At 66.2% G+C, this 50470-nt stretch carries 41 protein-coding genes; 18 read left to right on the top strand and 23 right to left on the bottom strand.

Annotated features, from left to right (window positions below; all coding sequences use genetic code 11):
* From HV766_RS29895 to HV766_RS29880, 4 genes are all read right to left on the bottom strand, one after another.
* On the bottom strand, positions 1–575 hold a 575-nt coding region (locus tag HV766_RS29895; RefSeq protein ID WP_175182357.1), incomplete at its 3' end, for an enoyl-CoA hydratase-related protein.
* Positions 572–1867 carry an acetyl-CoA C-acetyltransferase gene (locus HV766_RS29890; RefSeq protein ID WP_175182356.1) on the bottom strand — a complete coding sequence of 432 codons (1296 nt, stop codon included), beginning with the start codon at positions 1865–1867 and terminating at the stop codon, positions 572–574. The genes HV766_RS29895 and HV766_RS29890, both read right to left, overlap by 4 nt.
* A 14-nt stretch (positions 1868–1881) precedes the next feature.
* Positions 1882–4230 (bottom strand): acyl-CoA dehydrogenase, encoded by a 2349-nt coding sequence (locus tag HV766_RS29885; protein ID WP_175182355.1) that lies wholly within the window; start codon positions 4228–4230, stop codon positions 1882–1884.
* A gap of 47 nt (positions 4231–4277) precedes the next feature.
* The gene (locus tag HV766_RS29880; protein ID WP_119450031.1) at positions 4278–4943 is read right to left on the bottom strand and encodes a TetR/AcrR family transcriptional regulator; all 666 of its coding nucleotides are present in this window, start codon (positions 4941–4943) and stop codon (positions 4278–4280) included.
* A 387-nt stretch (positions 4944–5330) separates the two neighbouring features.
* On the opposite strand from HV766_RS29880, the gene HV766_RS29875 reads away from it, so the two are divergent.
* From HV766_RS29875 to HV766_RS29865, 3 genes are all read left to right on the top strand, one after another.
* The gene (locus HV766_RS29875; RefSeq protein WP_054453093.1) at positions 5331–6935 is read left to right on the top strand and encodes a glucosamine inositolphosphorylceramide transferase family protein; all 1605 of its coding nucleotides are present in this window, start codon (positions 5331–5333) and stop codon (positions 6933–6935) included.
* Between the two features lie 564 nt (positions 6936–7499).
* Positions 7500–8252: a response regulator transcription factor gene (locus HV766_RS29870; protein ID WP_054453091.1), complete on the top strand. Its 753-nt coding sequence runs from the start codon at positions 7500–7502 to the stop codon at positions 8250–8252.
* 360 nt (positions 8253–8612) lie between these two features.
* The gene (locus HV766_RS29865) at positions 8613–9278 is read left to right on the top strand and encodes a response regulator transcription factor (protein WP_175182354.1); all 666 of its coding nucleotides are present in this window, start codon (positions 8613–8615) and stop codon (positions 9276–9278) included.
* A gap of 151 nt (positions 9279–9429) precedes the next feature.
* On the opposite strand, the gene HV766_RS29860 is transcribed toward HV766_RS29865, so the two are convergent.
* From HV766_RS29860 to HV766_RS29800, 13 genes are read right to left on the bottom strand one after another with little or no spacing between them, the layout of a single operon-like run.
* Positions 9430–10686 (bottom strand): glycosyltransferase WbuB, encoded by a 1257-nt coding sequence (locus tag HV766_RS29860; RefSeq protein ID WP_054453686.1) that lies wholly within the window; start codon positions 10684–10686, stop codon positions 9430–9432.
* Positions 10683–11243 carry a putative colanic acid biosynthesis acetyltransferase gene (locus tag HV766_RS29855; protein WP_054453087.1) on the bottom strand — a complete coding sequence of 187 codons (561 nt, stop codon included), beginning with the start codon at positions 11241–11243 and terminating at the stop codon, positions 10683–10685. The genes HV766_RS29860 and HV766_RS29855 overlap by 4 nt, the downstream gene beginning before the upstream one ends.
* Complete coding sequence (locus tag HV766_RS29850) at positions 11240–12127, bottom strand: glycosyltransferase family 2 protein (protein ID WP_054453084.1); 888 nt, start codon at positions 12125–12127, stop codon at positions 11240–11242. Before HV766_RS29850 ends, HV766_RS29855 begins: the two co-directional genes overlap by 4 nt.
* 13 nt (positions 12128–12140) lie before the next feature.
* Complete coding sequence (locus HV766_RS29845; RefSeq protein ID WP_054453081.1) at positions 12141–13271, bottom strand: glycosyltransferase; 1131 nt, start codon at positions 13269–13271, stop codon at positions 12141–12143.
* Positions 13264–14559, bottom strand: a complete 1296-nt coding sequence (locus tag HV766_RS29840) for an O-antigen ligase family protein (protein WP_054453079.1) — start codon at positions 14557–14559, stop codon at positions 13264–13266. The genes HV766_RS29845 and HV766_RS29840 overlap by 8 nt, the downstream gene beginning before the upstream one ends.
* A gap of 27 nt (positions 14560–14586) precedes the next feature.
* Positions 14587–15489 (bottom strand): glycosyltransferase family 2 protein, encoded by a 903-nt coding sequence (locus HV766_RS29835; protein ID WP_054453076.1) that lies wholly within the window; start codon positions 15487–15489, stop codon positions 14587–14589.
* Between the two features lie 20 nt (positions 15490–15509).
* On the bottom strand, positions 15510–16826 hold the full coding sequence (locus HV766_RS29830; protein WP_175182353.1) for an oligosaccharide flippase family protein: 1317 nt from the start codon (positions 16824–16826) through the stop codon (positions 15510–15512).
* Positions 16827–16864: 38 nt separating this feature from the next.
* Positions 16865–17818, bottom strand: a complete 954-nt coding sequence (locus HV766_RS29825) for a GDP-L-fucose synthase family protein (RefSeq protein WP_054453071.1) — start codon at positions 17816–17818, stop codon at positions 16865–16867.
* A 6-nt stretch (positions 17819–17824) separates the two neighbouring features.
* A complete protein-coding gene (gmd, locus tag HV766_RS29820; RefSeq protein WP_054453069.1) occupies positions 17825–18934 on the bottom strand; it encodes a GDP-mannose 4,6-dehydratase in 1110 nt (369 codons plus the stop codon).
* Positions 18935–18944: 10 nt separating this feature from the next.
* Entirely contained in the window at positions 18945–19307 is a 363-nt protein-coding gene (locus HV766_RS29815) for a VanZ family protein (RefSeq protein WP_054453684.1), read from the bottom strand.
* Positions 19308–19341: 34 nt separating this feature from the next.
* Positions 19342–20772, bottom strand: coding sequence for a mannose-1-phosphate guanylyltransferase/mannose-6-phosphate isomerase (locus HV766_RS29810; protein WP_054453067.1), 1431 nt, complete (start codon positions 20770–20772; stop codon positions 19342–19344).
* A gap of 5 nt (positions 20773–20777) precedes the next feature.
* Positions 20778–21230 (bottom strand): GDP-mannose mannosyl hydrolase, encoded by a 453-nt coding sequence (locus HV766_RS29805; RefSeq protein WP_054453683.1) that lies wholly within the window; start codon positions 21228–21230, stop codon positions 20778–20780.
* 46 nt (positions 21231–21276) lie between these two features.
* Positions 21277–22686 (bottom strand): undecaprenyl-phosphate glucose phosphotransferase, encoded by a 1410-nt coding sequence (locus HV766_RS29800; RefSeq protein ID WP_054453065.1) that lies wholly within the window; start codon positions 22684–22686, stop codon positions 21277–21279.
* Positions 22687–22928: 242 nt separating this feature from the next.
* Between HV766_RS29800 and HV766_RS29795 the strand changes: the two genes are divergently transcribed.
* From HV766_RS29795 to HV766_RS29765, 7 genes are all read left to right on the top strand, one after another.
* Entirely contained in the window at positions 22929–24065 is a 1137-nt protein-coding gene (locus HV766_RS29795) for a polysaccharide biosynthesis/export family protein (RefSeq protein WP_054453063.1), read from the top strand.
* A 62-nt stretch (positions 24066–24127) separates the two neighbouring features.
* Positions 24128–26389, top strand: coding sequence for a GNVR domain-containing protein (locus HV766_RS29790; protein ID WP_054453060.1), 2262 nt, complete (start codon positions 24128–24130; stop codon positions 26387–26389).
* A 20-nt stretch (positions 26390–26409) separates the two neighbouring features.
* The gene (locus tag HV766_RS29785; RefSeq protein WP_175182352.1) at positions 26410–27813 is read left to right on the top strand and encodes a phosphomannomutase/phosphoglucomutase; all 1404 of its coding nucleotides are present in this window, start codon (positions 26410–26412) and stop codon (positions 27811–27813) included.
* 13 nt (positions 27814–27826) lie between these two features.
* On the top strand, positions 27827–29494 hold the full coding sequence (pgi, locus tag HV766_RS29780; protein WP_054453056.1) for a glucose-6-phosphate isomerase: 1668 nt from the start codon (positions 27827–27829) through the stop codon (positions 29492–29494).
* Between the two features lie 8 nt (positions 29495–29502).
* Entirely contained in the window at positions 29503–30552 is a 1050-nt protein-coding gene (galE, locus tag HV766_RS29775; RefSeq protein WP_119450026.1) for a UDP-glucose 4-epimerase GalE, read from the top strand.
* Between the two features lie 174 nt (positions 30553–30726).
* Positions 30727–31674: a serine O-acetyltransferase EpsC gene (gene epsC, locus HV766_RS29770; protein WP_054453050.1), complete on the top strand. Its 948-nt coding sequence runs from the start codon at positions 30727–30729 to the stop codon at positions 31672–31674.
* A gap of 92 nt (positions 31675–31766) precedes the next feature.
* Positions 31767–32585: an NAD-dependent protein deacetylase gene (locus tag HV766_RS29765; RefSeq protein WP_119450025.1), complete on the top strand. Its 819-nt coding sequence runs from the start codon at positions 31767–31769 to the stop codon at positions 32583–32585.
* Positions 32586–32746: 161 nt separating this feature from the next.
* Here HV766_RS29765 and HV766_RS29760 read toward each other — a convergent pair whose 3' ends face one another.
* The 3 genes from HV766_RS29760 to HV766_RS29750 all read right to left on the bottom strand — a co-directional run bounded on the left by HV766_RS29760 (position 32747) and on the right by HV766_RS29750 (position 36608).
* Positions 32747–33601 (bottom strand): inositol monophosphatase family protein, encoded by an 855-nt coding sequence (locus HV766_RS29760; protein WP_059372208.1) that lies wholly within the window; start codon positions 33599–33601, stop codon positions 32747–32749.
* 148 nt (positions 33602–33749) lie between these two features.
* A complete protein-coding gene (locus HV766_RS29755; protein ID WP_054453045.1) occupies positions 33750–35219 on the bottom strand; it encodes an NAD-dependent succinate-semialdehyde dehydrogenase in 1470 nt (489 codons plus the stop codon).
* A 123-nt stretch (positions 35220–35342) separates the two neighbouring features.
* Positions 35343–36608: a 4-aminobutyrate--2-oxoglutarate transaminase gene (locus tag HV766_RS29750; RefSeq protein WP_175182351.1), complete on the bottom strand. Its 1266-nt coding sequence runs from the start codon at positions 36606–36608 to the stop codon at positions 35343–35345.
* Positions 36609–36704: 96 nt separating this feature from the next.
* On the opposite strand from HV766_RS29750, the gene pdxR reads away from it, so the two are divergent.
* Entirely contained in the window at positions 36705–38216 is a 1512-nt protein-coding gene (pdxR, locus tag HV766_RS29745; protein WP_367648240.1) for a MocR-like pyridoxine biosynthesis transcription factor PdxR, read from the top strand.
* Here the strand turns inward: pdxR and HV766_RS29740 are convergent.
* Positions 38202–39098 carry a DUF72 domain-containing protein gene (locus HV766_RS29740; protein WP_175182350.1) on the bottom strand — a complete coding sequence of 299 codons (897 nt, stop codon included), beginning with the start codon at positions 39096–39098 and terminating at the stop codon, positions 38202–38204. The two genes, pdxR and HV766_RS29740, sit on opposite strands and share 15 nt — an antisense overlap.
* 119 nt (positions 39099–39217) lie before the next feature.
* Between HV766_RS29740 and HV766_RS29735 the strand changes: the two genes are divergently transcribed.
* The 7 genes from HV766_RS29735 (at position 39218) to HV766_RS29705 (ending at position 49643) form a co-directional block, all read left to right on the top strand.
* The gene (locus HV766_RS29735; RefSeq protein WP_175182349.1) at positions 39218–41323 is read left to right on the top strand and encodes an ATP-dependent helicase; all 2106 of its coding nucleotides are present in this window, start codon (positions 39218–39220) and stop codon (positions 41321–41323) included.
* Positions 41324–41388: 65 nt separating this feature from the next.
* Positions 41389–42393: a magnesium and cobalt transport protein CorA gene (locus tag HV766_RS29730; RefSeq protein ID WP_175182348.1), complete on the top strand. Its 1005-nt coding sequence runs from the start codon at positions 41389–41391 to the stop codon at positions 42391–42393.
* Positions 42394–42454: 61 nt separating this feature from the next.
* On the top strand, positions 42455–43117 hold the full coding sequence (locus HV766_RS29725; RefSeq protein ID WP_054453038.1) for a thermonuclease family protein: 663 nt from the start codon (positions 42455–42457) through the stop codon (positions 43115–43117).
* 121 nt (positions 43118–43238) lie between these two features.
* Complete coding sequence (locus HV766_RS29720) at positions 43239–45473, top strand: ABC transporter substrate-binding protein (RefSeq protein ID WP_175182347.1); 2235 nt, start codon at positions 43239–43241, stop codon at positions 45471–45473.
* A complete protein-coding gene (locus HV766_RS29715) occupies positions 45470–46447 on the top strand; it encodes an ABC transporter permease (RefSeq protein ID WP_054453034.1) in 978 nt (325 codons plus the stop codon). Before HV766_RS29720 ends, HV766_RS29715 begins: the two co-directional genes overlap by 4 nt.
* A 50-nt stretch (positions 46448–46497) precedes the next feature.
* Entirely contained in the window at positions 46498–47949 is a 1452-nt protein-coding gene (locus HV766_RS29710; RefSeq protein ID WP_437340967.1) for an ABC transporter permease, read from the top strand.
* Positions 47946–49643 (top strand): ABC transporter ATP-binding protein, encoded by a 1698-nt coding sequence (locus HV766_RS29705; protein ID WP_054453030.1) that lies wholly within the window; start codon positions 47946–47948, stop codon positions 49641–49643. The genes HV766_RS29710 and HV766_RS29705 overlap by 4 nt, the downstream gene beginning before the upstream one ends.
* Before the next feature lie 43 nt (positions 49644–49686).
* On the opposite strand, the gene HV766_RS29700 is transcribed toward HV766_RS29705, so the two are convergent.
* Both HV766_RS29700 and HV766_RS30320 read right to left on the bottom strand, forming a co-directional pair.
* On the bottom strand, positions 49687–50232 hold the full coding sequence (locus HV766_RS29700; protein ID WP_175182345.1) for a MarR family winged helix-turn-helix transcriptional regulator: 546 nt from the start codon (positions 50230–50232) through the stop codon (positions 49687–49689).
* A 28-nt stretch (positions 50233–50260) separates the two neighbouring features.
* The coding region (locus tag HV766_RS30320; RefSeq protein WP_175182344.1) for a hypothetical protein at positions 50261–50470 on the bottom strand (210 nt) is incomplete at its 5' end.

The raw sequence follows: 50470 nt of genomic DNA, 5'->3' as shown, positions 1-50470 counted from the left end.
GGCACGCGCGCGTCCGCCAGGCCCAGCGCCGCAGCGCGGCGCGCGTCGGCGCCTCGGCCGGTCAGCATCATGTCCAGCGCGGCCGGTGCGCCGATCAGCCGCGGCAGGCGCAGCATGCCGCCCCAGCCGGGAAAGATGCCGAGCATGACTTCGGGCAAGGCGAGCGACGTGCCCGGCTGGTCCGCCACCAGGCGGTAGCGGCAGGCCAGCGCGAGTTCGAGGCCGCCGCCCAGGCAGTGGCCCTGGATCAGGGCCAGCGTGGGATAGCGCACCGCGGCCAGTCGGTTGAACAGGTCCCATCCGCGCGCCACCAGCGCGCGTGCCTGCTCGGGCGTGTCCAGGCTGGCGAATTCATTGACGTCAGCGCCCACGACAAAGCCCGTGGATTTGCCAGACCGGATCACCAGGCCCGCGGGCGGGGCCGCGTCCAGCGCGTCCAGCACCACCGCAAGTTCGCTCATGGTGTCGGCGGACAAGGCATTGACCGCGCTGCCGGCGCGGTCGAAGGTCAGCCACGCCAGGCCGTCGGCATCGCGCTCCAGGCGCCAGTGCGCAAGCGTGTCGATAGTCGTCATGAGCGGTCCTCGTCCAGGGTTTCGACCAGCATCGCGCCGCCTTGGCCGCCGCCGATGCAGATGGCCGCCATGCCGCGCCTGGCGCCGCGGCGCTTGAGGGCCGCCAGCAGGTGCAGCACGATGCGGGCGCCGGAAGCGCCCACGGGATGCCCGATGGCGATCGCGCCGCCATCGACGTTGAGCCGGGCCGGGTCGAGGTCGCCCCAGGCCGGCGTGCCGAAGTGTTCCTGGCAATAGGCATCGTCGCGCCAGGCCGCCAGGCAGCCTAACACCTGGGCGGCGAAGGCCTCGTTGATTTCCCACAAGTCCAGGTCATTGAGGCCCAGCCCGTGGCGCTGCAGGATGGGCGTGGCCGCATGCACCGGCCCCAGGCCCATCTGCGCGGGATCGAGGCCGGCCCATTGGCTGTCGAGGATGCGGCCCAGCGGCCGCAGGTTCCATTTGCGCACCGCTTCCTCTGAAGCGAGGACCAGCATGGCGGCGCCGTCGGTGACTTGCGAGCTGTTGCCCGCGGTGATGTTGCCCCAGGGCTTGTCGAAGACGGGTTTGAGCTTGGCGAGCTTCTCGGGAGTGGAGTCGTCGCGCACGCCGTCGTCATCGGGATACAGCTTGCCCTGCGTGTCGATCAGCGGCGAGATCTCGCCAAGGGCGCCGGCCGCGCGGGCCGCCAGCGCGCGCGCATGGCTCTGCGCCGCGTAGGCGTCCATCGCGGCGCGGTCGATGCCGAAGCGGGTCGCGACGTTCTCGGCAGTCTGCCCCATGGACAGGCCGACCACCGGGTCGGTCAGGCCCTTGAGCAGACCGATGACGGGCGCAAGATTGCGCAGACGGAAACGGCCCAGCGCCGCGAGCTTGGCGCCCGCGCCGCGCGCGGCATACCAGCTGGCCAGCCAACGTACCATCTCGTCCGAATACAGCACCGGCGCGCGCGACAGCGCATCCGTGCCGCCGGCCAGCACCAGCTCCGAACGGCCGGACTGGATGTTGGCCACCGCCGAATCCAGCGCTTGCATGCCCGAGGCGCAATTACGCATGACGGTCCAGCCTGGCACCTTGTTGCCGCAGCCCAGGCGCAGCGCGATCACGCGGCCGATGTTCACTTCGTCGGGCGAAGGCGCGGCGCAACCCACGATGACCTCGTCCAGGTCGGTGGGCGCATAGGGCTGGCGCAGCAGCAGGGCGCGTCCCGCCCGCACGGCGAGATCGCCGGCGGAGAAGGGGCCCGGGCCGGTGCGCGCCTTCAGGAAAGGCGTGCGGGCGCCGTCGACGACGTAAACCGGTTTGAATGCCATCCGATTCCTCCTGTTCAGGCGGCCCTGCGTTCGGCGGCGGGGCTGCCCTGGTCCGCGGCGCGCAAATCAAAGGGGAAATCATCCACTTTCACCACCGTGTCGCGCAAGCGGTTGCGGCGTTTCACCACTGCATATTCTTCGGCGGTGATGCCGCCGATGGCGAAGGCGGCATCGGCGATATCGCGCACGTTGGCCTGTGGATTGCCGTCAAGCGCGCCGCGCTTTTCGAGTTCGCGGATCTTGGCTTCGATGGGCTCGGCATCCAGTGTGGCGGCCAGCGCCAGCTCGATCGCGCCCACCGGCTCGGCCTCGGTCGCGGGCAGGTGGCAGCCGGCGGTCAGGCGGTCGCGCGTCGCGCTCGGCTTGATCAGCAATCGCGCCACGTCCTGGCCCAACTGGTCCGAGGGCAGGGCTTGCGTGCGGCCCCAGGGGAAGACCAGGCGGCGCAGGCTCCAGGCCACGAAACGGTTGGGGTAGTTGTCCAGCACGCCTTCGACGGCTTCCTGCAGCTTGTACAGCGCGTCCTGGATGGACCAGTGCGCCAGCGGCGCGTCGGCCGCCTGGCGGCCTTCGTCTTCGAAGCGCTTGAGCGTGGCGCTGATCAGGTACATCTGCGACAGCACATCGCCCAGGCGCGCCGACAGGCGCTCGCGGCGCTTGAGGCTGCCGCCCAGCACCAGCATCGAGGTGTCCGCCAGCAGCGCGAAGGCGGCACTGTAGCGGCTGAGCAGCTGGTAGTAGCGCTTCATCTCGGGAGCGACATCGGCGTTGACGCCGACCCAGCGCGCGCCCGTGAGCGCCGTGCCCAGCGCGCGCAGCTTGTTCTTCGCGACGAAGCCCACGTGGCCCCAGAAGGCGCGGTCGAAATCGTCCAGGCCCTGCTTGCGGTCGGACGATTGCGCGGCCTGCATTTCAGCCAGCACGTAGGGATGGCAGCGGATCGCGCCCTGGCCGAAGATGATCAGGCTGCGCGTGAGGATGTTGGCCCCTTCCACCGTGATGCCGATCGGAATCTGCTGGTAGGCGCGGCCCAGGAAGTTGGACGGGCCCAGGCAGATGCCCTTGCCGCCGATGACGTCCATGCCGTCGTTGACGACCTGGCGCGCGCGTTCGGTCACGTGGTACTTGACGATGGCGGACACCACCGATGGCTTTTCGCCCAGGTCCACCGCGCCTGCCGTCATGCTGCGCGCGGCGTCCATCATGTAGGTGTTGCCGCCGATGCGCGCCAGCGCTTCCTCCACGCCTTCGAACTTGCCGACGGGCGTGCGGAACTGGCTGCGCACGCGCGCATAGCCGCCCACCGCCCGGGTCGTCAGCTTGGACATGCCGGCGTTGGAGGAGGGCAGCGAGATCGAGCGTCCCGCCGCCAGGCATTCCATCAGCATGCGCCAGCCCTGGCCGGCCATGGCGGGACCACCGATGATGAAATCCAGCGGCATGAAGACGTCCGCGCCGCGCGTGGGGCCGTTCATGAACATGGCGTTCAGCGGGAAATGGCGGCGGCCGGTGTCCACGCCCGGATGGTCGTGCGGCACCAGCGCGCAAGTGATGCCGAGGTCTTTCGCGCCGCCCAGCAGGCCGTCGGGATCGTACAGGCGGAACGCCAGGCCCAACAGGGTGCACACAGGCGCCAGCGTGATGTAGCGCTTGTCCCAGGTGACCCTCATGCCTATCACTTCGCGGCCCTGCCATTCGCCCTTGCAGACGATGCCGCTGTCGGGGATGGCGGCGGCGTCGGAGCCGGCCCAGGGGCTGGTCAACGCGAAGGCGGGCACTTCCTCGCCGCGCGCCAGGCGCGGCAGGTAGTGGTTCTTCTGGTCGTCGGTGCCGTAGTGCAGCAGCAGTTCGGCGGGGCCGAGCGAGTTGGGCACCATGACTGAAACCGCCAGCGCCGACGAGCGCGTGGACAGCTTGGTCACGATTTCGGAATGGGCATAGGCCGAGAACCCCAGGCCGCCGTATTCCTTGGGAATGATCATGCCCAGGAAGCCCTGGGTCTTCAGGTAGCTCCAGACCTCGGCCGGCAGGTCGTGGCTTTCCTGCGTGACATGCCAGTCGTTGACCATGCGGCAGGCCTCTTCGGCCTGGACGTCGAGGAAACGCTGCTCGTCATCGTTCAGGCGCGGGCGGGGATAGGCCAGCAGGCGGCTCCAGTCGGGCCGGCCGCGGAACAGTTCGCCTTCCCACCACACCGTACCGGCCTCCAGCGCATCGCGCTCGGTGTCCGACATCTGCGGCAGCACCTTGCGGTACAGGTTGAAGATCGGCGCCGACAAAAGGGCGCGGCGGATCGGACGTACGCCCAGCAAGACCGCCGCCAGGAGCGCGACGATGACCAGAGCGTAGATGACTGCGTTCATTTTCTTGTCTCCGTGGAGGTTCTGTTCCGTCTGCGGGCGCTTGGCGTTCAGGGCACGTGCGGCAGGGGCGAGCGCAGGCCGCCGAGCAGAAAGCTCATCAGGCGCGGCAGCAGCAGGTTGGGGTTATCCGGTTGTTCGGCGTCGTCGATGGTCCAGCCCGTGACCGAGCGCAACAGGTCGGTGCCGATGATGGCGTACGAGGTGGCGCCCAGCATGAACTGGAAGCGCCACATGATTTCCGCGCGGGGCACGTCGGGCAGGGCTGCGAACAGCGCGTTGCGGTAGCGCTCCAGCACATCCGCGTACTCCTCCGCGAACAGCGCGCGGATGAAGTCGGAGGGATCCGTCATGGTGCGTTCGAGCAGCGGCAGGAAGGTGCTGCCGGCCTGCGCGGGATCGGCCGCCAGGCGCAGCAGCGTGCCGAAAAAGGCGTCCACGATCTGCGACGGCTTCAGGGGCCTGCCTTCGGCTTGCGCCTCCAGCTCATCCAAAAGTCGCAAGCGCTCGCGGTTCAGCACTTCAAGGCGACGTTTGAGCACCGCCTGCACGAGTGACTCCTTGGAGCCGAAGTGATAGTTCACCGACGCCAGATTGACGCCGGCGGCCGCGGTGATCTGGCGCATCGAGGTGCCATCGTGTCCTTGTTGGGCAAACAAGGCCTCGGCGGTGTCCAGGATGGATTCACGGGTGAGGGACGGTCTGATTTCTTGCATAAGGTTGAATTCAAACGTTCGTTTAAAAACAATTATGCGTGAGAGATGGCTGAGACGCGAGCCTCGGCTATCCCCAATAGGGTTTACCACTAGCGGGCCGCAAGTCCCGCGTTCAGGACCGGCCGGATTCTCGCCAATCTCCACCAGAGGGATGACGAAACTCATGCGGAGGGAGTAACGATTTCCTAGTGTTTGCGCATGACCTTGAGCCTTTCGTCCTCGGACTGCCGACCTAGGATGAATGTGGTCTGGAAGGGAGGCGCAAAACCCCGCAGTATCAGCGCGAGGAGTTGAATCTGTCGCGCCCCTGAATACGCAATGACAGGCCCTAGTCCGTTCGCCGTAACGGACGGAAGGCCGACAAGCCCTGGCACAGGAGCAGGAGAAATGAAAACCTACAGAGTGGGACTGCTGGTCGACGGGTACGAGCAACCCGGCTGGATGCATGAGATGGTGGATTGGCTCACGCATAGCCAGGATTTTGAAGTCGCTGCTTTGCTGGTGATGAGTGAGGAGGGCGGCGAGAAAGCGCCCCGGTTGGGTGCGCGCGCGTTGTTTGGCGCCTTGTCGCGCCTGGAAGCGCGGCTGCTGCCGGCAAAGCAGCGGCAGGCGCTTGCGTGCCGCGACATGCGGGAAAGCGTGTCATCGGATACGGCTGCCGTCCTGTCGTTGACGCCTGGCATGCCCGCGGCCGAGGTGCAAAGCCAGGTTGCGGCGCTGGGCCTGGACCTGGTCATCACGCTGGGCGCATCGCCGGCCACCCGCGAACAAATGGCGGGCTGGGCGCGGCTGGGCGTATGGCAACTGAGTTATTCGGATATTGCGGTGGCGACCAGCCGCTATGCCGGCTTCTGGGAGGTCTATCAGCGTGAAGATCACACCACGGTGAAGCTCTGGCGCGTGGGGCCGCGGGAGGACCAGGACGAATTGCTGGACCAGCGCAGTTTCAACACCGAAGTGTTCTGGTTGAAGAATCAGGCGCGCGCGTTCAGCCTGGGCAATTTCATGGTGTACGACGCGCTGCAGGCGCTGGCCCGCGTCAAGCAAGGCGTTGCGCCGCCGGGCATGCAGATCATGAGCGGCCTGCGGCGCGAGGATCCGGTGGAGTGGGATAGCGCCGCATATATTGCGCGTCAGGCCTGGTTAATGTCGGATTTGATTGTGCGGCGCGTCATGAAACGCAATGTGCGCTGGCGGATAGGCATGTTTCCTTCTGCCCGGCAGCAGGCGGTGGTATCCGAGGCCATGGTATTGCAGCCGCCCAAGGGCAGATTCTTCGCGGATCCGTTTGTATATACCCAGGATAAAAAGCCGTATATATTTTTTGAGGATTACGATTTTACCTCGCGCAAGGGCACGATCTCGGTTGCGACCTACTCCGACGGGGCTTTCCGCCTGCTGGGAACGGCCCTGAACCTGCCCTACCATCTGTCATTCCCATATATATTCGAGCACGAAGGCGTCACCTACATGGTGCCGGAGACCTGCGGCAATCGCAGTATAGAGCTCTGGAAATGCACCGATTTTCCGCTCAAATGGGAGCTTGATGTAAATTTGATGACTAATATATCCGCCGTCGATACCATTATTTTCAAACACGGCGAATATTGGTGGTTATTAACTAATATCGATCGGACCGACGGCCAAAGCCATTGCGACGAATTATTCGCTTTCTTTTCGGATTCGCCGCGCTCGACCGAGTGGACGCCGCATGCCTGCAACCCCATCGTGCGCAACCCGATGCGGGCCCGCAACGCCGGAATCGTTGTGTCGCCTGGCGGAGAGGTGATCCGCTGCGCCCAGTACCAGGGCTTCTGCCACTACGGCAAGGGCGTGTCGTTGAACCGGATCGAGGAACTAACGCCGTCCACCTATGTGGAAACGGACGGCGAAATCCACTACGCGAGCTTCCTGAGAAAACGTCATGCTTCGATGCACCATTGGCATCATCAGGGCGGGCATACGGTATTTGACTTCGCCTATATGGAGTAAATCGTGCCGGAAACGCAAAAATAAAAATGTTACCTATATTTCGATTACGAGAAAGACGCACGGGCTTGATGTGTCCGCGGAAACATATAGACAGTTATTGTCCTGATTCCGGAACTTCCAGGCCGCGCCCGGCGGATGCCGCGGCGCGGCTTTTTTACGCCTGTAACAGTGGCCTGCCTTAGCCTGCGACCCGCGCCGGACCTGCATCTTCCATAGGGAAAGCGCAAGCTCCTCATGGGGAATTCCTGGTGAAAACCCTAGCGCCGGAATGGATGAGATGCGCGTCTCGTCCAGATTTACGATGATGATTAAGGCTAACGAATGATTTCTGTTTTTGTCGGATTATATCGAGCCGAAACGTCTTGATTTTGACAATTTCGAACCATAAGATGGGTCCATGCCATCCGTTATGTTGGCTACCAAAGTCTCCCAGCCCAAATGCTCCGGTTCAGCTTCATTAGATATTCCGGAATATTGCGGACTCGCATCGCAGGGTTGGAAAAAAAATAGTCTTCAGCACAGCGAAGATCCCTTCTAGGCCCGTCGAAAAACCGGGAGGACACCATGGCCAAGATGGTCCTGATTGAAGCCCATCCGCTCCTGCGGTTGGGGTTGTGGCAGATTCTGAGCAAGTTGGATGATGTGTGGGAAATCGAGGGGATGGGTTTGGCTGACATCTCCAAGGCGGACGGCGTGCACGCGGGCGCCGACCTGTTGATCTATGGATTGCCGGTGGATACCGACGAAGCGTGGAGCGCGCTGCATGAAATCCAGCGCGTGCTCACGCCCAAGCGGATCCTGCTGCTGACGGACGTCATGCCTCTGCCCATGCCGGTACAAGGGTTGCCCGGGGCAAGCGTCTACGGTTGCCTCATGAAGACGGCATCGGTGGAAATCCTTGAAGCGGCCATCCGCCTGGTCATGGCGGGAGGGCAGTGCTTCCCCAGCGAACAGGCATTGCAGGCTCCCGCGCAAACGGTCTGCGCCTTGCCGGCCAGGGATGCCGACGATGCCGCTGCCAGCAAGGGTTCCATGCCCGTCAGCGCCGGCGCGCAGCTGCTGCAGATCACGCCGCGGCAATACGAAGTCCTGGTGTTGCTGGCGCGCGGCTATCCGATCAAGACGGTCAGCAGGATGTTGAACATTTCGGTGGCCACGGCCAAAACGCATGCGTGCACGCTTTACCAGCGCTTGCATGTGAAGAACAAGGGCGAAGCCGTATACGCGGCGCTGCAGCGTGGCGCGACCTTGGAATGGCATGAACCGAACGGCAGGGATGTGGATGCCGGGCAGCTTTATGGGCGCAAGCTCGGGTAGCCGGGATTGGTTTGCGCGGCCTGCCCGGCAGCCTGGAACAAAGGCGTTCCGTTGCTGCCGGGAGCGCGCATAGCCATCATGGCTAATTCATACACAGCAGTATCCGCGGTCGCAGTGCTGCTGCATTCCTCCACCAATCATCCTCCTGAACGAGATTCAGCGAACGTAGCCGCTGATAGCATGGGTTGTGTCCGCAAGACTGGATCGAGAAGGCGAACAACTCCGCCTCGCCATCGCGATTCCGTGCCGCGGACGAGATTCCCGTGAGGTCGGTGACGCCAGCAGCCTGCCGTTGCAGCAATGATGCGCCAGCGTCATGGGAACCGTGTATGGGCCATGCGTCACAAGGTTCCCCCCGGGATGACAACCGTACTGATCGAAGACTACGCTCTGCTCCGTGTCGCGATCCAGCATGTGCTGGAGCGTGCGCGGAACACCGACGACATTCTGGCCATCTCGCCAGCCCAATTGCTCACCATGTCCAGTTCGATCAACCGCCCGGTGGAGTTGCTGGTGATGGGTTGCAGCGGCCTGGCCGAGCAGGACGTCGGACTCCTGTCCCAATCGATGGCGTTCTTCATGCCGCGGCTGGTGCTGGTGCTTTATTCGGTGCTGGACCCGGGCGTCATGGCGGCGTGTGCGCGGGCAGGCGTCGCGGGCTACATGCCCAAGGCCTCCAGCCCCGATGCGCTGGCGGCGGCGGTCAGCCTCGTCATGGCGGGCGGCGAATGCTATCCGCAGCCCGCGGCCCGACCTCAGGGCGCCTCGCATCCGCCAACCCAGGAGCTGAGGGAGCTGACCCAACGGCAGGAAGAGATCCTGCAATTGCTGGTGCAGGGCAAGACCATGCGGGAGATCGGCCAGCAGGTCGGCATCTCGGTGGCCACCGTGAAGAGCCACGCGCGCACGCTGTACTGGAAGCTGAACGCGCGTAACCAGGCCGAGGCAGCCTACATCGCGGTGCAGATGGGACTGGTCAGCAGCGGCAACGGCGCAGCGCCCGCCAAACACGACCCAGACGCGTAGGATGGGTCAAGCGCGAGAGACTTGATGCAAGAGCATCGGTCTCGAGTGCGCGTAACCCGTCGCCAACCGCCAAGAGAAAATTGAACTCATCGCAACGTTGACGGCCTGCGCGCAGCAGATGCGGCAGGCTTGTGCGGCGCCGTGCGGACGTTCAAACGCCCGCGCCGCGGGCCGCATGTTTGCCCTTGGCCGCTATCAGCGCTTCGAATTCCTGTTCCGCGGCAGCCAGCACGCTGTCCACGTGCAGATGCGTCTGCGCATACTGGCGCGCCGCGGCGCCCAGGGTTTCGCGGATCTGCGCGTTGTAGCTGAGCTTGCGCACCGCCTCGGCCATGGCCGCTCCGTCTTCCGGCGGCGTCAGCAGGCCGCAGCGCGCGACCACGCCGGCCAGCTCGGTGCCGGGCGAGGCGCCGCACACCACGGGCCGGCCGCTGGCCAGCATGCCAGTCAGCTTGGACGGCATCACCAGGTCGGCGGCGCCGGCGCGTTGGGGCAGCAGATGGATGTCGGCGGTATTGAGCAATTCGCCCAGGCGTTCGGCAGGCTGCAGGTCCAGGAAGACGACGCGGGCCAGGCCCTCGCATTGCTGCTGCAGCGGCGCGCGTTCAGGACCCTGGCCGCAGAAGACGAACCACAGGCGCGTCTCGCGGCTGAGCCTGCGGGCCACGTCGGCCAGGGTCTGCAGGCCCTGCTTGCCGCCCATGTTGCCTGAATAAAGCGCAACGATCGCGTCGTGCGGAATGCCCAGTTCGGCGCGGTAGTTGCCGCCGCCGGCGCGCGGCGCAATCGCATCGACATCGATCCAGTTGGGCAGCAGCACCGCGCGGCCCGGGTCCACGCCCTTGGCCCGCGCCAGGTCCAGCATGCGGCTGGATATGGTCGACACGCGGTCGAAGCGGCGCATCAGCCAGCGTTCGGCCCTGAGCACCATGGCGCGCAGGCCGGCGCCCTTGAGCAGCCCCAGCTCGAACGCGGCGTCCACTTCATAGTCCTGGATGTGCAGCCAGGCGCGGGCGCCGCAAAGCCGCGCCGCCAGCCAGGCGGCGGGCGCGCAGAAGAGCGCGGGCTCCACCACCAGGATGATGTCCGGCCGCCCGGCGGCCGCGCGCAACAGCGAGGGCAGGCTGGACAGGGCGAAGCTGGCCAGGTGGATCAGGCGCTTGAGGCCGCCCGGCCGTCCGGGAACCCAGAGCGGCGCGCGGCGTACGGTGACGCCGCGCAGGGTTTCCTTGCGGTAACGGCTGGCGCGATAGCCTTCGTGCACCTGCCACTGCGGATAGTAGGGCGGGGCCGTCACCACGCTGACTTCGTGGCCGCGCGCGGCCAGCCATTCGGCCAGTTCGGCGCTGTATTTGCCGATGCCGGTGAGTTCGGGCGCGTAGTTGATGCCGTAGATGAGGATCTTCATGCCGGGCCAGCCTGGCGCGGGCGGATCGGACGGCATGGGTTGCCGTGGCACACCATGGCGGGCGGCATGTTGCGGAACACCGAGCTGCGTGCGCCGATCACTGCTTCACGCCCGACGGTCACGCCGGGGCCGATGAACACGTCGGTCGCCACCCACGCGCCGTCCTCGATGCGCACGGCGCGTTCGCGCAAGGGAAAGTCGGGTTGCGCCGCATCGTGGTCTGCTGCGCAGAGGTAGCTGCGCTGCGACACCACGGCGTGGGCGCCGATGTGGATGGGACCCAGGCTGTAGATGACCGCGTCGTCCCCAATCCAGGCGTAGTCGCCGATTTCGACCTTCCATGGATAGGTCACGGTGGCGGTGGGCCGGATCAGCACCTTGCGGCCGACCCGTGCGCCAAAGCACCGCAGCAGCCAGCGGCGAAAGCCATAGGCAACTTGCGGCGACCAGCGGAACAGCGTCGCCTGCACCGTCCACCAGAGCTGCACCGTCAGGGCGGAGCGGCCGCGCTGGCCGGGCGCCAGCGCAAAACGGTCGAGCTGTTGCAGGGCGCTCATTTGGCGGCTCCCGCCACGGCGTCGTCACGCGCCGCGGCGGCGCTGGCCTGCCGCGCCTTCTGGATCTCTTCGGTCTTGATGCGGATCTGCCAGTAGTACATGGCGCGCGCCACCGCGTAGTCGTAGCCCGCCTTGCCGTCCAGGAAGCCCAGGCGGAACACGTAGGAATGCAGGAACGAGATGGGCGCCTTGAACGGCATGGCCTGGAAGATGCGCTTGAGCAGGGCGCGCGCGCCCACGTTGGCCTCGCGCGGATCGTTCATCAGGCCCTTGGTGCGCAGGTTCGCTTCCCAATCGGAATAGCGGTTGTGCTTGTCGAAGTAGTGGAACAGCGAATCATGGTCGTTGTGCACCATGCGCTGGCGCAGGGCGAAGGTTTCGCCTTCGACCTGCGGCTGGTAATGGCCTTCGACCTCCCACATATGCGCCACGTCGAGATCGTCGTAGTCCAGGAAGCGCGAGCGGTCGCGCGCCAACAGGGCCAGCTTGTACACGCGGTGGCCGTGTTCCAGCTTCTTGCCGCAGAAGACGTAATCGAACGGCACGAAGGCGCCGCCCGCGCCCGCCGCGAAGCGCGGCAGGGCTTCGCGTATTTCCGCGGCCAGGCCGGGCGTCATCTCTTCGTCCGCGTCCACGTACAGCACCACGGGGTGCGAAAACGGCAGCTGTTCCAGGCACCACTGCTTCTTCTTGGGATACTTGCCGTTCCACTGGAAGTTCGAGACCTTGGCGCCCAGCGCCGTCGCCATCGCGCAGGTCGCGTCGGTGCTGTTGGAGTCCACCACGAATACTTCGTCGAATTCGACCAGCGCCTTCAGGCACTTGTTGATGTTGCGTTCCTCGTTCTTCGTCATGACGACGACCGATACCGGTATCTTCTGCATGATGCTGTCCTGTTCAGGGCGTGCCGCGCTGCATCAGCGGGCGGAAGAGGGCGATGACGTTGCGGCAGTGCCGTTCCAGGGAAAAGGCGTCGGCGCGTTCCGGGCCTTGCTCGGCAAACCGTTCACGCATCTCCGCGTCATAGGCCAGGCGGCGCACCGCCTCGGCCAGGGCCGCGGCGTCGCCCACCGGAACCAGCAGGCCGTAGCGGCCGGAATCCAGGATTTCAGCCGGGCCATGGGGACAGTCGGTGGAAATGACCGGCACGCCCAGGCACAGCGCTTCCACCAGCACATTGCCGAAGCTCTCGCGCAGGGAGGTCAGGGCGAATGCGCCGGCGCCCGCAATCACCGGGAACGGGTTGTCGATATGGCCCGCCAGGGTGACCGGGCTGCGCGAGCCGCGCTCATCGATGCGTTTTTGCAGGGCGGCATGCTCGGATCCTTCGCCCAGGATGGTGAAGCGGATGCCGGGGTCATCCAGCAATGCGGCCGCGTCGATCAGCGTCGCGTAATCCTTCACTGCTTCGAGCCGGCCCACGGCCACCACATGGTAGGGGGCGGGCTGCGCGGGGTCGTCGCCGCCGCGGCCGCCCTGCGCGCGCACATTTTCCAGCGGCACGCCGTTGTAGATGGTGTGGACCTTGCCGCGCAGCGGCGGAAACATGCTGACCAGGTCTTCCTTGACGCCGCGCGACACGCCCACCACCGCATCGTGGCGCCGGTAGGTCTGGCTGACCAGCCAGCATTTCAGGCGCCGCATGCGCGAGGCTCCGTAGTGGATGGCCGGGCTGCTGTGTTCGAAGGCGACGGTGGCGAACTTGCCGCGCAGCAGCTTCTTGGCCGCCACGACCAGCATGTTGCACAAGAGGCCGTGCGAGCAGACGATGGCGGGCTTGTCGCGCCGGATCTGCATGAGCAGCTTGAAAAAGGCCACGGGCAGCATCAGCCGCAGCGCGGTCGGGGATTCGTTGACAGGGAGCGCCCGGGTCACCTTCGGATTGGATACGGGATACTCGCGGATGCGCGAACGCAGCAGGAACAAGGCGGAATCCACCCCTTGTTCCGGCAAGGCATCCACGATGAAGGCGACACATCTTCCTACGCCGCCGTGCAGGTCTGGCGCGACAAACAAGACATCAGGCATGTGGGATCACTCTAGTTGGCGTCCGGCGCGCAACGTCCGGGCGGTGGCTGGGGGCGGATGTCGTTCTTTGTTCTGGCACGGGCATGATCTGGGCATTGCGCATGAGCGACAGGCAATAGCACAGCAGGAACCCGGTGAAGGCGGTCTTGGGCGCATAGGCCAGGCCGCCGGAAAGCGAGTCGATGAAGATATAGATAGGCGCGGTGGCAAGCAGGTATCGCCGGTGCAGCTCCAGGCCCGGATGCGCATATCGTCGCAACAGCGTGAGCAGCAGAATGAGCACGGGCGGAAGCATGATCATGATGGTGCCGACCACCCCGAATTTCATCAGGTAGAAGGCCCAGGAGTTGTGGGCGAAGGTGCTCAGCTCGAAGCCGTTCTCGCCCATGACCCAGCTGCGAAAGCCCGCGCCCTTGCCGAACACCGGACTCTCCGCGAAGAAGTCCATTTGCCCCTGCATTTCCTGGACGCGCGCGCCGTAGCTGGAGTCCTCGTCCAGGCGCTCGACGCTGAAGATGCGATTGGTGAGCACGTCCAGGTAGCCGATCGCGGCGAAGACCAGCACCCCGGCGACTGCCGCCGGCGCAAAGACCAGCACGGCGCGGCGCCGGATCTCGGGACCCGCGCCCAACAGCACGGCGATGAAGACCGAGATCGCCAGCTGCAGGTATTGGCTGCGGTTCAGCGAGAACACCAGGGCCAGCAGCATATAGACCGTCAGCGCGTAAGCCTTGGGTCCGGAAACGTTGAGCGTGCGCCGGAAGTACAGCAGAGACACCACGCCGAACGGAATGGCCCATACGCCCAGCCGCACGTTGCGCAGCGGATTCGCCACGCTGAAGCCTTGCAGCTGTTCGGCCAACATCAGCGTGGCCACGGCCAGGCAGGCCGCCACGATGTACTTCTGCAGCACCGCGTAGGCGGCCGGGCTGTCGATGTCCTTGTAGCAAAGAAAGGGCGTGCACAGAAAATAGAACACGATGCGCAGGTCCCGCGCGACATCGCCGGTCTCGATGCCGGGATGATGCAGCGACACCAGAAGCAGATAGATCACCGACACGCACTGGATTCCCAGCAGCATGCCCAGCATGCCGCGGGGCAGCGCATAGGCCGCGGGATCCGCGAGCCGCAGCATCTTGACCACCAGCATGGCGACGAACAGGAAATCGAAGGGCGACAGCTTGAAGCTGCCGACGCCCAGGACGAAGTGATCGTCGTTCAGGGCCAGCGCCGTGAAGGCGAACATGCCCAGCAGATGCAGGGTCGATAAGCGGCGGTGCGTGGTCATTGTGGCTCTTCCCGGTATGGACAGGCGCTAGTGCGAAGCCCAGTCGTCTCGTCCGAAAATCCTGGTGGTCAGCTTTTCGAACAGATAGGACAGGTCGCCCTGCCGCGCGTGGGCGGCCACCTTGGACGCCCGGCACGACAGTTCGAACAGCTTGCCCAGGCCCGGCTCCGTGCGGCGGATGCGCGAGACGATCTGCTCGCGCTCTTCGAGCAGCACGTCCTGCATCAGCGCCGTCTTGGTTTCGTCATGGGCGGTGTACACGCCCATTGCGTCCGGGACGATCAGGTTCTTGCCTTCGCGCAGCAGCCGGCTCCACAGCTCCAGGTCCATGCAGTAGCGCATGCTCTCCTGCAGGAGCCCGTACTTCTGCAGCAGGTCGCGGCGGAAGATCGCGGACTGGTTCGGGATGGACGCCTTCACCACCGTCAGCGTGCCGCGGTTGACCGGCGTGTAATGGATCTTGCGGAAGATCTTGTTGTCGGCGTCCGCCACGAACAGGTTGCCGCTGACGATGGGCGCGCGTCCCTTGGAGGCGGCCGCGCCCAGCTTGCGCAAGGCGCCGGGGAAGTACAGGTCGTCGGAGTTTTGCCAGCCCACATAGTCGCCGGTGGCGCGTTCGAAGCCCTTGTTGATGGCATGCGACTGGCCGCGGTCGGGCGTGCTCTCCCAGTACGTCAGGTAGCGCTCATACTTGCGGATGATGTCCACGCTGCCGTCGGTGGAGCCGCCGTCGATGATGATGTACTCCAGCCGCGGATAGCCCTGGTTCAGCACGGACAGGATGGTGCGCTCCAGGAAGCGGGCCTGGTTGAACGAGGGGGTAACGATGGTCACTTTCGGCAACAGGCTGCCGGCAATCGGCGCCGGCGGCCGCAACTCGCGGACGAAGTCGATGAGCTGACGTGAATACTCGTTATGACGCTTGCGCATGTAGGACCTCAGCATATGAGTTAACGGGTGGCCGCAGGCAAGGCGCCCGGAAATTCTGGGCGGGATTGACGGATGGCGAGGGCCACGCCGGCCAGCGTGATCGCCGCGTAGGCCATGCGGCCCCATGCCGCGGCGTGTTCCCCCGCCGCGTGTACCAGTCCCGCCATGACGCACAGCATCGCCAGGCCGCCCAGGCCGTTCAGGATGGCGACGGCGCGCGAATTGCCCAGGCCCAGCAGGGAAAAGTGCGCTGCGGCGTTCAAGGACAGCAGCCCGGAGGCCACGATCAGCAACTGGAAGGTGCCCAGATGGCCGCTGGCGACGTTGTCCCCCAGCAGCAGGTTCAGAAGCGGATGACTGACCGCCAGCACCGCCAGCGTGGCGCTGGCCGACAGCGCCAGGTTCCACAGCATCATGCGGCGGATCTCGCGTTCGACGGCGCCCGGATAGGGCGGCGAAACCGACAGGCGGGTGACGCGCGGCATGGCCTTCTGGAAGATCGCGACCGACGCGGTATGGATGATCTGGCCGACCTGCACGCCGACCGTGTAGATGGCCAGCGCCGCCGGACCCATGAGACTGCCGACCAGCACCCTGTCCACCGAACCGAAGGCCAGGGCGCTCAGGCTGTTCAGCCAGGACCAGCGGGAGAAGCGGAAGGCGTCCATCATGGCGGCGCGGTCGCGCACCGGGCGCACCAGGATGCGTCCATAGGTGCGCGCGAATACGCGCATCTTCACGCTGCCCGCGATCAGGAGTCCCAGCGCCTGCGCCAGGCCGGTCCAGGTGGGGGAGGCCGTCAGCCAGGCCGTGGCGCAAGCCAGCCCCATCGTGCCGGTGCGGCTGAAGACCTCGCACAGCGCCGTGGCGCGGAAGTCTTCACGCCCTTTCAGGCATCCGGAAAACAGTTGGTCATATTGCTGCGTCAGGTAGATGGCCAGGGCGGGCATGGCAAGCATCGTCACCGCCACGCCGCCGAAGGTGGCCGCCGGCCAGCCCAGGCCCACCACTCCCCACAGCAGCACTGCGGCCAGGGTCACGACCCCCAGCGCGCAGCCGATCAGCGACATGCTTACGCCGGCTGCGCGATAGGCGCCGCCCGGTTCGTGCATGCGTTCGGAAACCAGCTTGGTCGCCGTCACCGCCGCGCCCAGGTTGGCGGCATTGCCGAAGCCGGCCAGGGCGATGATCATCGAGTACTGGCCGAAGCCCACCGTTCCCAGCTGCCGGAACAGGATGGGCAAGGCCACCAGCGCCGCGACGGGGCCGATGCCATACTCCACCAGCCCCCAGAAGGAGGCATTGCCGGCGATGTGTTTCCTCAGGAATCCGAACATGGCTGGGGCCTGTGGGCATAGGGGTTCTGGCGAGGCCGTCAGGCCACGGGCAGCGCATGCTGGGTGCGTTCACGCAGGAAGTGCCCGTAGGCCAGCGTGATGCCATGCGTCAGTGAGATCTCCGGTTTCCAGCCCAGCGCCTGCATGCGGGCCGAGTCCATCAGCTTGCGCGGCGTGCCGTCGGGCTTGCTGCTGTCGTAGACGATGTTGCCCTCGTAGCCGACCACGCGGGCCACCAGCCTGGCCAGGTCGGCGATCGAGATGTCCTGCCCGGCGCCGATGTTGTAGATGCCTTCCGCCTGCGGATGCTCCATCAGCATGACGCAGGCCTGGGCCAGGTCGTCCACGTACAGGAACTCCCGCAGCGGCGCGCCGGTGCCCCAGATGCTCACGCTTTCCTGGCCAGATTCCCGCCCTTCGTGGAATTTGCGGATCAGCGCGGGCAGCACGTGGCTGCTTTGCAGGTCGTAGTTGTCATGCTGGCCATACAGATTGGTCGGCATGGCGCAGATGAAGCGCGCGCCGAATTCGCGCTGATAGGCCTCGCACAGCTTCAGGCCCGCGATCTTGGCGATGGCGTAGGGCTCGTTGGTCGCCTCCAGCGGCCCCGTCAGCAAGGCGTCCTCGCGGATCGGCTGAGGAGCTTCGCGCGGATAGATGCATGACGAACCCAGAAACAGCAGCTTGCGCACGCCGGCCGCATACGCGGCGCGGATCACGTTGCACTGGATCATCAGGTTCTTGTACAGGAACTCCACCGGATGCGTCTGGTTGGCGAGGATGCCGCCCACCTTGGCCGCGGCCAGGTACACCACGTCGACCGGCGTGGTCGAGAAGAAGCGGTTGACCTGATTCTGGTTTTCCAGATCCAGCTCTTCCCGGCCGCGGGTCAGCACGTTGCGGTACCCGCGGCGTTGCAGCTCGCGGGTGATCGCGGCGCCCACCATGCCGCGGTGGCCGGCGACGAAGACGCGTTGCTCCAGGTTCGTCATGTCGTGCTACTCCTTGTAGGCGTAGATTTCGTAGCCGTTCTGCTCGACCAGCGCATCGCGCCGGGCGTCGCGCAGATCGCTCTCGACCATTTCCTTGACCAGTTGCGCGAAGGAGGTGCGGGGCGACCATCCCAGCTTTTCGCGCGCCTTGGTCGGATCGCCCAGCAGGGTCTCCACTTCCGTCGGGCGGAAGTAGCGCGGATCCACCCGGACGATGACCTGGCCGGGCTTGACGTCATGGACCGGCGAGAACAGCACGGTGGCGGTCTCTTCCAGTCCTTCGCCTTCCCAGGCCAGCAGGATGCCCAGCTCGCGCGCGGCGGTATTGATGAATTCGCGCACGCTGTATTGCATGCCGGTCGCGATGACGTAGTCCTCGGGCGTGTCCTGCTGCAGCATCAGCCATTGCATTTCGACGTAGTCGCGGGCGTGGCCCCAGTCGCGCAGGGCGGACAGGTTGCCCAGGTACAGGCATTCCTGCAGGCCGAGCACGATGCGGGCCAGGCCGCGGGTGATCTTGCGCGTGACGAAGGTCTCGCCGCGCTTGGGCGATTCGTGGTTGAACAGGATGCCGTTGCAGGCATACATGCCATAGGCTTCGCGGTAATTCACGCTGATCCAGTAGGCGTACAGCTTGGCCGCCGCATACGGGCTGCGCGGATAGAACGGCGTGGTTTCCTTTTGCGGCGTCTCTTGCACCAGGCCATACAGCTCGGAGGTGGAGGCCTGGTAGAAGCGGGCCTTGTTCTCCAGTTTCAGGATGCGGATGGCTTCCAGGAGACGCAGGGTGCCCAGGCCGTCGGCGTTGGCCGTGTATTCGGGTTCCTCGAACGAGACGCCGACATGGCTTTGGGCGGCCAGGTTGTAGATCTCGTCGGGCTGCACCGACTGCACGATGCGGATCAGGCTGCAAGAGTCGGTCATGTCGCCGTGATGCAGCACGAAATTGCGGGGCTGGTCATGCGGATCCTGGTACAGATGGTCGATCCGGGCGGTATTGAACAGCGAAGCACGCCGCTTGATGCCGTGGACCTCATAGCCCTTGGCCAGCAGAAACTCCGCCAGATAGGCCCCGTCTTGGCCAGTAACGCCGGTAATCAGTGCCCGTTTTGGCATGGTTGTATCCTTAAGACTTAGTGACTGCACGAAAGGAGCCGAAGGCTGCGGTACCAATGTGCAATGAGATTACTGTTGCACCAGCCGCTGAGATATCGGCCAAAAGGTCTAATAATTCAGCCTGTCGATAGGGAAAAAGGGACTGGATTGCTTCATCCAGCGCACCCAGCATGGCAATCGCCACCAAGGCCGTCAGCGCCGGGCGCCGGTTGACCGAGAAATAGATCAACGTGGTCAGGAAGGCGTAAGCCGCAAGATGCAGACGCTTGTCCCCAAAGGCGTCCGACATCTCGGCGGCCAGGCCCGGCAGGTTGCCTATCGTTACCAGTACGGCGAAGAACAGCCCGGCAAGCGGCAGGCAGATCCGGGCCATGCCCGGTCTGAAGAAGGGCGGGGGCACCTCTTTTTCAGACCCGGCCATACATGTCCTGGAATCTGACGATGTCGTCTTCACCCAGGTAGGCGCCCGATTGCACCTCGATGATTTCCAGCGGGATCTTTCCCGGGTTCTCCAGGCTGTGGATCTCGCCCAGCGGGATGTAGGTCGACTGGTTCTCGGTCAGCAGGTATTGCTTGTCGCCGTTGTAGATGCGCGCCGTGCCCGAAACCACGATCCAATGCTCGGCCCGGTGATGGTGCATCTGTGAGGACAGGCGCGCGCCGGGCTTCACCGTGATGCGCTTGACCTGGTAGCGCGGCCCCTGGCCGACCGAGTCGTAGGATCCCCAAGGCCGCTGCACTTCGCGGTGATGGTTCAGTTCCGAGCGGTGCTGCGTCTTGAAGATCTCGACCAGCCGCTTGACGTCCTGCGAGCGCGATTTGTGCGCCACCAGCACGGCGTCGGCGGTTTCGATCACGACGATGTCGTCCAGGCCCACCGAGGCCACCAGCCGGCTGGTGGAGTGGATCAGGCAGTTGCGCGAATCCTCCACCATGACGTCGCCGGTGGTGGAGTTGCCTTCCACCGTCTTCTGGGCGATACCCCAGACCGCGTCCCAGGCGCCCACATCGCTCCACGAGGCGGCCAGCGGGATGACCACGGCGCTGTCGGTGCGCTCCATGATGGCGTAGTCCATGGAATCGCTGGGGCAGGCCTCGAAGGACGGGCCGTCCAGGTGGAAAAGCGAATTCTCGCCATGTCCGATGGCCACCGCCGCCTGCACCTGTTCCAGCATCTTGGGCGCCAGGCGCGCCATTTCCGACAGGAATACCGAGGCCTGGAAGGCGAACATGCCGCTGTTCCAGTAATAGCCGCCATCATCGATGAAGCGCTGCGCCACCTCGGGCGAGGGCTTTTCAACGAAGCGGCGCACGCGGCGGGCGGGGGCCATGACGCCGGGCTCGTCCGCCTGGATGTAGCCGTAGCCGCTGAGCGGCGCGGTGGGCGTGATGCCGAAGGTCACCAGGGCGCCTTGCAAGGCGGCCTTGTAGGCTTCGGCGAAGGCGGCGCGCAGTACCTCGCCGTCTTCCAGCACGTGGTCCGACGGCATGATCAGCATGACCGGGTCCTCGCCGTCGCGCATGGCGCGCAGGGTGGCCGCGGCGATTGCCGGCGCCGTGTTGCGCGCGAAAGGCTCCAGGATCACTTCCACGTCCTTGATGCCCAGCTCCAGCGCCTGCTCCGCCGCGATATAGCGGTGCGCGTCGTTGCAGACCAGGGTGGGCCGGGCCTGCGCATCCGCCGAACCCAGCCGCAGCAGGGTGTTCTGCAGCAGGCTGCGGTCATCGGTCAAACGGATGAACTGCTTGGGCAGCAGCTCGCGCGACAGCGGCCACAGGCGCGAGCCTGAACCGCCGCAGAGTATGACTGCCCGGTACGGGGGAGGGGGATTGGTCATGGCGCTCACTCCTTGAAGTAGGCCTGGGTGTAGGGGTGCACGCCGGGATCGGCGGCGAGGGCCTTCGCGGGCAGCCAGCGGTAGCTGCGGTGCTGGGCCTGGGGCAGGCTGGAAATGTCCAAAGAAAGCTCGGCCTCATAGGCGAGGACGACGTAGTGGGTGGAGCGTCCGGCTTCACCCGCAAAATTGGTGCCATAGAAGTGTTCGTACACGCCGCGCGGGGTCCAGGCCAGCTCGCTGACCGGGATGCCCAGTTCGTCGCGGGCGATGCGGCGCAGCGCGGCGTGCAGGGTCTCGTTCTTGCGGATCCGTCCGCCCGGCACGAACCAGGCGCCCTGGGCCGGGGGATTGGCCCGCAGGCCGGTCAGGTAGCGGCCCGCGGCATCGCGCAGCAGCAGGTCGATGGAAACCAGCGGCAACATCTCTACCGCCTGGCGGAACTCCGCCTGCGCCAGCAAGCCGTCGCGGGCCGCGGCCTTGCGTTGCTCGGGCCATCCCAAGGGTTTAGTAGACATTGCGGCCCGTCCATCCCGACAACGCCGTGCGGGCGATGATCTGCAGGTCCATCCTGAACGTCCAGTGCTGGATGTAGTAGATGTCGTACTCGACCCGGTCGCTCATCTTGCGCAGCGTGTCCGTCTGCCCGCGCAGGCCGTTGACCTGCGCCCAGCCCGTGATGCCCGGCTTGACGCGGTGGCGCATCATGTAGCGCTGCACCAGGTCCTTGTACATTTCGTTGTGTTCCAGCGCGTGCGGACGCGGACCCACCACCGACATGTCGCCCATCAGCACATTCAGGAACTGCGGCAGTTCGTCCAGGCTGGTACGCCTGAGGAAGCCGCCGATGCGCGTGACGCGGGCATCGTTGCGCGTGGCCTGGGTGACCACGCCATGCTCCTGATGCACTGTCATGGTGCGGAACTTGTAGACATGGAAGACCTTGCCGTCCACGCCCAGCCGAGGCTGGGTGAAGAACACCGGGCCGCGCGAAGTCGCCTTCACCAGGATCGCCACCGTCAGCATCACGGGCGACAGCCCGATCAGCGCGCAGAAGGCGAAGCCGCGGTCGAAGAGTTCCTTGGCCCAGCCTCGCACGCCGGCGGCCGGCAGGCTGTTGAGCTGTATGGCCGGCAGACCCAGGAATTCGCCGATGCGGTGTCCCAGCAGCTGGATCGACATGACATCGGGAATCCAGCGGATATCCACCAGGTCGTTGCGCAGGTGATAGAGGACTTCGCGCAGTTCCTGGCCCGCTTCCATCGGCAGCACGATCCAGATCTCGCGGACGTTGTGCTCATGCACGAAGCCATGCAGCTCGTCCAGGTCATGCAGGCGGCGGACTTGCGGCGGCAGGTTCTCATGGGGCTCGGCATAGATGCCCGCCACTTCGTAGCCCGCGCCGCGGTATTGCTCGACGCGGCGCCACAGGTCATGGCCCAGCGCGCCAAAGCCCACCAGCAGTACGCGCTTGCGGTCCAGCCCGCGGTCGCGCGCCGCGCCCAGGATCGCGTAGACCGCAATGCGTAAGCCGGCCAGCGTCAGCGCCGACATGCCGAACCACGTAGCCGCCCATATGCGCGATATCGCCGCGGTCTGGTGCATGAGAAAACTGATGCAGATGCCCAGCGCGAACACCAGCGCCCAGGCCGCCAGGCTGCGCACGACCAGGTCGGTCAGCAGGCGGCCGCGCCAGGATACATAGAGGCGGAAGGCCGGGAATATGGCGACCACGCCCAGGCCGCACAGATACACAAGGAACAGATGGATCTGCGGAGGATCCGCCAAGGCATCGTCCGAGAATTTCAAGCCGGTGGCAGTCAGGCCGCAGGCGATCACGATCGCGGCATCGAGCAAGCGATAGAGATAGCTTGCTCCGCTGAATCTAGACGACGTGTCCGTTTGGGACGGGTCCATCGCGCACTCCTGTTCGTGGGGAGCCGCCGTGCGAAAGGCAAAGACAGTGCACCGCCGCAAAGCTTGTGGCTACCGACAAAATCTTATTGAGTGCGCAAGGCACCCGAAACCTCCAAACGATGTAGGAGAAGGCTTAGGACATCCGTCGAATGTGCGGGGCTAGGAAAAGAGAGTGGAATGTCGCAACCCGTTACGCATCGGGCTCACTCCAAGCAACGAAGTCATTCACAAGTGGATTTGCCATGACGACATTTTTCGGAACGTTGAGCCGAGGCATAGCAGCTATCGCGCTCGTGTCCTCGCTGGGCGCTTGCGCCTTGTCTCCCGGTATGACCTTTGACGCCAATCAACTTGCGGATCCGCTGGATCCGAACTCCAAGGCTGTAATCAAGGAAATCACGCCGTCGCTGGTGCTTGAAGACCAGCGCGCGCGCCAGGCATTGCTCGACAACGAAGGCGTCGACAAGCTCTACGGCAAGTCCGGGCCGTACCTGATCGGGCCCGGAGACATCCTCTCGATCGTAGTGTGGGATCACCCTGAACTCGTCCTTCCGACGCAAACCTACGCCATCGGGACTGGGGTAACGGAACTAGCCATTGGAGACACCGCCTCGGGCATTCCGGGCTATACGGTTTCATCCACTGGATATATCCAATTTCCCTATGCGGGATTGCTGAAAGTGGCCGGGTTGACGGAACTTCAGGCGCGCAATCTCATAGTGAATAGTTCGAGCAAGTACATCCAGGATCCGCAGATCACCGTACGCGTTCTGGGATATCGCAGCAAGCGTGTTTACGTCGATGGCGAAGTGAAGACGCCGGGCGCAATCGCGATCAACGATATCCCGATGACCCTGTTGGAAGCGATCAACAGGGCCGGAGGCATTCTGCCCACGGGCGATCGCAGCGCAGTCTACGTGATCCGTGACGGACGCCGTACTCGCGTGAACGTGCCTGCGCTGATCGAGCGTGGCCAAGACCTGAACCAGGTGCTGCTGAAGTCCGGCGACATCGTCAGGGTCACGCCGCGCGATGACAGCAAGGTGTTCGTGATGGGCGAGGTGACCTTGCCCACCGCGGCAGTGATGCGTGACGGACGCATGTCGTTGACCGAGGCGCTGGGCTTGGCCGGAGGACCGAACCAGCTGACCTCGAATCCGTCGCAAATATTCGTTGTGCGCAGCACTGAGCAAGCGACGCCGCTGGTGTTCCACCTGAACGCCGGATCGCCGCAGACTCTTGCGGTGGCGGAGAAGTTCGAGTTGCAACCCAAAGACGTGGTGTTCGTGGATACGGCGGCCCTGGTGCGGTGGAACCGCTTCATCAGCAATCTGTTCCCGAGCGCCCAGACCGTACAGACCGTGAAGTCCATAGATTAGTCCGCCTTAAACCACGCCTGGGGACGCCGCGACCGCGGCGGCGTCTTCTCTTGGAGAGCTGCATGTCGTTGCCCATCGAATCGTTCGAGCCGTCCGTGCCGGCTCGCCAGCAGGAAACTCCGTTGTCGTCCCATGTGGACGCCATCTTCTCCAACCGGTGGATGATCATCGCGATCACTCTGCTTGCATTACTGGGGGCGCTTACCTATGTGATGATCACGCCCAAGGTGTACTCGGCCGACATCATCGTGCAGGTGGAAGAGGAAATGCCGCAGGGGCAGAGCCGCAGCCTGCTCGGCGATGTGTCCTCCATGTTCGATACCAAGGCGGAGACCTCGGGCGAAATGGAAGTGCTGCGTTCGCGCATGGTGGTTGGACCCGCAGTCGACAAGTTCCTGCTGTACATCCAGGCCAAGCCGCGCTATTTCCCCGTGATCGGCGAATGGCTGGCGCAGCGCTACGAAAGCCTGCCGTATCCGTCGAGCCTGCCGCGCGGCGGTTATGCATGGGGCGGCGAAGCCATCGCGATCTCGCAGCTGGACGTGCCCAACGAATGGCTGGGCAAGCCCTTTCGCGTGACCACGCTGGGCGAAGGGCGCTACACGCTGAGCGACAAGTTCACGGGCGCGACCTTCAACGGCACCGTGGGCAAGCCCGAGCATTTCCGGCTGCCTGGCGGCGGCGCGATGGACGTGCATATCGACGCGCTGACGGGACGCCCCGGGACCGAGTTCACGGTGTCGCGCAGCTCGCGCCTTGCAGCCATCGAGGATGTGCAGGCGCGCCTGGGGATCTTCGAGCGCGGCCGCACGTCGGGGGTGATCGGCGTCACGCTGGAAGGCAATGATCCCGCGCTGACGACTGCCGTGCTCAACCAGATCGGCCAGGAGTACGTGCAGCAGAACGTGAACCGCAAGTCGGCGCAGGCCGAGAAGTCGCTGGTATTCCTTGAACAGCAGCTGCCGGTGCTCAAGGGCGAGCTGGACGCGGCCGAGACCAAGTACAACTCCCTGCGCAACAAGCGCGGCACCATCGACCTGAGCGAAGAAGCCAAGCTGATCCTTGCGCAATCGGTGGATGCGCAGACCAAGGTTATGGAACTGCGCTCCAAGCGCCAGGAGATGATCACCCGCTTCGCGCCAACCCACCCCAGCATCGTGGCGCTGGACCGCCAGATCGCCGGGCTGACCGGGGACGTCAACCGCATCGGCAACAACATCCGCCAGTTGCCTGACCTGGAGCAGGACGTGGTGCGCCTGGTGCGCGACGTGCGCGTCAACACCGAGCTCTACACGGCATTGCTCAACAACGCCCAGCAGCTGCGCCTGATCCGCGCCGGCAAGGTGGGCAACGTGCGCATCCTGGACTCGGCGGTGCAGCCGGACAAGCCGGTGCGTCCCAAGGCCGCCATCATCATCGGCGTGGCGACCGCCTTCGGCCTGATCTTCGGCATGCTGTGCGCGTTCGTGCGCAATGCGCTGTTCGGCGGACTGTCGGAACCCGACGACGTCGAACGCCATACCGGCCTGCCGGTGTTGGCCGCCATTCCCTATAGCGACATGCAGGACAAGCTGTGGCGGCGCAGCCGGCGCAAGAACGCCAGCGTGCCTGCGCTGCTGGCGCAGAGCCAGGGCAACGCGCCGCCCATCGAAAGCCTGAGGTCGTTCCGCAACGTGCTGCAGGCGTCGCTGCGCCAGTCGGCCAACAACATGGTCATGTTCACCGGCCCCGTGGCAGGCGTGGGGAAGTCCTTCCTGTCGGCCAACTTCGCCTTCATCCAGGGCGGCGTGGGCAAGCGCGTGCTGCTGATCGACGCTGACTTCCGCAAGGGCCAGCTCAACCGCTACTTTGGCGTGCCCAAGGAAGACGGCCTGTTCGAAGTGCTGTCGGGCACGATACCGCTGACCCAGGTCCGCAAGCACAGCGTGTCCGAGGGCGTGGACTTCATCGCCACCGGCGCGGTCACCTTCGACCCGTCCGAGTTGCTGGCCTCGCCGGTGTTCGGCGAAACCCTGCGCGAACTGGCCTCGCAGTACGACATGGTGATCCTGGACACGGCGCCCGTGCTGTCGTCTCCGGACGCGGCCGTGGTCGGCACGCATGCGGCGGCGGTGATGGTGGTGGTGCGTTCGGGCATGAACACCGTGGGCGAGATCCGCGAGACGGCCAAGCGCCTGATCCAGGCGGGCGCGCCGGTGGACGGCGTGCTCTTCAACGGCCTCAAGCTCCTGCCGGAACGCTTCGGCTTCCGGTCCAAGTACGGCAGTTACCGCTACTCCCGTGCGGCGTATTACGGCGATTTCAAACAGAACGGCCCTAAATAACGCCACCCGGAGAAACTGGCATGCACGGAACTTTTGGCTGGGACACGCCGCAAATTCTGGATGCGGTTTTCAAGGCTTATGACATACGCGGCACGGTGCCGGAAGAAATCGATGCGAGGTTCGCGCACAGCCTGGGGATGGCGGCGGGAACCCAGGCCCGCGAACAGGGGGCGCGGTCCATCGTGGTGGGGAGGGACGGCAGGCTGAGCAGCGTCGAGCTGGCGGCCGCCTTGCAGGCGGGCCTGCGCTCGGCGGGCATGCACGTCATCGACATCGGTATGGCGACCACGCCGATGGTGTACTTCGCGACGCGCCTGATGGACACGGGCGCGGGCATCGCGGTCACGGGCAGCCACAACCCGCCCGCGCACAACGGCTTCAAGATCGTGCTGGACGGCGCCTCGCTATATGGCGAAGGCATCACCGCGCTGCGCGATGCGATGCGCCTGCCCATCGAATCGGCCAGCGCCTCGGGCGGACGCACGCAGATGCAGATCATGCCGTGCTACACGGCGCGCCTGATGGGCGATATCCGCATGGCGCGTCCGATGAAGATCGCCATCGATTGCGGCAACGGCGTGGCGGGCGCCGCGGCGCCGGCGCTGTTCCGCGCCCTGGGCTGCGAAGTGGTCGAGCTGTTCTGCGAGGTCGACGGCTCGTTCCCGGGCCATCACCCGGATCCGGCCGATCCGCAGAACCTGCAGGACCTGATCTATTGCCTGCGCTATTCCGACTGCGAGGTCGGCCTGGCGTTCGACGGCGACGGCGACCGGCTCGGCGTGGTGACCAAGACGGGGCAGATCATCTGGCCCGATCGCCAGCTGATCCTGTTCGCGCGCGACGTGCTGTCGCGCAATCCGGGCGCCGAGATCCTCTATGACGTCAAGTGCAGCCGCCACGTGGCGCGCGCCATCACCGAGGCGGGCGGCAAGGCCACCATGTGGAAGACGGGGCACTCGCTGATCAAGGCCAAGATGCGCGAGACCGGCGCGCTGCTGGCCGGCGAGATGAGCGGCCACATCTTTTTCAAGGAGCGCTGGTACGGCTTTGACGACGGCATCTACGCCGCCGCCCGGCTGCTGGAGATCCTGTCCGGCGCGCCGGATCCCTCGGCCCTGCTGGAAAGCCTGCCGCAGTCCTGCGCTACGCCCGAAATCAAGCTGGAAACCGCCGAAGGTGAGCAGTTCGACCTGGTGGAAGCGCTGCGTGCGCAGGGACGGTTTCCCGGCGCGCAGTCCATCAACGACCTGGACGGCATCAGGGTGGATTACGCCGACGGCTTCGGCCTGGCGCGTCCGTCCAACACCACGCCGACGGTGGTATTGCGTTTTGAAGGGGACACCGTGGCCGCATTGGCCCGTATCGAGGAGGATTTCCGCAACGCGTTCCGACGCATTGCCCCTCATGTTCGTTTACCGTTTTAAGGAGCATCACGCGATGGGAAAGGCCAAGTATGCGATTGAGGCGCTAAGGGCGAATTCGGGCCTGGCGGACAGCCCGGAGTGGCAGGCGTTCGCGCAGGCCGCGCACGGCGCGGAATTGGACGGCGCGGCGCTGAAGGTCATCGAGGCGGCGGGTCTTTGCGTGGACCTGAGCATGCAACGGCAGTCGCCGGCGCTGGAAGCGGCGGCCATGTCGCTGCTGCAGGCGCGCGGCGTGGCGGATGCGCGCCAGGCATTGTTCGCGGGCGAGCCGGTCAACTGGACCGAAGGCAAACCGGCATGGCATACGGCGCTGCGCGCCGGGCGCACGCGGGAACAGCCTGACGGCCAGGACGCTGACTCCGTCTGCGAGCATTCGCGCATGACGGACTTCGTGCGGCGGGTGGACCAGACGGCCGATTTCAACACGGTGCTGCATATCGGCATCGGCGGCAGCGATTGGGGACCGCGCCTGGCGGTCCAGGCGTTTGGCGGGGCGCAGCAGCGCCGTCAGATCCGCTTCGTGTCCAACATCGACGGACACGCGTTCCATGATGCGGTGGCCGGGCTGGACCCGCGCCGCTGCTTGGTGGTGGTGTCTTCCAAGTCCTTCACCACCGCCGAGACGCTGCACAACGCGCGCGCGGCCATCGCCTGGCTCAAGCAGGGCGGCGTGGCCGACGTGTCGGAACATCTGGCCGCGGTCACCGCCAACGTGTCGGCGGCGCGCGCGCTGGGCGTGCCGTCCAGCCAGATCTTCAAGATGTGCGACTGGGTGGGCGGGCGCTATTCGGTCTGGTCGGTCGCCGGCCTGTCGATCGCGCTGACGGTCGGCGCCGACGTGCTGATCGGCATGCGGGCGGGCGCCGAGGCCATGGACCAGCATTTCCAGCAAGCGCCGTTCGCCTCGAATGCGCCGATCCAGCTGGCGCTGGCGGGCCTGGTCAACTGCAGCGTGCTGGGCCACAACTCGCTGAACATCGCGGCCTACAGCGCGCGGCTGCTGCACCTGGTCACCTATCTGCAGCAGCTGGAAATGGAATCGCTGGGCAAACGGGTCGCGGGCGACGGCGCGGCGGTCGGCGTGCCGACGGCTCCCATCATCTGGGGCATGCCGGGCACCGATGGCCAGCACACCTTCTTCCAGTGGCTGCATCAAAGCGAAGAGGGCGCGCCGGTGGACTTCATCGCCAGTCTGCAAGGCCATGCGGATAGTCCCGATGCGCACCGCATGCTGCTGGCCAACTGCCTGGCGCAGCGCCAGGCGTTACTGCGCGGCAAATGCCTGGAGCAGGCGCTGATGGACGTGGCGCACATCGACGACCAGGAGCGTGCGCTGAGCCTGGCGCAGCACATGGTCCATCCGGGCGGGCGCCCTTCGACCCTGATCGTGTTGCGCCAGCTGGATCCTCGCGGCCTGGGCGCGCTGCTGGCGTTGTACGAGCACAAGGTGTTCGTGCAGAGCGTGGTCTGGGGCATCAATCCCTTCGACCAGTGGGGCGTGGAACTGGGCAAGCGCCTGGCCACCGGCATCGAGCGCGAGCTGGCGGTGCCGGTGTCGGCCGGCGTGGTGGACTGGGGCCACGACGCGTCCACCTCGTACTGGATCGACCGCTACCGCAGCCATGCGCAGGCGCCGCGGCCGCGCCATGCCTGGGTGCCGGGCGTGGCGGCGCATCTGTGAGGGAGACCATGCCGGATCTGCATGTGTTGGTGACGGGCGGCGCCGGCTATATCGGCACGCACACGCTGGTCGCGATGTTGGCGGCGGGCCAGCGGCCGCTGGTGCTGGATAACTTCAGCAACGGCAGCCGCGAGGCCGTGCGCCGCGTCGAGCGCCTCTGCGGCGTGGAGATTCCTCTGGTGGAAGGGGACATCCGCAGCCCTGGACTGGTCGAATCGGTGCTGGCCGAGACGGCAGCGCGCGGCGCGCCGGTGCAGGCGGTGCTGCATCTGGCCGGCAGCAAAGCGGTGGGCGAGTCGGTTGCCGATCCGCTCAAGTACTACGACAACAACGTCGGCGGCTCGGTGACGCTACTGCGCGCCATGCGCGAGGCGGGCGTGACGCGCATGGTGTTCAGTTCTTCGGCCACAGTCTACGGCGAGCCCCGCTACCTGCCGCTGACCGAGGCGCATCCGCTGGCGCCAACCAACCCCTACGGCCGCACCAAGCTGATGGTGGAGGAAGCGCTGCGCGATGTCTGCACGGCCGATCCCGCGTTCAGCGCGGTGACGTTGCGCTACTTCAATCCCATCGGCGCGCATCCGAGCGGCCAGATCGGGGAAAGTCCGCGCGACATTCCGAACAACCTGTTCCCGTACATCACCCAGGTGGCGGTAGGTCGCCAGCCTTTCCTGCGGGTGTTCGGCGACGACTACGAGACGGCCGACGGCACCGGCGTGCGCGACTATCTGCACGTAATGGACCTGGCGCAGGGGCATGTGCAGGCGCTGGCCTATTCGGAGCGCCACCCCGGATTCGTGGCGGTCAACCTGGGTACCGGGCAGGGCACCAGCGTGCTGGAGCTGGTGCATGCGTTCGAACGGGTCAACGGCTGCCGCATTCCCGTGCAGGCGCAGGCCAGGCGTCCCGGCGACGTCGAAAAGATGTGGACCGATCCCACGCTGGCGGCTTCCTTGTTCGGCTGGCATAGCACGCATGACGTGGATGCGATGTGCGCGGACGGCTGGCGCTGGCAGCAGGGCAACCCTCAGGGCTACGACCTCGGCACAGGGACATAACCCCTGCGCCGTATCGGATGGATTCCTCGAAACCGGCGCGAGCGGTTACAGTTGACGGAAATATTGCGAAGCAGCATTGCCCGGCGGCCTGGCCGCCGCGGCCGTGCACCGTCAACGAGGCGCACCCATGTTTGAATTCAATCCCTCTACCGGCCTCCTGCAGGAGCTGCAGTCATGAGCGGGCCGACCTACAGCGCGCCGGCCCACTGGAACCTGGACAGCATCGTGTCCGGCCTGCGCGAAGCGCGCGTGGCCTGGCGCGGTCCCCGCGGCCGCCTGCGCGAAGACGCCGGCCTGCGCGAATTCCCGTCGCAGGAAAGCCTGCGCCAGATCGTCAAGGATCTCTGTGGCGCGCTGTTCCCGATGCGCCTGGGTCCCATCGACCTGCGCGAAGAGGTCGAGGACTTCTACGTCGGCCATACCATCGGCGCGGCGCTGGACGCGCTGCTGCACCAGGTCTGTCTTGAATTGCAGTACGTGGGCCGGCCCGAACAGACCGAGCCCGCGGATGCGCGCCAGCGCGCCATCGAGATCGTGCGCCAGTTCGGCGCGGAGCTGCCGCGCGTGCGCGCCGCGCTGGACCTGGACGTGACCGCCGCCTATCAGGGCGACCCGGCCGCGCACAATGTGGACGAGGTCCTGCTGTGCTATCCGGGCGTGGCGGCGATGATCCACCACCGTCTGGCCAATGTGCTGTACCGCCTGGGCGCGCCGATGCTGGCGCGCATCGTGGCGGAAATCGCGCATGCGGATACGGGCATAGACATCCACCCGGGCGCGACCATTGGCCGCAGCTTCTTCATCGACCACGGCACCGGCGTCGTGATCGGCGAGACCGCCATCATCGGCGACCGCGTGCGCCTCTATCAGATGGTCACGCTGGGCGCCAAGCGCTTCCCGCCGGGTGAAAACGGCGAACTCAAGAAAGGCCTGGCGCGTCACCCCTTGATCGAGGACGACGTGGTGATCTACGCTGGCGCGACGATTCTCGGCCGCGTCACCATCGGCAAGGGTTCGACCATCGGCGGCAACGTCTGGCTGACCCGCAGCGTGCCGCCGGGCAGCAACGTGACCCAGGCCAGCCTGGTCAGCGACATGCCCGACTGCGGCCTGGGCGGCTGAGCAGCTTGAGGCCGCAGCCTTTCGCGCAGCGGCCGCCTTTTCGCGCGGGCGCCGATGCGCGCCCGCGTAACGGCCGGCCCTGAGGAGCCTGGATGGACACACGAGTCTCTGATCTGGCCGCGCTGCGCGGCTTTGTCGACCGCCACCCGCGGCTGTTTGTGCTGACGGGGGCGGGCGTCAGCACCGATTCCGGCATCCCCGACTACCGCGACACCGAAGGCGAATGGAAGCGCAAGCCGCCCATGACGCTGCAGACCTTCATGGGCGGCGAACTGGCGCGGGCGCGCTATTGGGCGCGCAGCATGGTGGGCTGGCGCCGTTTCGGCCATGTGCAGCCCAATGCCTCGCACCGGGCGCTGGCGCGGCTGGAATCGCGCGGCCGCGTCTCGGTGCTGGTGACGCAGAACGTCGACGGCCTGCACGAGGCCGCCGGCAGCCGCGACGTCGTCGACTTGCACGGCCGGCTGGACGAGGTGCGTTGCATGGCCTGCGACTGGCGCGGCGGCCGCCAGGCATGGCAAGAGGCGTTGCAGGACGGCAACCCGGAATGGACGCTGCTGGATGCCACGGATGCGCCTGACGGCGACGCCGACCTGGAAGGCGAGGACTTTGCGCAATTTCAGGTGCCGCCCTGTCCGCGCTGCCGCGGCATCGTCAAGCCGGACGTGGTCTTTTTTGGTGAAACCGTGCCGCGCGAACGCGTGGACCGCGCCAACGCCGGCCTCATGAACGCCGACGCGGTGCTGGTGGTGGGGTCATCGTTGATGGTGTATTCCGGCTACCGCTTCGTCAGCGCCGCGTCGCGCAACGGCATGCCGGTAGCTGCCATCAACCTGGGGCGCACCCGCGCCGACAGCATGCTGACGCTGAAAGTGGAACTGCCTTGCGCCGTGGCACTGGACGCGCTGTAACACACCCCGGGGCCGGCCGGTTTTTGACCGGTCTAAGCAAGTACTTGCCCTGCAAAGGTTTTTTTCGGCTGTTACAGACCTTTCCATAGGGTTGTCCACAGGAACTGGGGATAACTCCTAGGGATAACCCCGAGTTTTCGACCTTTTTCGAGCAGCGTTTGTCAAGTCTCGGCGGCGTCCGCCATGTCCCCCATTAGCGCCTTGCGGGCCGCGTGCCAGCTGCCGGCGTCCGGCGCATACAGCAGGCCGCCGGTGCGATGCGTGGGCTTGTAGGGCGAACCGTCGAAGTGGGCCGCGTAGCCGCCGGCTTCGCGGTGCAGCAGCCAGCCGGCTGCGTGGTCCCAGGCCGTCAATTGGTTGTAGAACGCGATGTGGCAGTGCCCGGCGGCCAGCATGCGGTACTCATGCGCGGCGCAACGCAGCGAGGCGGTGCTGCCCAGGCGCGACAGGTTGCTGTTGACGGTGGTACGCATCGGTTCGGGCAGGGCGCCGGTCGAGATCAGGCCGTCCATGTCTTCGGGCGGCGCGGGGCTGGCCACCGCGAGCTGGGCCTGCTTGCCGTTTTCATATTCCATCCAGGCGCCTTCGCCGCGCACGGCGAGCGCGCTGTCGCGGCTGACCGGGTCGTAGATGACGCCCGCGATCACGTCGCCGCGATGGCAGGCGGCGATCATCATGCCGAAGAGAGGCAGGCCCGCGACGTAGTTGCGGGTGCCGTCGATGGGGTCGATCAGGAAGGCCAGGTCGGCGTCGACCAGCATGTTCAGCAGCGCGGGATTGCGGGCCGAGGCCTCTTCGCCGATCAGCACGGCGCCCGGATGCAGCTTGGCCAGGCGCGCGGCGATCAGGCGTTCGGCGGCTTCGTCCGCGTCGGTCACGAGGTCGCGGGCGGAGCTTTTGCCGCGCACAGCGCCTTCCGGCAGATTGCGAAAGCGCGGCATGACTTCCGTCTGCGCGGTTTCGGCCAGGATGGCGGCAAGCCGGCGAGTGTCCTCGCGGGTGAAGGTTCTGCTCATACGGACTCGTTCGGTCAGGGAACGCGCAAATCTACCATGCCGGACGCGGGGCGGGATGCCACATATCGGACTCCCGGAAACCCGCGCGCCGAATGCGTGCGGCCCCCGCCGGCAGAAGCCGGCGGGGGCCGCGGCGCGCAAGGGGCCGTCAGGCGCCCAGGTCCACGCAGAGGTACTTGATCTCCAGGTACTCTTCGATGCCGTACTTCGAGCCTTCGCGGCCCAGGCCGGATTGCTTGACGCCGCCGAACGGGCCGACTTCATTGGAGATGATGCCGGTGTTGATGCCGACGATGCCGTACTCCAGCGCTTCGGACACGCGCCAGATGCGGGCGTAGTCGCGGGTGAAGAAGTAGGCGGCCAGGCCGAAGATGGTGTCGTTGGCCATGCCGATGACTTCCGCTTCGGTTTCGAAGCGGAACAGCGGGGCCACCGGGCCGAAGGTTTCCTCGGTCGCGAAGCGCATCGACTGGGTCACGTCGCGCACCACGGTCGGTTCGAAGAAGGTGCCGCCCAGCGCGTGGGGCTTGCCGCCGGCGATGACCTTGGCGCCGTGCGCGGTCGCGTCGGCGATGTGCTCCTGTACCTTTTCCACGGCGCTGCTGTCGATCAGCGGACCCTGGGTCACGCCGTCGGCGAAGCCGTCGCCGACCTTCATGGCTTCGACCTTGGCGACCAGGCGCTTGGCGATTTCTTCGTACACGCCGGCCTGCACGTAGATGCGGTTGGCGCAGACGCAGGTCTGGCCGGCATTGCGGTACTTGGAAGCCAGGATGCCGTCGACCGCGCGGTCCAGGTCGGCGTCGTCGAACACGATGAAGGGCGCGTTGCCGCCCAGCTCCAGCGACAGCTTCTTGATGGTGGGCGCGCATTGCTCCATCAGCGTGCGGCCGACTTCGGTGGAGCCGGTGAAGCTCAGCTTGCGCACCACGTCGCTTTCGCACAGGGCCGCGCCGATTTCGCGCGAGCTGCCGGTGATGACATGGAACACGCCAGCGGGCACGCCGGCTTCTTCAGCCAGCACGGCCAGTGCCAGCGCGGTCAGCGGGGTCTGTTGCGCGGGCTTGACCACCATGGTGCAGCCGGCGGCCAGGGCCGGGCCGACCTTGCGGGTGATCATGGCGGCCGGGAAGTTCCACGGCGTGATGGCGGCGGTGACGCCGATGGGCTGCTTGAGCGCCATCAGGCGCTGGCCGGCCTTGGGGCTTTGCAGGATGTCGCCGTCGATGCGCTTGGCTTCTTCGCCGAACCACTCCAGGAACGAGGCGGCATAGGCGATTTCGCCGGCGGCTTCGGTCACGGGCTTGCCCTGTTCGGACGTCATGATGGCGGCCAGGTCCTGCTGGTTCTGCATCATGAGCTGGGCCCACTTCAGCAGGATCGCGGCGCGTTCCTTGCCGGTCTTGGCGCTCCAGGCGGGCAGGGCGGCCTCGGCGCTGGCGATGGCTTGTTCGGCTTCCTTGCGGCCCAGCTTGGGCACGGACACGATAGTCTTGCCGGTGGAGGGATTGTCCACGGGGATGGACGGGCCGTTGCCGGCGGCTACCCACTTGCCGTCGATGTAGCAGGCGTCGCGCAGCAGATCGGGGCGCGCCAGGGGATGGGTCAGTGCGGTCATTGTTGGAGTCTCCTTGAAGGGAAGCGGTGGGCCAGGAAACGCTTGCGGGCGTGGCGGCAGATCCGCTACGCCCGCAAAACTTGTGCCTGCCCGCCGGAATACCGGTAGTTCAGGTCCTGTGCGTCAGGCGGCGAGCGCCTCGGACAGGATGGCCAGCGCGCGATCGAACTGGGCGTCGGGGATGGTCAAGGGGTACAGGAAGCGCAGGACGTTGCCGTACACACCGCAGCTTAGCAAAATCAGGCCCTTTTCGATGGCGCGGGCTTGCACACGCTTGACCGCTTCCGCGTCCGGCTTGCCGGTGGCGGGATCGTTCAGTTCCAGGGCGACCATGGAGCCCAGGCCGCGCACGTCGGCGATGCCCGGCACCTTGGCGCGCAGGCCTTCCAGGTGCGCGCGCAGCTTGTCGCCCAGGGTGACGGCGCGTTCGCACAGCTTTTCCTCGGCGATCACGTCCAGCACGGCATGCGCCGCGGCGACCGCCAGCGGGTTGCCGGCGTAGGTGCCGCCCAGGCCGCCGGCCGCAGGCGCGTCCATGACGTCGGCGCGGCCGACCACGCCCGAGATCGGGAAGCCGCCGCCCAGGCTCTTGGCCATGGTGATCAGGTCGGCCTGGGCGGAGTGGTGTTCCATGGCGAACAGCTTGCCGGTGCGGCCGAAGCCGGTCTGGACTTCGTCGGCGATCAGCAGGATGCCGTGTTCGTCGCAGATCTTGCGCAGCGCCGTCATCAGTTCCGGCGGGGTGATGTTGAAGCCGCCTTCGCCCTGGACAGGTTCCAGAATGATGGCCGCGACGCGCTTGGGATCGATGTCGCACTTGAACAGCAGGTCCAGCCCCTTGAGCGAGTCCGCCACGGTGATGGACTGGGTGGCGTTGGGGAAGGGCACGTGATAGATGTCGCCCGGCATCGGACCGAACGACAGCTTGTACGGGGCGACCTTGCCGGTCAGCGCCATGCCCAGCATGGTGCGGCCGTGGAACGAACCCGAGAAGGCGATGACGCCCGAGCGGCCGGTGGCCGAGCGCGCGATCTTGATGGCGTTTTCGACGGCTTCGACGCCGGTGGTGAAGAAGGCGCTCTTCTTCAGGCCGTCGATGGGGGCGAGGCGGTTGATGCGCTCGGCCAGCGAGACATAGCCTTCGTACGGCACGATCTGGTAGGCCGTGTGCGTGAAGTTGTCCAGCTGCGCGGAGACCGCGGCCTTGATCTTCGGGTGCAGGTGGCCCGTGTTCAGGACGGCGATGCCGCCTGCGAAATCGATATATTCCTTGCCATTGGCGTCCCACAGGGTGGCGTTTTCGGCGCGCACCGCGTAGAAGTCGCACATGACGCCGACGCCGCGGGGCGTGGCCAGGGAACGGCGGGTATTCAGGTCCTGATTCTTCATCTCAGCCTCTGCGAGCATGATGGGGCGGGAAAACCTTATTTAATGCTACGATGGCCCCATTTGTGGGAACCACTTTTATAAATCGGGTAGAACCAATTGCGGTCCATAGTCGGTGACTTGCTGCAGCTGCGGCTGGCGGACGGCTCCAGCGAGCCCATGAACAAGCGGCTGTACCGCGGCATCCGCGAAGCCATCCTGGATGGAGCCATTGCCGCGGACTCGCGCCTGCCCGCCTCGCGCGACCTGGCGGCAGAGCTCGGCATCGCCCGCAACACCGTGGTCCACGTCTATAGCCAACTGCTGGCTGAAGGCTACACCCGCAGTCGCCAGGGCAACGGCACCTTCGTCAACGCCTCGGTGCCGGATTCCTACCTGGCCAGCGGCCGGCGCAAGCGCCAGCCGCCGCCCGCGCAGCCGCGCCCGGCGCTGTCGCCGCGCGGCGCCGCCATCGTCGACGGCGTCTCGGCCTCGCCCTACCAGTGGGGCGCCTTCATGCCCGGCGTGCCAGACCTGACCGAATTCCCGCACAAGAAGTTCGGCCGCATTTTCAGCGCCCTGTGGCGCAATCCCTCGCCCGACCTGCTGACCTACGCCTACGGCGGCGGGCTGCCGGCCCTGCGCGAGGCGCTGGCGCAGCATCTGGCGCTGACGCGCTCGATCGATTGCGATCCCGAGCAGATCATCATCACCGAGGGCTCGCATCAGGCCATCGACCTGACCACCCGCATCCTGGGCGAAGCCGGCGAGACCGCCTGGGTCGAGGATCCTGGCTACTGGGGCGCGCGCACCGTGCTGCAGGCCAACGGCCTGCACACCGTGCACCTGCCGGTGGACGAGGAGGGCATGCGCCTGCCGGAGACCGTGGGCACGCCGCCGCGCTTCATCTTCGTCACGCCCTCGCACCAGTATCCGCTGGGGCCGGTCATGTCGCTGACGCGCCGGCGCCAGTTGCTGGCGGTGGCGCGGCAAAGCGGCAGCTGGATCATCGAAGACGACTACGACAGCGAATTCCGCTTCTCCGGCCGGCCCATCGCTTCGCTGTTGGGCTTGGAACCCGACGCGCCCGTGATCTACATGGGAACCTTCAGCAAGACCTTGTATCCGGGCCTGCGCGTGGGCTACCTGGTGCTGCCCAAGACCCTGACCGCCGCGTTCCAGGCAGCGCACGCCGAGCTCTACCGCGAGGGCCACCTGATGACGCACGCGGCCCTGGCCACGTTCATCTCGGAAGGCCACTACGCCGCCCACATCCGCCGCATGCGCATGCTGTACGGACGCCGCCGCGCCATGCTGGTCAATCTGATTGAACGCAGGCTGGGGCCGGATTGGCTGCATCGCGACGCCAGCATGGCGGGGCTGCATCTGGTGCTGACGCTGCCCGAGGACATGGACGATCTGCGCGTGGTGGATGTGGCGCGCAGCAAGGGCGTGCTTACGCGCGCGCTGTCGCGCTACTACGTCAACGACGAGGGCCGCCGGCCGGGCCTGCTGCTGGGCTATGCCTGCGTGCCGGAGCACGACATTGCGCGCAAATTCGAGGTGCTGCTGGACAGCCTGAACGAAGTGGCGCGCGCGTCCGTCGCGCTGGCGGCGTCAGGCGGGCGCTAGCGCCGCCGCGAAGGCCGCGGCGTTGCGCATGCCCTGGTCTTCGAAGTTGGTGTTGAACACCGCGTGCGCCTGGGCGCTTTGCGCCGCCAGCCGCGCGAAGCGCTCGGCCAGTTCGGCCAGCTCCTGTTCCGAGTATTCGTATTGGAAGCGGCCCGAGGACGCGGCGCCGGACACGTTCCAGGCGGCCGTATTGCGTCCGTGCAGGCGCAGCAGCGTCAGCTCCGGATGGGTGCACTCCCAGATTGCGGGCACGGTGTTGTCGAAGCCTTGGGGGCTATCGACCACCGTATGGACCACCCCGAGATCGCGTTCGAAGGCCAGGGTGTCCGCGCTGGCGGAGGGCGACTCGAACCAGCTGCGGTGGCGGAATTCCACCGACACCAGGTGTTCTTCCATGCGACGCGCGCAGTCGGCCACCCGCGCCCGGCCGCGCGCGTCGCGCCGGATCCAGGGCGGAAACTGGAAATGCACCGCGCCCAGCTTGCCCGTCATGCGCAAGGGTTCCAGCGCAAGCTGGTAGCGGCGCCAGAGTTCATCGCGCAGGTCGGCGGGCATGCGGTCGTGGTAAATGACGGGTTCCGGCCAATCGGGCAGTTCGCGCCGGATGTCCGCGGGCAGCGCGGATAGCGGCGTCTGATGGCCGGTGAACAGCCGGAAGGCCTTGATGTTGAAGACGAAATCGTCCGGCGTGCGCTGCGCCCACAAGTAGGCGTTTTCGGCCGTGGGCATGGCGTAATAGCTGGAATCGACCTCGGCCATGGGAAAGCGCGAGGCATAGAAGCGCAGCCGCGCTTCGGCGCTGCGGACCTCCGGCGGGTAGAAGCGGCCGCAGGCCAGCAGGGTGGGATCGGTCCAGGAGGCGGTGCCGGTCAAGAGGCGCATGGCCACAGGCGAATCAGACTTTATTGAAAAAATTCTGTATAAATATACAGTGTTCATCCGAAGCCCGGCAATGTCCGGGCTCGCCGTTTTCAGCGGCTGCCTTGCTGCGGCCCCGCCCCATGTCCGACCAAACCGATACGTCCAACCCGTCCGCCGAACGCCCCGATCCCCTGGCCGATCTCAACCCCGCCCAACGCGAGGCCGCCGAATTCGGCGTGGCCGGCGCGCCGGGAGACGACGGCCCCCTGCTGGTGATCGCCGGGGCAGGCTCGGGCAAGACCAATACGCTGGCCCACCGGGTCGCGCACCTGATCCTGAACGGCGCCGATCCCCAGCGCATGCTGCTGTTGACCTTCTCGCGCCGCGCGGCGCTGGAAATGGAGCGGCGCGTAGGCTCGGTGCTGCAGCGGGTGATGAGGCTGCGCGCCACGCAGCAGGCGCCGTCGCTGCCCTGGGCCGGCACCTTCCACGCCATCGGCGCGCGCCTGCTGCGCGATTGCGCGCAACGCATCGGCCTGTCCGAGGCCTTCACCATCCACGACCGCGGCGACGCCGAGGACCTGATGGGCATGGTGCGCCACGAACTGGGCCTGTCGTCCACCAAGTCGCGCTTTCCGCTCAAGGGCACCTGCCTCGCCATCTATTCGCGCGTGGTCAACAGCCAGACCCCGGTGGCCGACGTGCTGAAGACCTCCTTCCCCTGGTGCGCCCAATGGGAAGAGGAACTCAAGAACCTGTTCCGCGCCTACGTCGCGGCCAAGCAGGACCAGCAGGTGCTGGACTACGACGACCTGCTGCTGTACTGGGCCGAGATGATGGGCGACCCCGGCATCGCGGCCGACGTGGGCGCGCGCTTCGACCACGTACTGGTGGACGAATACCAGGACACCAACCGCTTGCAATCCGCCATCCTGCTGGCGATGAAGCCCGACGGCCGCGGCCTGACGGTGGTGGGCGACGATGCCCAATCCATCTATTCGTTCCGCGCGGCCACGGTGCGCAACATCCTGGACTTTCCGAACCAGTTTCCCAACCCGGCCAGGGTCATCACGCTGGACCGCAACTACCGTTCCACCCAGCCCATCCTGAACGCGTCCAATGCCGTGATCGGCCTGGCCACGGAACGTTACGCCAAGGACCTGTGGACCGATCGCCAGTCGTCCCAGCTGCCCGAACTGGTGACGGTCAGCGACGAAGCCGGCCAGGCGCGCTGGGTGGCCGACCAGGTGCTGGCGCAGCGCGAAGGCGGGGCCACGCTCAAGTCGCAGGCGGCGCTGTTCCGCACCGCCAGCCACAGCGCCGCGCTGGAACTTGAACTGACCCGCCGCAACATTCCCTTCGTGAAGTTCGGCGGGCTGCGCTTCCTGGAGGCCGCGCACGTGAAGGACCTGTTGTCGCTATTGCGCTGGGCGGAGAATCCGCGCGGCCGCATGGCGGGCTTTCGCGTGGCGCAGTTGCTGCCCGGCATCGGCCCGGCCACGGCGGGCAAGCTGATGGACGCCATGTCCGCCTCCGCCGAACCGCTGCGCGCGCTGCGCGAATTCAAGCCGGGCGCGGCGGCGCAGGAAGAGTGGGGCGCTTTCGCCGATACGTATGCGGCCTTGTGCGACCCCGCGCTGAAATGGCCCGCCGACGTGGACCTGGCCCTGCGCTGGTATGGCGCGCAGCTGGAACGCTTGTATGACGATGCGCGCGTGCGCCGCGCCGACCTGGACCAGTTGGTGCGCATCGCCGCGGGCTACGGCTCGCGCGAACGCTTCCTGACCGAACTGACGCTGGATCCGCCGGACGCCACCAGCGACGAGTCCGGGGCGCCGCATCGCGACGAGGACTACATGATCCTGTCCACCATCCATTCCGCCAAGGGACAGGAATGGAAGGCGGTCTATGTCCTGAACGTGGTGGACGGCTGCATCCCGTCGGACATGAGCACCGGCACGGCCGAGGAAATCGAGGAAGAGCGCCGCCTGTTGTATGTGGCGATGACACGCGCCAAGGAACGCCTGCAGCTCATCGTGCCGCAGCGCTTCTACGTGCACCAGCAGACCGGCATGGGCGACCGGCACGTCTATGGATCGCGCACGCGCTACATCACCAATGCGATGCTGCCGCTGTTCGATCACTTGCCCAAGCTGCCGGACCTGCCCGCCGGGCGCGCCGCGCCGAAGGAGCCTCAAGCGCCCAGCGTGGACGTGGCCAAGCGGGTGCGGAACCTGTTCTCGTAGGCTGGGCTATCATCGGCCGATACGCATAAGCTGTCCGGCAGGGATCGCATTGCAAAAGGGTGTTTATGTCTACTGAAGAACATACCGCCGACGACTCGAAACGAGAGGTCGTCGCATCGATCGCCTATGTGAACGGACGGCGGGAACGCGAGGTTCCCATCGACGAAGTCGCCCAGTACGTCAGCCAGGACCACGGCATGCTGTGGATCGGCCTGCGCAATCCGCGCCCGGAAGTGCTGGCGAAGGTCGCTAGCGAACTCGGCGCCTGCGACAAGAACCAGGAAGAAATGCTGGAATCCCACCGGCGGCCGAAGATCATCGACTACGGCAACATGATCCTCATCGTCGCCATCACGGTCGAGGTCGAGGCCGAGCGCCCCATCTTCGGCGAGACCCAGTTCCTGATCGGCGATGGCTTTTTGATCACGGTGCGGCGCGGCGCCACCGCCGGCCATAGCCCCTTGCGCGAACGGCTGGAAGCCTCGCCCGACCTGCTCAAGCGCGGCAGCGATTATGTGGCTTCCGAACTGCTGGACTGGCTGGTGGATCGCTATGTCGCGGCCGCCGGCAAGATCGAATCCGTGGTCGAAGGCGCCGAACAGAAGCTGCTGATCCGAGGCGCCAAGGACTCGGACATCCGCAGGCTGTACCGGCAGCGCCGCGACCTGCTGCGCATCCATACCGTGGTGTCGCCGCTGGCCGAAATCTGCCGACGCCTGGCGCGGGTCGAGATGTCCGCGGTGGACGAGCATGCCCGTCCGTATTTCGGCGAGGTCGCCGACCGCGTGCTGCGCGTGGATGAACTTTTCAACTCGCTGCGCGAATCCCTGGCCTTCGCCTTTGAAGCCAGCCTGATGATAGGCCAGGCCGCGCAGAACGACACCACCCGCAAGCTGGCGTCCTGGGCCGCCATCCTGGCGGTGCCCACGGCCATTGCCGGCATCTACGGCATGAACTTTGAATTCATGCCCGAACTGAAATCGCCCTGGGGCTATCCGATCACGCTGGGCGTCATCGTGTCGATCTGTTCGGTCCTGTATTGGCGCTTCCGCAAGTCGGGGTGGCTGTAGCGGACGACTCCACGCCTCGCCTTTATGGCAAACTGCCTGCGTTTTCCTTCCTGGAGCCTGGCTGGTGCGTGGCAAATCCCCTTTACGCGGCGGCAGCAAGCTGACCGCCCTGATCGTCGCCGTGATCCTTGCGGCGGCAGGCGCCATCGTCAACTGGCTGCAGCCTTCGGGAAGAGAGGGGCAGGACCGGGCTGAACGGCCGGCGCCTTCAGCCCAGGGCCGGCCCGGCGCGACGCTGGCTGGCGGCATTCCGCAGGGCAGCTATACGCTTACCGGCATGATCGTCAACGTGGCCGACGGCGACACCGTGACGCTGCGCGCGTCCGACGGTCAGCACCGCATCCGCATGGACAGTATCGATGCGCCCGAAGAGGGCCACGGGTCCGACCAGCCCGGGCAACCCTATGCCGAGGCCGCGCGCAAGAACCTGGCCGGCCTGGTCGCGGGCAAGACGCTAAGCGCGCAATGCTACGAGAAGGACCAGTACGGCCGGGAAGTCTGCGCCCTGATCCTGGATGACGGCCGTTCGGCCAACCGCCTGCAGGTGGAGGCCGGCTACGCCTGGGCCTATACGGCGCGCCAGGGCGACTACCTGCGCGACAAGGCCATGCCGGACCTGCAGCGCCAGGCCAAGGCGGCCGGGCGCGGCCTGTGGGCGCAGCCCGGCGCCATGCAACCCTGGAAGTGGCGCTACGACTGCTGGCGGCAGCGCCAGTGCGGCTGAACCCGCGCGGGCCGGCCCGGAACGCCGCGCCCGAGCGCCGCCAGCCCTGGGGGATGCCTGGGTATGGTCCCCGGCCCGTGTTTGCTATCCTCTGTCGCAACGATTCGAAGGGAAGGTTTCCATGCGTGCATTGAAGCGGCTCTGGGCGGCGGCCATGCTGCTGTCGCTGGCGTTGGCGGGCTGCTCGCAAGAAAGCCCCATCAACAGCCCCTATCCGTCCGGCGCCGAAAGCCAGAACACGCTGTTTTCCGCCTTCGTCAAGCGATCTCCGAAGTACCTGGATCCGGCCAGCTCTTATTCCGGCGACGAGACCCCTTATACGTACAACATCTATGAGACGCTGTACGGCTACCACTACCTGAAGCGGCCCTACGAGCTGGTGCCGCGCGCGGCGGCGTCGATCGACCCGCCCGTCTACCTGGATGCGCAGGGCAATACGTTGCCCGCCGACGCGCCCGGCGAGCAGATCGCGCAAAGCATCTACGACATCAAGATCCGGCCGGGGGCGCGCTACGCGCCGCACCCGGCATTCGCCCGCAAGACCGATGGCAGCTACGACTACTTTCCGCTTGCGCCGGGCGAACTGGACGACAAGTTCTACATTCCCGATTTCCCGCGCACCGGCACGCGCGAACTGACGGCCGACGATTACGTCTACGCGTTCCGGCGCCTGGTCAGCCCGCGCGTGGTGTCGCCGATCTCCAGCCTCATGACCGAGCACGTGACGGGCCTGAAGGAGTATGCGGACCGGCTGCGCCAGCGCGACCAGGCGCTGCGGCAAGACATGCCGGGCGGTGCCGGTGCGCCCTGGCTGGACCTGCGCGAGGCCGACGGCTTTACGGGCGTGCAGGCGCTGGATCCGCACACGCTGCGCATCCGCGTGAACGGCAAGTATCCGCAGTTCAAGTACTGGCTGGCCATGACCTTCACCGCGCCCATCCCCTGGGAAGCGGACCGCTTCTACAGCCAGCCCGGCATGGCGGCGCACGACCTGTCGTTCAATACCTGGCCAGTCGGCACCGGCCCCTACATGCTGGTGGAGTCGCTGCAGAACCGCCACCACGTGCTGGGCCGCAACCCCAACTTCCACGGCGAACCCTATCCCTGCGAAGGCGAGCCCGGCGACGCGGCCGCGGGGCTGCTGGCCGACTGCGGCAAGCCCACGCCCTTCATCGACCGCGCGGAATTCAGCGTCGAAAAGGAAGCCATCCCGCTGACCGGCAAGTTCCTGCAGGGCTATTACGACGTGCCGCAGATCGAGCGCGGCGAGTACGGCGTGGCCATGCTGGTCGCGGCGGGCGACAGCCAGGACAAGGCGCGCCTGTACAACGAACACGGCATCAAGCTGCCCACGACCGTCGAGACCGCCAACTGGTACATGGGCTTCAACTGGCTGGACCCGGTGGTGGGCAAGGGCGACACGCCGGAGCAGGAAGAACGGAACCGCAAGCTGCGCCAGGCCATCAGCATCGCCTTCGACTGGGAAGAGTACGTCGCGGTGTTCGAAAACAGCCAGGCTTCAGTGGCCTACGGCCCGGTGCCGCCGGGCGTGCTCGGCTACCGCGAACCGCCCGAGGGCGTGAACCCCGTGGTCTACAACCTGGTCGACGGCAAGCCCGTGCGCAAGTCCGTGGACGTGGCCCGCCGCCTGCTGGCCGAAGCCGGCTACCCAGACGGCCGCAACGCCAAGACCGGTGCGCCGCTGGTGCTCTATTACGACTCGATGCAGGGCGGCGGCTCCAATCCGCAGTTCGACTGGATGCGGCGCCAGATGGCCAAGATCGGCGTGCAGCTGGACGTGCGCGCCACCGACTACAACCGCTTCCAGGACAAGATGATGCGCGGGTCCGCGCAGATCTTCCTGTGGGGCTGGAACGCCGACTATCCCGACGCCGAGAACTTCCTGTTCCTGCTGTACGGTCCCAACGCCAAGGCCAAGGGCGGCGGCGAGAACGCGGCCAACTACGCCAGCCCCGAATACGACCGCCTCTTCGAGCAGATGAAGTTCCTGGACGATGGCCCTGAAAAGGAACAGCTCATCGCCAAGATGACCGCCATCGTGCAGCGCGACGCGCCCTGGATGTTCGGCTATTTTCCGATGTCGGGCGGCGCCTACCAGCAATGGGTTGGCAACGCCAAGCCGACCCAGATGGTGCGCAATACGCTGCAGTACATGAAGATAGACCCGGTCCTGCGGCAGCAGAAGATCGACGAGTGGAACTATCCGAGGTGGTGGCCCATAGGCCTGTTCGCGCTGTTGCTGGCGCTGGCGATATGGCCGTCGTATGTGGCGCTGAAGCGGCGTGAACGGCAGACGGCATTCGCGCCGGCCCTGGGCAAGGAGCATCAATCATGATCGGCTACGTGATCCGCCGGTTGCTGTACGGCGTGCTGATCCTGATCGGCGTGAATCTTTTCACCTTCATCCTGTTCTTCGCCGTGAATACGCCCGACGACATGGCGCGGCTGGCCATCGGCGGGCAGCGCGCCAACCAGGAAGCCGTGGAGAAATGGAAGGTCGAGCGCGGCTACGACAAACCGCTGTTCTTCAACGCCAAGGCGCAAGGCGCGGCGCAGCTGACCGACACGGTGTTCTACCAGCGTTCGGTGCCTCTGCTGGTCATGGACTTCGGCGCGTCGGACGGTGGACGCGACATCGGCCGCGAGATCAAGACGCGCATGGGGCCCAGCCTGGCGCTGGCGGTGCCTACGTTTTTCCTGGGGCTCTTCGTCAGCATCGTCTTTTCCCTGACGCTGGTGTATTTCCGCGCCACGCGGCTCGATTTCTGGGGCGTGGTGGTCTGCGTGCTGCTGCTGTCCATCTCCAGCCTGTTCTACATCATCGCCGGCCAATGGGTCTTTGCGAAGCTGCTGCGGCTGGTGCCGTTCTCGGGCTTTTCGGGCGGGCTGGACGTGGTCAAGTTCCTGGCGTTGCCGGTGCTGGTCGCGATCGTGTCGCGGCTGGGTCCGGAGGCGCGCTTCTACCGCACCCTGTTCCTGGAGGAGATCGGCAAGGACTATGTGCGCACCGCGCGCTCCAAGGGCCTGGCTGAACGCATCGTGCTGTTCCGGCACGTGCTGCGCAACGCCATGCTGCCCATCCTGACCAGCACGGTGGCCGCGCTGCCGCTGCTCTTCATGGGCAGCCTGATCGCGGAGTCCTTCTTCGGCATTCCCGGCCTGGGCAGCTACACCATCGACGCCATCAACGCGCAGGACTTCTCCATCGTGCGCGCCATGGTGTTCCTGGGCGCCGCCCTCTATATCGTGGGGCTGATCCTGGCCGACATTTCCTACACGCTGGCCGACCCCCGCGTCCGATTCGAGTAGCCGCCATGCCCAAGTTCGTCTTCCTCTGGACCGATATCGCGCTGTGGCTCATGGCGCTGGGCGCGCTTGCCTATGTCTGGCACGTGCGGCGCAGCCCGAACCTGCGCGCGACCTGGGCGCGCGTGGCGCGCGACACGCCCGCCATGTGCTCGGCGGTGATCCTGACCGCGTTCGTGGTGGTGGGTCTGCTGGACTCGGTGCATTACCGGCCGCTGCTGCCGCCGGCCCCCGGCGCGGCCGCCGACGCACCGCCGGCCTATGCGCCCGCGGTGCGCTCGGCGCTGGACGGGCTGCTCACCGGCTCGGTGCTGACGACGCCGGAAAAGACCTATTCCGAGCCCTTGGCGATACGGCAGTTCACCAAGGAAACCATGCTCGTCAACGACAAGCCGGTGCGCGACTTTCCCCGGCTGCGAGGGGCGGGCGTGCATCTGGAAGACGCCGATCGCGACCACCTGGGCGATGTCGCCAAGCGGCTAGGGCTGGGCCTGGCCGCAGGGCTTGCGGTGTCCGCCGTCGTGATCGGGCTGATGTATGCGGGCTTGGCCAGGCGGCGCGCCGCAAGGGCCGCCGAGGAGGCGGCTTCGGACGTGCCCTGGCGCGCCATGGCCGTCACCTTCACGCTGCTGTGCCTGACGGCGGGCGCCCTGGCCGGCCTGTCCAGCGGCTATCACGCGCTGGGCACCGACCGCATCGGCAACGACGTGTTGTGGCAGGCGCTCAAGAGCATCCGCACCGCGCTGGTCATCGGCAGCCTCACCACCATAGCCATGCTGCCGCCGGCCATCGTCTTCGGCATCGCCGCCGGTTATTTCAAGGGCAAGGTCGACGACGGCATCCAGTATCTCTACACCACCATCACCTCGATTCCAGGCGTGCTGCTCGTGGCCGCCTGCGCGTTGATGATGCAGGTGTACATCGACAATCACGCCGACCTGTTCGACACCTCGGCCGCGCGCGCCGACCTGCGGCTGTTCCTGCTCTGCATGATCCTGGGTTTCACGGGCTGGGCCGGGCTGTGCCGCCTGCTGCGCGCCGAAACCCTCAAGCTGCGCGAGCTGGAATACGTGCAGGCGGCGCGGGCCTTCGGTGTCTCGCACTGGCGCATCATGACCCGCCATCTGCTGCCCAATGTGGCGCATCTGGTCCTGATTACCGTGGTGCTGGAATTTTCCGGGCTGGTCCTGTACGAGGCGGTGCTGTCCTATCTGGGCATAGGCGTGGATCCCAGCATGAACTCCTTCGGCTCCATGATCGATGGCGCCCGTCTGGAAATGTCCCGAGACCCGATGATCTGGTGGAACCTCTTGACCGCATTCCTGTTCATGCTGGCGCTGGTGCTGGCCGCCAACCTGTTCGCCGACGCGGTGCGCGATGCCTTCGATCCGCGTACGCGCCGCTACAAGCCTGGCCGCATGGCGCGGTTCGGCCTGTTCGGCCGCGCACCGCGTACGGCCCTGGCGACCGATACGCGCCAGTCCCGTCCGGGAGATGCGCCATGAGCCAGGCTCCCTTGCTTGAAGTGCACGGCCTGGACGTCGATATCGCCGGCGAAAGCGGCATGACGCATGCGGTCAAGCGCCTGCAGCTGGCGATCTCCAGGCGCCAGACCTTTGCGCTGGTCGGCGAATCGGGGTGCGGCAAGAGCATGACGGCGCTGGCGCTCCTGCGCCTGCTGCCCGACGCCGGCCGCATCGTGGGCGGACAGATCGACCTGGACGGAGAAGACCTCAACCGCCTGCCGGAAAGCGCCATGCGCGGCGTGCGCGGCGGGCGCATCGGCATCATCTTCCAGGAGCCGTCCACCAGCCTGAACCCGGTCATGCGGGTGGGCGACCAGATCATCGAAACGCTGATCGCCCATACTCCCTTGCGTGGCGCGGCGGCGCGCGCCCGAGCCGTGGACTGGCTGCGGCGGGTAGGCATCCCGGAGCCCGAGCGGCGCATCGACGACTATCCCTTCCAGTTCTCGGGCGGCCAGAAGCAGCGCGTCATGATCGCCATCGCGCTGGCGGCCGAGCCCGTGCTGCTCATCGCCGACGAGCCCACCACCGCGCTGGACGTGACGGTGCAGGCGCAGGTGCTGGACCTGCTGGCCGACATCCAGCGGGAAATGGGCATGGCGGTGCTGCTGATCACCCACGACCTCGCGGTGGTGAAGAACGTCGCCCATCATGTGGCGCTGATGCGCGGCGGCGAGATCGTTGAAAGCGCCGACGCCGAGGAATTCTTCCGCGCACCCAAACATCCCTATGCGCGGCAGTTGTTCGAAGCGATCCCCACGTTTGAAAAGCGCGGCACGCCGCTCACGGCAAGCGGCCGCGAGGCCATGGCGCGCGACGAGGCCCGGCTGGCCGCCAGCGCCCAGGCGGGCGAAGCGGCAGTGGTGCTGGACGTGCAGGACCTGAAGGTCCATTACCCCGTGCGCAAGGGGCCGCTGCGGCGCATCGCAAGCTGGGTCAAGGCCGTGGATGGCGTGACCTTCACCCTGAAGGCGGGCGAGACGCTGGCCTTGCTGGGCGAGTCCGGCTGCGGCAAGACCACCACGGGCAAGGCGCTGCTGCGCCTGATCGACGGCGCACGCGTTTCAGGCCGGGCCATGCTGCAAGGGCAGGACGTGCTGTCCGCGGACCGGCGCACGCTGCAGCGCCTGAGGCAGGACATCCAGATCGTGTTCCAGGATCCCTATGCCTCGCTCGACCCGCGCATGCGGGTGGGCGACATCCTGGATGAGGGGCTGGCGTCCCTGCGCAGCGGCATGGACAAGGAATCGCGCCGCACGCACGCCGCAAGGCTGATCGAGCGTGTGGGCCTGCCGTCCAATACCCTGGCGCGCTATCCGCATGAATTCTCGGGCGGCCAGCGTCAACGGATCGCCATTGCGCGGGCGCTGGCGGTCGAGCCCAAAGTGTTGATCTGCGATGAGCCCACATCGGCGCTGGACGTTTCCGTGCAGGCCCAGATCCTGGACCTGCTGCGCGAGCTGCAGGCAGAGTTGGGCATCGCCTACCTGTTCATCACGCACAACTTCGGCGTGGTCGAATATCTGGCGGACCGCATCGCCGTCATGGACGGCGGGCGCATCATCGAATTGGGACAGGCCGATGCGGTTCTGCACGAACCGCGCCAGGACATGACGCGCAGGTTGCTGGCCGCGGTGCCGCGCCTGCACTTCGGGCCGCGCGAAGCGGCCTGATCGGGCGTTCGAAGCAGCGGGGGCGGAGGCCCCCGCCGTCTTGCTACCCGGCCTGATGCGCGCTGCCTGTCTCCAGCCAGGCCAGGGTGTCGCGCTTCAGGCTGCGGCCGCAACGCGTCAGGAACGCATGCACTGCCTCCAGTTCCGTGGTGTCATACCCGCGCGCCGTCGTGGCGATGGCCTCGGCGATCCACTGCCGTTCCTGCGCCAGCGCCTGGCACGATTCCTCGACCGGCCGGATCACGATCATCCGGCGGTCCAGCGGGTGGCGGCCGCGCTGGACATAACCGGCCGCCTCCAGCCGGTTGATCAAGGCGGTCGCGCCGCCGGAGCTGATGCCCATCAACTGGGCCAGATGGCCGGTTGGAAGGGCATCGAACTCCATGACCAGCTCCAGCGCCTTCAGATCCGCCAGGGGAATGCCCAGCTTCTCCGCCAGGGCCGACTGGCATGCCGCGTTGTAGGCGGCGAACTGCCGGCCCAGCAGCAGGACGATTTCGTCCAGCATGCCGGACCGCCGGTTGCTTACTGCTGATTCAGCCATGCCGGTCACATGCTCGTGGTGAAAGTAGGTCTGTTGTTGCAGCATGATGTGGGTTCCTGGCGGTTGCGATGGATTACTTCTTGCCGGCCAGGCCGCCGAGCAGTCCGCCCAGCAGGCCGCCGTTGGCGGTCCCGCCGGAAGACCCGCCCGCCGCCGTGCCGCCCGTCAGGCTGCCCGTCACCCCGCCCAGCAAACCACCGAGCAGTCCGCCGTTGGCCGCGCCGCCGCTCGTGCCGCCCGATCCTCCCGTGGCGGGAGGCGCGCCGGCGGAGGCGCCCGCGCC

Source organism: Achromobacter aegrifaciens (assembly GCF_902859735.1).
Classification (GTDB): Bacteria; Pseudomonadota; Gammaproteobacteria; order Burkholderiales; family Burkholderiaceae_B; genus Achromobacter; species Achromobacter aegrifaciens.
This window is presented reverse-complemented; position numbering and strand designations above follow the sequence as displayed.

Bases quoted from the DNA above. Each gene is read 5' to 3' on its own strand.
- HV766_RS29890 (WP_175182356.1), bottom strand. From the start codon at position 1,867: ATGGCATTCAAACCGGTTTACGTCGTCGACGGCGCCCGCACGCCTTTC.
- HV766_RS29885 (WP_175182355.1), bottom strand. From the start codon at position 4,230: ATGAACGCAGTCATCTACGCTCTGGTCATCGTCGCGCTCCTGGCGGCG.
- HV766_RS29880 (WP_119450031.1), bottom strand. From the start codon at position 4,943: ATGCAAGAAATCAGACCGTCCCTCACCCGTGAATCCATCCTGGACACC.
- HV766_RS29875 (WP_054453093.1), top strand. From the start codon at position 5,331: ATGAAAACCTACAGAGTGGGACTGCTGGTCGACGGGTACGAGCAACCC.
- HV766_RS29870 (WP_054453091.1), top strand. From the start codon at position 7,500: ATGGCCAAGATGGTCCTGATTGAAGCCCATCCGCTCCTGCGGTTGGGG.
- HV766_RS29865 (WP_175182354.1), top strand. From the start codon at position 8,613: ATGACAACCGTACTGATCGAAGACTACGCTCTGCTCCGTGTCGCGATC.
- HV766_RS29860 (WP_054453686.1), bottom strand. From the start codon at position 10,686: ATGAAGATCCTCATCTACGGCATCAACTACGCGCCCGAACTCACCGGC.
- HV766_RS29855 (WP_054453087.1), bottom strand. From the start codon at position 11,243: ATGAGCGCCCTGCAACAGCTCGACCGTTTTGCGCTGGCGCCCGGCCAG.
- HV766_RS29850 (WP_054453084.1), bottom strand. From the start codon at position 12,127: ATGCAGAAGATACCGGTATCGGTCGTCGTCATGACGAAGAACGAGGAA.
- HV766_RS29845 (WP_054453081.1), bottom strand. From the start codon at position 13,271: ATGCCTGATGTCTTGTTTGTCGCGCCAGACCTGCACGGCGGCGTAGGA.
- HV766_RS29840 (WP_054453079.1), bottom strand. From the start codon at position 14,559: ATGACCACGCACCGCCGCTTATCGACCCTGCATCTGCTGGGCATGTTC.
- HV766_RS29835 (WP_054453076.1), bottom strand. From the start codon at position 15,489: ATGCGCAAGCGTCATAACGAGTATTCACGTCAGCTCATCGACTTCGTC.
- HV766_RS29830 (WP_175182353.1), bottom strand. From the start codon at position 16,826: ATGTTCGGATTCCTGAGGAAACACATCGCCGGCAATGCCTCCTTCTGG.
- HV766_RS29825 (WP_054453071.1), bottom strand. From the start codon at position 17,818: ATGACGAACCTGGAGCAACGCGTCTTCGTCGCCGGCCACCGCGGCATG.
- gmd (WP_054453069.1), bottom strand. From the start codon at position 18,934: ATGCCAAAACGGGCACTGATTACCGGCGTTACTGGCCAAGACGGGGCC.
- HV766_RS29815 (WP_054453684.1), bottom strand. From the start codon at position 19,307: ATGGCCCGGATCTGCCTGCCGCTTGCCGGGCTGTTCTTCGCCGTACTG.
- HV766_RS29810 (WP_054453067.1), bottom strand. From the start codon at position 20,772: ATGACCAATCCCCCTCCCCCGTACCGGGCAGTCATACTCTGCGGCGGT.
- HV766_RS29800 (WP_054453065.1), bottom strand. From the start codon at position 22,686: ATGGACCCGTCCCAAACGGACACGTCGTCTAGATTCAGCGGAGCAAGC.
- HV766_RS29795 (WP_054453063.1), top strand. From the start codon at position 22,929: ATGACGACATTTTTCGGAACGTTGAGCCGAGGCATAGCAGCTATCGCG.
- HV766_RS29790 (WP_054453060.1), top strand. From the start codon at position 24,128: ATGTCGTTGCCCATCGAATCGTTCGAGCCGTCCGTGCCGGCTCGCCAG.
- HV766_RS29785 (WP_175182352.1), top strand. From the start codon at position 26,410: ATGCACGGAACTTTTGGCTGGGACACGCCGCAAATTCTGGATGCGGTT.
- pgi (WP_054453056.1), top strand. From the start codon at position 27,827: ATGGGAAAGGCCAAGTATGCGATTGAGGCGCTAAGGGCGAATTCGGGC.
- galE (WP_119450026.1), top strand. From the start codon at position 29,503: ATGCCGGATCTGCATGTGTTGGTGACGGGCGGCGCCGGCTATATCGGC.
- epsC (WP_054453050.1), top strand. From the start codon at position 30,727: ATGAGCGGGCCGACCTACAGCGCGCCGGCCCACTGGAACCTGGACAGC.
- HV766_RS29765 (WP_119450025.1), top strand. From the start codon at position 31,767: ATGGACACACGAGTCTCTGATCTGGCCGCGCTGCGCGGCTTTGTCGAC.
- HV766_RS29760 (WP_059372208.1), bottom strand. From the start codon at position 33,601: ATGAGCAGAACCTTCACCCGCGAGGACACTCGCCGGCTTGCCGCCATC.
- HV766_RS29755 (WP_054453045.1), bottom strand. From the start codon at position 35,219: ATGACCGCACTGACCCATCCCCTGGCGCGCCCCGATCTGCTGCGCGAC.
- HV766_RS29750 (WP_175182351.1), bottom strand. From the start codon at position 36,608: ATGAAGAATCAGGACCTGAATACCCGCCGTTCCCTGGCCACGCCCCGC.
- HV766_RS29740 (WP_175182350.1), bottom strand. From the start codon at position 39,098: ATGCGCCTCTTGACCGGCACCGCCTCCTGGACCGATCCCACCCTGCTG.
- HV766_RS29735 (WP_175182349.1), top strand. From the start codon at position 39,218: ATGTCCGACCAAACCGATACGTCCAACCCGTCCGCCGAACGCCCCGAT.
- HV766_RS29730 (WP_175182348.1), top strand. From the start codon at position 41,389: ATGTCTACTGAAGAACATACCGCCGACGACTCGAAACGAGAGGTCGTC.
- HV766_RS29720 (WP_175182347.1), top strand. From the start codon at position 43,239: ATGCGTGCATTGAAGCGGCTCTGGGCGGCGGCCATGCTGCTGTCGCTG.
- HV766_RS29715 (WP_054453034.1), top strand. From the start codon at position 45,470: ATGATCGGCTACGTGATCCGCCGGTTGCTGTACGGCGTGCTGATCCTG.
- HV766_RS29710 (WP_437340967.1), top strand. From the start codon at position 46,498: ATGGCGCTGGGCGCGCTTGCCTATGTCTGGCACGTGCGGCGCAGCCCG.
- HV766_RS29705 (WP_054453030.1), top strand. From the start codon at position 47,946: ATGAGCCAGGCTCCCTTGCTTGAAGTGCACGGCCTGGACGTCGATATC.
- HV766_RS29700 (WP_175182345.1), bottom strand. From the start codon at position 50,232: ATGCTGCAACAACAGACCTACTTTCACCACGAGCATGTGACCGGCATG.